Genomic DNA, 41,737 nt, shown 5'->3' with positions numbered 1-41,737 from the left:
GGGAATCCTTTTTGTCAACACAACCTAGTTTTCGTTGAATGAGGAAACTTGAGAGGAGCGGTATGAATGAGTCAAGCCGCCGCCCCGCAGGGCGGGCTTGATCGTTACCTCAAAACAAAACTTGCTCGATCAACAGAGCTTTCTGCCACTTAAATCTTTGATTTTATTGGTGGAGCCAAGGGGAGTCGAACCCCTGACCTCTTGAATGCCATTCAAGCGCTCTACCAACTGAGCTATGGCCCCACCGGAGGTCCGGGCGGCGTCTGCCGCTTCCGTGTGAGGCGTCGTATAGGAGGGCGCGCGGGGAGGTGCAAGCGGAAAAATGCAACCTCGGAGAAAATCTCCGAAGAAACCACGTAAAGCACAGAAATTACGATATTTTTTGTAAATTTCTGGCCGAACGCATGAGCGATGGAGGGGGCGGAGCAGCGGTGCCGCTTCGCCCGTCGGTTAGGAAAATGTCAGCCGAGACCCAGCTTGCCGCGCAGGGTCGCAAGGTCCTCGGCCAGGGTGTTAACCTTGGCTGAAAGCGCGTTGCGGTCTGCATCCGTCAGCTCTTCGTAGGAAACAAAGCCGCCCTCGGCGGTGCGGTATTTCCCAAGCACCTCGTCCACGGTCTTGAAGTTCCCGTCGACCTTGGCGACGAAATCCGCCTCGGATTCGGCGATCAGCGGGCGCAGCAGCTCATAGATCTTTTGCGCGCCCTCAAAGTTCGCGTCGAAATCCCACAGGTCGGTGCGCGAATAACGGTCCTCTTCGCCCGAGATCTTGGTTGCGGCGACCTCTTCCATCAGCACACCGGCGCCGCCGACCACCACTTCGGGCGGGAAGGTCAGGTCGTTGATCCGCGAATCGAGCTCTTTCACATCGGCAAGCAGGCGGTCGGCATATTCGCCCAGCCCCTCGGTCGAGCCCTGTTCCCACAGGCCGTATTCAAGGCGGTGGAAGCCGGTGAAGGCAGGGTCCTGTTCGGCCTTTTCATAGTCATCGGCGCGGGCGTCGATCGACACATCAAGGTCCGAGAACAGCTCGGCGATTGGTTCGATCTTTTCGTAGCTGGTGCGGGTCGGGGCGAAAAGCGACTTGGCCTTTTCGACGTCGCCCGCCTTGACGGTCTCGGTCAAGGCAGTGGTGTCCTCGACCAGTTTGGCGGTGTTTTCAGCCACATACAGCTTATATTCGGCCAGAGGCGCGACCAGATCCAGCGAGGGATCTGCCGCCATGGCAGGCGCGGCAAACCCGCCAAGCGCCAAGGCCAGAGCCGTTGTTTTGAGATATTTTCCGACCATCTTTTCCAACTCCCGTTTGATGGATTTCCGGCTTGGCGGATCAGCTTCGCCTGGCTGCTTTGACAAGGGAAGAGCCGAGGTAATCCCCGGCCTCGACGCCCGGCAGGGCAAAGAAATAACCCCCGCCCACCGGCTTGATATATTCCTCTAGAGGTTCGCCATTCAGCCGGTTCTGGACCGCTATAAAACCGGCCTCAAGATCGGCCTGATAGGCGATGAACAGCAGCCCCTGATCAAGCTGTCCGTTCTTTTGCACGCCCCGCGAATAGTTGAACGGGCGGCGCAGCATCAGGTTGCGGGCGCTTTCGGGCGTGCGGGGATTGGCGAGCCGGATATGGGAATCTGGCGGAGTCTTTTCCCCGTCAGGGTCGGCGGCATAGTCGGGCACGTCATATTCGCTGGCCTCTGGCGCATCAAGCGGCGCGCCAGAGACCTTGGTGCGGCCAAAGATGTTCTCTTGTTCGGACAGCGGTGCGCGGTCCCAGCGTTCGACAAAATTACGGATCACGCGCACGGCCTGATAGCTGCCGCCATGGGCCCATTCGGGTTCATCTGCGCCATGGGTCCAGACCACCTGATCCATCAGTTCTGCATCATTGGCGTCGGGGTTGGCCGAACCGTCGCGGAAGCCAAGAAAGTTGCGCGCGCTGGGGGTCGAGCCATCGGCCGCGGGTGGGACCGGTGGCACGAAACCCTCGATCATCCAGCGCATGACCAGAAATTCGGACAGGTTCTTAAGGATGTCGCGCAAGGCGTGGATATTGGTGTCGGGCAGGTTCGCGCAGAATTGCAGCGACAGATCGCCATGACACAGCGCCGGGTCCAGCGCGTCATTCGGGAATTGCATCATGCGCTGCAGCCGCGTGGGCTTTAGCCCGGCAAGCCAGTCGTACCGCTCAAACAGCGATGCGCCGAGGCCCAGAGTGATGGTCAGGTTGTCAGGTGCGATCACCGGGCCGAGCAGACCGGAATCGGTTGGCGGCAGTTTGGGATCCCGGGCCGGAACCTCGCCGCCCTGGGTCAGAAAGACGGTGCGTTCGGTCAAAAGTTTCAGCATCTGTTCGAACTCATCAAGCGATGAGACGACGATATCAAAGGATGCAAAGATGCCGCTGGCCGGGCGGGGGGTCAGGATGCCGGCCTGATGGGGGCCATAGAAGGGCACGCTTTGCGCTGCCGTTTCGGCATGGCCTGCGGGTGCATCGACCACCTGATGGCCGGGCTTGGCCTCATCGGCCAGCGCAGGCAGCGCAAGGGGGCCAAGCCCCCCCGCGACAGTCCCGCCCAGCACACTCAATCCCAGCCGGCCAAGAAGGTCGCGACGCGTGACGGCAAGCGGGGTCTGACGGATCATTTCTAGTTCATTCCAATGGCAGGTTGCAGTTTGCGCAGGCTTTCAAACAGCTGGGTCAGGTCCGCAGCCAGCGCCTCGCGCTGCTCCTTGGGGACATCGCCATAGCTCGGATGTCCTTCAGCGGTGATTGTGGCCAGACGGGCGCGGGTGGCCTGCAAGTCCTGTTCGATCACCTTGTCCAGCGCCGGATCAACCTGTGAGACGACCTGACGCAGCAGGGTGGTCAGCTTTTCGATCCCGTCGAGGCTTGCGCCCAGATCCTCAAGGTCGTTACCGGCGTATAGGTTGTCACCCTGTGGCAGCTGGCCTTGCGCGATTTGCAGGGCGCTTTCGCCCGGCATCTCGATCAGCAGGCCGGGATCCAGCGGGGCTTGCTTAAGCCGGGCCGCAAGTTCGGTCAGATCCTTGACCAAAGCTTCGGCGACCGGGGTCAGCCCCTCGGTGCTGTTTTCGGCGAAAAGCCCGTATTCGATCCGGTGATAGCCGGTAAAGGCGGGGTCAGCCTCGCGCTTTGCCAGATACGCGGCGTGTACGTCGATACGCTCTTCAAGGTCCGAAAAGCGATAGGCCAGCGGCTCGACCCGACGATAGGGCAGGCGAGCCTGACGCCAAGCCTCGCGCGCGGCCTCAAGATCGCCTGCGGCGACGGCATCGCGCAGCGCCTCGGCTGCCTTTACGGCGGCATTGCCCTGCATGACCAGATAGACGCGGTATTCCGACAACGGCCCAAGGAACTTGCGCAGCGTGACCTCAGAGGCTGCCGCCGCCGCCTCATCCGAGGGGGTCACGGTCAGCGTGCCGCGCGGGTTCGACAACAGCCCGCAGGTGATCGCGTATTCGCCGGGCGCAAGCTGCACCTCCAGTGTCGAGCGAAAGCCGGGGGCGATATTTTCACGCTCGGCCACCACCATGACCCCGTCCAGGATCTCCCATTCGATAGGGCGGTCGCTGGCATTGACGATCTCAAAGCTGCGCCGCCCGCCGGGGACGGTGATTGTGTTCGGTTCGCAGGTGGTGGCATTGACGGTGACCAGCTGATCGGCCGTCGTCTGAGTGGCTGCGTTTTTTTGCGCAGCGTACCAGAATGTCACGCCGCCTGCGACGGCCAGCGCCCCGGCAGCGGCGATGGCCAGATAGATGCCTTTGGAAGGTTTGCTCATTTCCGTCCTGCGATCTGGGCCGGGGCGGGCAGGGGACCCGGCTGCGGCCTGAGGAAAAGCACCAGCGTGACTGCAAGAAACAGGCCCCAGGCCAGCGCCTCGCCCAGCGTCGGTGCCTCGCGATAGCCCAGAAGGCCCGACAGCACCGTGCCAAGCGGGCTGGATTCGGGCAGCACGTGGCTGAGGTCATAGACACGCTCTTGCAGGCCGTTCCACAGCCCGGCCTCATGCAGGGCGCGCAGCGATCCGGCCAGCAGCCCCGCCGCGACCAATAGGATGAATACCCCGGTCCAGCGGAAAAACCGCCGCAGATCCAGGCGCAGCGCACCGGCATAGATGGCCCAGCCTGCGCCGATGGCGGTGATCACGCCAAGCGCGGCGCCGATCGGGGCCGCGGCATCACGGCTTTGCTGAAAGATCGCCAGCAGGAAAAAGACCGATTCCAGCCCTTCGCGTGCGACCGCCAGAAACACCATGCCGATCAGCGCCCATGTTCCGGCATCGCCCGGATGGGCCAGCGCCTGATCAACAGAACCCTGCAGTTCGGCCTTGATCGAACGTGCGGCCCGGCGCATCCAGAACACCATGCCGGCCAGCACGACAACAGCGACAAGGCCGATCACCGCTTCGAACAGTTCCTGGGTTTTTTGCGGGAAACCGGCGGCCACAAGTTGCAGCGCAGCCCCCGCGAACAGCGACATCGCAACCGCCAGAAGCACGCCAACCCAGATCGCGGGCAGCCATTCCTTGCGGCCTGTCTGGCGCAGATAGCTGGCGATGATGCCGACGATCAGAGCGGCCTCAAGCCCCTCTCGCAGCATGATAAGAAACGGTGCCAGCATTGGCATACCTCGAAATCCGCCGCACCGCCTGTTCCGCCGTCAGGGCGTGCAGGGCATCTTGCGGCACCATCACCGGTCCGGAAAGGGCGCGGCACGAAAGATCAATACGCCGACAGCCCGGCTTGTCAATCCAGAGAGAAACTCTAGGAAAGCCTGCGTCGCCGTGTCTCACCGGATGTTCGGGGCGGTCTGTTCAGCCGCCGGCCTGTTCGCGTCCATGGGGTTCGTCCCAGTCGATGACCGGGTTGATCGGGATGATGCGATGCGGGTTTATGGTGGCGTGGCTATAGTGATAATGGCGCACGATATGATCGAAATGCACCGTCTCGGCCACGCCCGGCCATTGGTATAGCTCACGCGTCCAGGCCCATAGATTGGGGTATTCGCGCAGCCATTTGCGGTTGCATTTGAAATGCGTGTGATAAACCGGGTCAAAGCGCAGCATGGTGGTGAAAAGCCGCCAATCCGCCTCGGTGATCCGCCCGCCGCAAAGATAGCGGTGGGCCGAGAGGTGCTCTTCCAGCCAGTCGAGCATCTGGAACAGGGGCACTACCGCCTCGTCATAGGCTGTCTGCGAAGTGGCAAACCCGGCCTTGTACACACCGTTATTGATCCGGTCATAGATACGCTCGTTCATCGCATTGATCTGGTCCAGCAGCGCGGCCGGGCAATAATCGTCGCAGTTGCCCGTCAGGTCGTCGAAGGCGCTGTTGAACATGCGGATGATCTCGGCGCTTTCATTGCTGACGATGGTGCCTTGGACCTTGTCCCACAGCACCGGCACCGTCACCCTGCCGGATGCCTTGGGGTCGGCCTTAAGATAAATGTCACGCAGATAGGGCAGGCCAAAGAGCTGGTCCCCGGTCGCGCCGGGAAAATCAGTCGCAAAGGTCCAGCCTTCGGACAGCATGTCGGGATGAACGACCGAGACGTCGATATGATCGGAAAGCCCCTTGATCGCGCGAAAGATCAGCGTCCGATGCGCCCAGGGGCAGGCATGCGAGACATAGAGGTGATAGCGCCCGCTTTCGGGGGCAAAGCCGCCACGCCCGCCGGGACCGGGACTGCCGTCCCGGGTGACCCAGTTGCGATAGGTCGTGACGCTGCGCTGAAACCGTCCGCCCGATTTTGCGGTGTCGTACCATTCGTCGTGCCAGACGCCGTCGATCAGCTGCCCCATATCGTCCCCCGTTCGATCCCGAAAACCAAAGCATAGCCCCGCCCGGCGCAGGGGCAAGCCGGACCGTCCGCATTGTCGGCGGTTCTTGCGCCTGTAGGCGATGAAGCCGAATAATCTTCGTCAATATGGCGTAGTTTGGCTGAACTATTTCATTCTTACCGCGCCGGCACCCCCAGCTTTCGCAAGCATTTGCGCGGCAGCAGTGACAGACTGATCGCATAAAACACCATAACGTATGGGAGGAAAAACACATGAAGATCGGCTGCCCCAGGGAAATAAAGCCGCAGGAATTTCGGGTGGGCATGACGCCCGCCGCCGCTGCCGAGGCCGCAGCGCATGGTCATCAGGTCCTGATCGAGGCCGGCGCGGGGCAGGGCGCGGGCTTTGCGGATGAGGATTATCTGGCCGCCGGGGCGCGGATCGTCCCGGATGCCGCTGCCGTTTTTGCCGAGGCCGAGATGATCGTGAAGGTCAAAGAGCCTCAGGCAGCTGAGCGCGCCATGCTGCGTCGTGGCCAGCTGCTCTTTACTTATCTGCACCTTGCACCGGACCCCGAGCAGACGCGGGACCTGCTGGCCTCGGGCGTGACGGCAATCGCCTATGAGACGGTGACGGATGCACGCGGCGGCCTGCCGCTGCTTGCGCCGATGTCCGAGGTGGCGGGGCGGCTTGCCCCTCAGGTCGGCGCATGGGCGCTGCAAAAGGCAAATGGCGGGCGCGGCGTGCTTTTGGGCGGGGTGCCGGGGGTGCGGCCGGCCAATGTGCTGATCATCGGCGGCGGGGTCGTGGGCGCTGCGGCGGCGCGGGTCGCTGTCGGTATGGGCGCGAATGTGACGGTCATGGATCGTTCGTTGCCGCGCCTGTCGCTGCTTGACGATCTGTTCATGGGCAAGCTGACCACCCAGCACGCCAGCGCCGCAGCGACCGCCGACCTGATCCAGACCGCCGATATGGTGGTTGGTGCGGTTCTGGTGCCGGGCGCTGCAGCACCCAAGCTGGTTTCGCGCGACCAGCTTGCCACCATGCCGCGCGGTGCGGTGCTGGTCGATGTCGCTATAGATCAGGGGGGCTGTTTTGAGACATCGCACGCGACCACGCATCAGGACCCGATCTATGAGGTCGATGGGGTAATTCATTACTGCGTGGCGAATATGCCGGGTGCGGTGGCGCGAACCTCGACCCAGGCGCTTGGCAATGCGACGCTGCCTTTTCTGCTGGCGCTTGCGGACAAGGGCTGGCGCCGCGCATTGCAAGAGGATGCGCATCTGCGCGCGGGCCTTGCCACGCATGAGGGGCAGCTGACCTCGCCCCCGGTGGGGGCCTCTCTGGGTCTGGCCGCGATCACCCCGGACGAGGCCTTGGCCGCCTGAGGTAAAAGGGGGGCGATTTACGCGCCCCGTCACTCAGCCGGATTGGAAAACAGCGCCTCGGGGCGCAGGATGCGCAGGGTGCGGCGGCCGCTTTCGATCACGCCTTCGCGGTTTAGCTTGGCAAGGCCGCGGCTGATTGCTTCGCGATTCGCGCCGACGATATTGGCGATCTCGGCATGGGTCGGAACATCGGGCAGGACCCGACCGGGCTTTAGCCCGCCGCGATCAAGCGCAGTCCGCAAAAGCCATGCGCGCAGCCGCTCTTCGACGCTGAGCGAGGTCAGCTCATGCACCCGGTCAGTCAGGGCATGCACGCGCCGGATCAGATGCAGCGTAATCGCGCGCCGGACCGAGGGCTGGCTGTCCATCAGTTCCAGCAGCGCGGCGCCGGGCAATTCGTAAAGCGTACAGGCGTTGCGGGCGTAAAGCGACAGTGAGCGCGGCTCACCCGAAAGGACCGACAGCTCACCACAGGCGTTGCCGGGGCCGATGTCGCTATAGACGATCTCGCGCCCGGTGCTGGTCCAATGCACGGCCAGCACGTTCCCAGACAGCACGAAAAACACCGTTTCTCCGGGGTCGCGCCGCTCAAAAATCAGCTGTCCCTGGGCGAAATGGCGTCGCCGCATCATGGACTCGATCTGGGCAAGCTGCTGTGGGGTAAGATCTGCAAACCACTCCAGATCGCCAAGCCCAAGCGTTTTCGTCATTCCTCCGCGCCCTTTCCTTTTCCCTGTCCGGTTCTGGTTGGCGTCTGTCCAGACCGCCTTTGTGCGCTTCCGCACAGATTTTTACCGATTGATCAGTCAAGAACAACGGCGAACACTCCGTTAACCGGAGGTCAGTGTGACCATGCCGAATCGACCAGACGAAACATGCCGTGTCACCGATCAGCTTGCCGCCAGCGCCGAGGTGTTGCGTCGTGTAGGTCTGACCGCCCTGCATGTGCAGGCCCGGGCGAGCCTGCAAGAGCGGCAGATAAGCCAGATTGCCACCCGCGATACCAGCGCGATTGCCCGCGCCACAACCGAGACCGAGACCGGGCTGCGCGCCATGTCGCGCTATGGGCTTGAGCATCTTTTGCCGCGTACACAGGCACTGTTAACCCAGATCGAGGGGCTTTCCTCGGTGATGGCGGGTTATGACGTGAACGGCGGATCCCCGATTGCCGAGCATCTGCAGGCAGCGGCTGGCGAGCTTGACCGTTGTCGCGTCATTCTGCGCGGCCATGCCCGGCGCGCACCGCGCGGGGCCAGCATGATCCGCTTTGGCGAGCAGCGGCTTTGGGGCGCGCTTGCGGTCGAGCTGCAACGGATCGAAGGCAGCGAGGGGCCGATGATGCATGCCTGTGGCCGGATCGAAAAGCTTGCCTCTGAGCTTGCCTTCGCCATCGAAGAGCTTTTGAAAGAGGGTGAGCCGATGCCGCTTGCCCGCCGCTTTGCGTTTGGCACGACATTGATCGAATCCTCGGGCCGCATGGTCATGTGCGAGCTTGAGCTGCAAAAGGTTATCGAGCCCTATCGCCTTGATGCCCGTCAGTTTGCCCGCCCCATGGCCCTGCTGACCCAGCTTGCCGGCCAGTACCGCGACCTTTGCAAGGGATCGCAACAGGTGGCGGCAGCGCTGTGCATCGCCACCCAGGCCAATGCGCAATTCATGGTGACCGGTCTGCTGGAAAAGGATTTGCAGGCCCTTGACCGGTTGCTGTGTACGCTGGCGACGGATTATCGCGGGCTGATGCGGCTGGCACCCCGTGCCATGGGCCGAGAGCTCGTTGCGCGGCGGTTAGAGATCGAGGTTCCGCTGTGGCGTAAAATCGCGGCGGCCATCGCCGAGCCGCTGGCGCTAAGCCGCGAGACGCCGGATACAGCCGCACCAATGGCCCGCCCGCCTTTGCGATCAGCCGGGCAGGCTGCGCTGCAACAGATCTAGGCGGGTTCAGGCGCCGCTGTCGTGCGGCGCCCCGGCCTGATCATTCCTTGGTGCTGTTGTTGTTGATGCTCATCCCGCGCATGCTCATGCCGCGCCGGCTACGGCTGCGCGAGCCGCCCTGCAAAAGCTGCTCAACCGTCCCGCTTTGCATATTCATGCGGATCGAATAGTCGGCCTTGTCATAGGACCAGACGCGCAGATCATCCAGCGGCATCGGAATGCCTTGTGTCTGATCGCCGCCGCCCTCGCGCCCCAGACCAGAATGGACGCGGCTTGCAGGCTCGCCCTGCCCATGGACCAGAAACAGCGCCGGCCGGGGCAGGACATGGTAAAGGCCGTTCTGGCCATAGCCGTAGATGCGGGCAAACGCCGCCCCTTCGGATCGCAGCTGCTGTTCCAGCTGTCCCGAGGTGCCAAGGCTGCCGCCTTCGCCCCCCTTGGAACCGGCTTTGTCTTTGGGCTGCGTGCGGATCACCAGATCCTCAAGCACGCGGCCGAAAAGCAGGATGTTTGACGGGCTGAGCAATGTCTCGGGCATCATGGCTCCTATGCTGCGCTATCCAAGGGGCAGAGCGCCATCGCCGGGCTGGCGAGTGCAAGACGCGGGAATCGCACAAGGTAAACGCTATGGCGACCACACGATGTGTAAAGATAGCCGAGCGCAGGGTCTCTGTCGATCTGCTTCGTCAGCGCGAATGATGCCGGGCGAAGTCCTTGCCTAGCAGCTCAAAGAACCGATCAAGGTCGGACAATCCCAATCCTGCCGCATACTCATTCAGATCAGCGGGGATTTCGCGGCCAAGGTGCGTCTCGAAATACCATGCGAGCAGCAGCGGCCGGGGCGGGGTACGCGGCGTCCCTTGATCGGGGCTGGCCAGCGCATTGTCCCGCAGCGTGGAATACCGGTTTTGCAGCCGCAACTGATCCAGCATTGCCGGGTGCAGCGCCCCATCCAGCCGTCGCGCCAGATTTTCCACGCTTGCATGGGCGCGGATCAGCCGCGCCAGCCCGGCATCGTCAAGGCCGTTCTTATGTGCCCATTCATCAAGGTCGCGCTTGCGCAAAAGGCCAAGGGGAAGGCGCAGATCCTCGGCTGCTTTGGCAAGTTCTTTGGGTTGCAGCTTCAGCCCTTCGCGCGTGGCGGCCTGATCAGCGAGATGCTGCAACAGTGCCGCCTGTCTGACCTCGGCATAAGCCGGGCCTTCAAGCCGCAGTTCGTCAAGGATAGCGTCGGCGTCAGGCCCTTCTTCCCGAGGTGCAGGGGTCAGCCATGGCGCATTGGCCCAGGCCTCGGTCAATTCAAAGGTAAAGCCGGGCGATATGGGTGGCTCATCCGATGCGAGGTGGTCGGCGACAGCTTGCAACAGTGCCCGCGCATCTTCGCGTTTGCGATCGACGCGGCCACGGGGCAGCCAGTCGCGCAGCCGCTCGCATGCCGGGGCGGGCAGGGGGACGGCCGCCAGAACCTCGGGCCATGAACGGTCCTGATAGAATAGCGCCTTGGCGGCGGCGGTCAGCGCGCTGGCCTCGGCGGCATCCAGCACGCCCTCGGCCTGCGCACGGGTAATGGTGGCGCGAATATTGACCATGGGTTCGCTGAGGGCGGGGTAGGCGGTCTCGGGCGGGCCGTGCAACAGGGCGACCTCATCATCATCGGTCAGGCGACCGTCACGGTAATCCTCGAATATGCGGCCGATGCCGCGCATACCGAAATGGTGCAGTTCGGCCGCGCGCAGGGCACCCATGCTGGATGCGCCGAATACCGCGATGCCCTGTGACAGCGCCCACAGGATTTCCTTGTGCAGAACAGCCGGTACCCCGTCGAAATAGCCGTCGATGACACCGATTGCCCGGGGGCGCAGGCAGGCTGCGGCGTAAAGTGCGCCCTGACGCACCGGCGGCTGGAACTGAAGGCCGGGCCATGCCGCGCGGTCGCTGTCATCAAGGCTGGGTCCGGCAAAGATGATCGCGGTCATTGCGCCTGCTCCATCGCCAGGGCACGGCGGCCGGGGCGATAAGCAGCGTGGTCGTCCGGCCCCTCAAGCCCCGGAATGACCACCCGCACCACCGGCAGTCCCAGCTGCGGCCTGCTCAGATCAACCGCGACGACCTCATTCATCCCTGTCGCCTGCAACCGTTCAAGCAGCCACTCCAGATCACCGGCAAAACTGTCCTGTGCCTGATCGGCGATGGCGGCGAAATCACGGCGCGGGTGATGGGCGGCGCGCAGGGCGTCAGCCTCGGCGGCGCGTTCGGCCCGGTGGCGGGCGGTGAATTCGGCCGGTGACAGATCGTCCCGCGCGCCCGAGATATAGGTCATGCGCACCTGCACCGCCTCGGTCAGGGCACGCATCAGCGCGATCCCCGGCGAGGGATGGGTGCCAGCGCCGATGCCGTGGTGATGCAAAGGATCGCGCCGGTCGGTAAGCAGGCAGAAAAAAGAAGGCACACCGATGTCGCTTGTCGTTTCCCACAGCGTGATGCCGAACCCGGCGCGCTGAAGCTGCGCCAGTACCTCGCGGCAGGCCGGGTCGTCGATGCTGTCGGGGTCAAGCCCGGTGTCGGCGCGGCGATCAGGGCGGGCGTTCCACAGGGTGGTCGCATCACGCTCGATCAGCTCGCAGATAGCATGGCAAAGCGCCTCGCCCATGCTGTTGCCCGCGCCCAGCCCGTTGCTGCTGCATTCAAAGCAGCCGCTGCCGGGTGGCGGGGGCAGGGTGTAATTCGCCCGCACCATCTCGAACGGTACCCAGCGACTGCTGCCCGAAACCAGCTCATTCCCCTCGATCCACAGCATGACCAGATCGGGGTGAAAGCGGTCCGAGATCCTTGGCAGCCGCGCCAGATCGGCAAAGTCATGGGTGGGCGCAAGTTCGGCCTGACTGCCCAGTTTCAGCGGCTGCTCGATATGTTCGGCATGGTAAAGCTCGGCCGCCTCCATCAGGGCCGATGCCCCGGCGGCGGCAAGGTCCAACCCCTTGCCCTGCGCCACGACAAGCGAGCGCGCATTGGGCCGACAGGCCATCGTGACGGGCAGCCCGATCCGGTCGAGCCCGGTGAGATTGGCCAGCCGCGTGATCCCTATCGCGGGCATCAGTGCGGTCAGCCGCGCCAATGTCTGGGCAGGCGGCACAGTGCGATGGGTCCCGCGACGGTGCTGCTTTTCAGTTTCGGCCCGCAGCGCCATCAGGCAGGGCGAGGCAAGGGTCATGCGCTTTTCTCCTCTGCTCAGCGGGCGGCGATGGGATGGTAGAACCGGGTCTTGGCGATGAAAAGTTGCTTTGCAAGCACTTAAGCCAATGAATGCCCGGTTTCCGTCATCTAGACTTGACAGTTCAGGGGGGTGTGGCTTGACCTGCCCCGCAGGTCGTAAGCATTCCAAACGACCAAATGAGGCAGGGTGAGGAGTTGGCGTCAGGACGATGTGTGTGCAGTCAAGTCTGTCCGGCCCCAGGCAGCTGGCGGTGCTTTATGCCGATGTGCATGGCTACACGCGCCTTGTCGAAAAGGACGAGGCGGGGACGGTCGCGCGCCTGACCCGGTCCCAGCATCTGATCCGTGGGCTGGTCAGCGATTATGGAGGCGCTGTCGTCAATACGGCGGGCGACGGGTTGGTCGCGGTCTTTGAAGGTGTCCAAAAGGCGCTGCATTTCGCGCTGGCGATGCAGCGCGAACTGGCGCGCGAAACCGCATGGACCGGGGGCGCAGAGCCGATTTATTATCGAGTCGGCATCTCGATCGGTGATGTTTTCGCGGGCAGGGACGGTGTTTATGGCCACACCGTCAATCTTGCCGCCCGGATCCAAAGCTTTGCCGCACCGGGGGGGATCTGTGTCACCGATACGGTTTATCAGCTGGTGCGCGACAATCCGGCGCTGATCCTGCGCTCGCTTGGCCGCAAGCGGCTTAAAAATATCTCGGCCCCGGTCGAGGTCTTTGCCGTCGCCTCGGCCGAGACCGATGCGGCCCTGCCTGCCGGTGCTGATGCCTCGGCCCTTGCCCGGCCGGGGCGCGAGACGATGACAGATGCCTCGCTTGCCGTTCTGCCGCTTGAGAATATTTCGGGCGATCCGAATGATCTTTATATCTGCCGGGGCATCGTCGCCGATCTGATCACCAGCCTGTGCCGGTTCCGCAATCTGATGGTGATTGCGCGCCATTCCTCTTTCGTGGCGGCGGCCGGGGCCAGTTCGCTGCGCGAGATCGGCCGGAGTCTGGGTGTGCGCTATCTGCTTGCCGGCAGCCTGCGCCGTGCCGAAAACCGTCTGCGGATCACCGTGGACCTGATCGAGGCTGAAAGCGAAAATACCCTGTGGTCCGAACGTTACGATGGCACCATGGCTGACATTTTTGATTTTCAGGACGATGTTGCGGCCATGACAGCGGCGCGCGTTGCCATCCAGATCGAGACGCTTGAGCGCCGCCGCCTCGCCGAACAGATCCACCCCGCGCTATATGCCTATGGCCTTGTCCTGCGCGGCCAGGATATGGGCTTTCGCTTTCGTCCAGAGGCGAACCTGCACGCCCGCCGCCTGTTTGAACAGGCGCAAGAGCTGGACCCTCAATACGGCCGCAGTTATGCCGCCATGTCGCGTACCTTTAACGTCGAATGGCGCTATAACTGGACCAACGATCCCGATGCGGCACTGAACCGGGCGCTGGATCTCGCCAAACGCGCGGTTGAATGCGACCATCTGGACGCGCGCGGTTTTTCGGAAATGGGCCTCGCCCATCTTTACAAAAAGCAGCATGACGAGGCGATCGCTGCCTATGAACATGCCCTGGCCCTGAACCCCAATGACGCCGATCTGTTGGCCTATATGGGCGATTGCCTGGCCTATGTCCGTCAGGGTGAGCGTGCGGTGCAACTGATCGAGCGGGCGATCAGGCTGAATCCCTATCACCCCGACGCCTATCTGTGGTTCCTTGGCGACAGCTATTTCCACATGGGCGATTACGCCCGCGCCATCGAGGCGCTTTACCGCATGCGCGACCGGTCCGAGGCCCACCGCCTGCTGGCCGCCAGTCACGCCCTCCTGGGCAATATGGACGAGGCACGCCACCATGCCCGCGAGGTGATGCGCGTGCATCCGAATTTCACCATCGACCATTGGAAGAAGGTGCCGCCCCTGCGCGACCCCGAAGACCTTGATCTTTACGTGGACGCACTGCGCAAGGCAGGATTGAATTAGGCAGGGTCCAGCCCCCTATGAGGCATCATCGGCATGGCGGCCAAGCCCCATCCCCATGCCCATACCTGCACCTGTGCCACCACCGCCCATGCCTGTGCCACCACCCCCGCCAGAGCGGCCGCCGCCCTCGCCCCGGCCGCCGCGCGCACTGCCCGACTGTTGGCGGGCCGGACCCTGCAAGGGGATGGTCACATCGGCCGGGACCGGTCCCAGATCCAGCGCCTTGCGAATGAAATCGCGCAGCGAGATCACCAGTTCGGCAGTATGGATTGGCCGTCCGGCCACCATCTCGGCCGCGGCATGGCTGGCCAGCCGCACCTGCTCTTCGGTCCCCAACAGGATGATATCGGAAAGCGCCGCCTCGACCGCATCGCGGATGCGGCGCGCCCGGTCCGAGCCGGCCGGGCCAGCGGCTTCATCATCTGTCTCCTGCGCGCGCTGGTGCAGATCGCGCAGATGGGATGGGTCGACCAGCAATTCGCCGGTGAATGAGCCGCCCAGAACCTTATAGGCAGCGATCAGCACCCGCAGCCGCTCGTTGATCTGGCGGTTCATGCGCTGCTGGCGCTGTTGGATGGTCAGCTGCATCAGGACCCGGATGCCCACCCCGATCAGCGTGAACAGCGCAATGCCAAGCAGCGTCGTCAGAACCCCATGCCAGGTACTGAAATCGAAATAGCGCATTGGCATCTCCACCGTCCCGTTCAGGCCTTTATTCCATTCCGGGGCGGCTCAGCGCCAGCGCTTTTCCAGGCTGGACATGATTTGTCAGCGTTCCTGACGCAGCGCCGCGATCAGGTCGTGGAAGCGGTCGCCCTGAACGATGACATGACTGCGCAGGGCCTCGGCCGCGCCCTCATCATCGCCCGCGCGTATCCGTGCTACCACCGCGTCATGTTCGGCAAATGACCGCATCATCCGGTTGCGTACCTTTAGCTGCATGCGCCGATAGGGTTGCAGCATGGCATGCAGCCGCGCGGCCTCTTGCGCCAGAAAGTCGTTATGGGTGGCGCGATAGATGCAATGGTGAAAATCCGAGTTGCGGGCGTAATAAGCCTCGACCTCACCGGCCTCGCACAGGCGGCGGCATTCCTCGTGCACATGTTCAAATGCGGCCAGCTCGGCCTCGGTAATGCGACGGGCGGCAAGGCGGCCACAAGTCGCCTCGATCTCGGCCATGACTTCGAACCGCTCGGCCAGTTCGCTGGCGCTCCATTCGGTGACAAAGGTGCCGCGCTTGGGGACCACACGCACCAGACCCGATGCCTCAAGCTGGTGCAGCGCCTCGCGGATGGGCGTGCGCGAGACGTCGAACTCTTGCTCAAGCGCCTCGGGATCCAGCCGCGCGCCGGGCGGATATTTGCCCTCTACAATGGCGTTTTCCAGCGCGTTGCGGATGCGCAGCGTGTTGGGGATTCGCGTCATGGAACGCCTCCTTTGCCTTTTTCCCATAAGATAAGCGGCTTTACGGCTTTTATCCATGTCTTGATTTGTTATATACAACAGCGAAGAATATACGTATAACAGACAGATGTGGATTCGCGCGTCAGAGGAGGGCGCGGGGAACTGACAGGCCGCAACGCGGCAAAAGGAGGTTTGCATGGAGAGGAGCCGCGCATGACCCCACATCTGCTATCAATCTATGTGCTGGCGGGGATGTTCGTCGTCGCCACGATCTGGCCGATCAACATGGGGGTGCTGGCGTTTGTCGGTGCCTTTCTGGTTGGCACACTGCTGGCCGGACAGGCCGCCAAAGAGATTATCGCCGGTTTTCCAAGCGGTCTTTTCCTGACGCTTGTCGGCATCACCTGGTTGTTCGCGCTGGCGCAGAACAACGGCACCATCGACTGGCTGGTGCGCATGGCCGTGCGCGCAGTGCGGGGCCGGATCGGGGCGATTCCGTGGATCATGTTCGTGATCTCGGCCATCCTTACCTCGGTCGGGGCGGTCAGCCCCGGTGCGGTCGCCATCGTTGCGCCCATCGCACTGGGTTTCGCCTTTCGCTACCAGATCTCGCCCCTGCTGATGGGTCTGATGGTCGTGCATGGTGCGCAGGCGGGTGGTTTTTCGCCGATCAGCATCTATGGCGGTATCACCAATGGCGTCGTCGCCAAGGCCGGGTTGCCGCTGTCGCCGATGGCGACCTTTGCCGCCAGCTTTTTCGTCAACGCGGCGGTGGCGCTGTTGCTCTTTATGGTGCTGGGCGGGCGCAAGCTGATGCAGGCCCAGCCCGAGCAGATCGAGCCGGTGACCGTACCGCACCTTGAGATCGCCCGTCCGGCGACCGGGCCGCAGATCTTTGGCGACAGCGAGGCCGAGGCGCTAAGCCGCCGCATCGGCGAAGAAGGCGGCGGCGAATCCCATCGCCTTGTTGCCGAAGAGCCCGAGATCGGGCAGGCCGAAGGCACGCTTTACCAGATCGTAACCCTTGCTGCGCTGGCCCTGCTGGCGGTGCTGGTGCTGGCGCTGAACCTTGATATCGGGTTCGTGTCGCTGACCATCGGCCTTGGGCTCGCGCTTTGGGACCCTACCATGCAGAAACGCGCGATGGCGCAGGTCGCATGGCCCGAGATCATGCTGATCACCGGCGTTTCGACCTATGTCGCGGTGCTGGAGCATATGGGCACCATCGACTTTGTCGGAGACAGCGTCGCTGGCATGGCTTCGCCGCTGCTTGCGGCACTGCTTTTGTTCTTTATCGGGGCGGTGGTCTCGGCGTTCGCCTCGTCTACGGCGGTGCTTGGTTCGCTGATCCCGCTGGCGGTGCCGTTCCTGCAGGGCGATACCGGCGTTGGCGCGATCGGCTTCATCGCCGGGATGGCGGTTGCCTCGACCATCGTCGATGTCAGTCCCTTCTCGACCAATGGCGCTTTGGTCCTTGCCAATGCGCGCGGGATAGACCGTCAGGTATTTCTCCGCAAACTGCTGAACTATGGCGCGCTGGTGACGGTGGTTGCTCCGGTCGTGCTGTGGCTGATCTTCGTCGTGCTGCCGGGGTGATCCCGGCGGCCCTTCTCCAAAACCCGGAGGCCCGAAATGATCAAGACCGTTGAGACCCCGCGCCCCGCCCGCCCGGCCTTTCTGGGCGAGTTGTTCGAGGTGCTGACAGCGCGCGGCCGACGCCTGCTTGGCCGCCGAGATGCCGCAGCCGCAGCCGAGGCGCCCGACCTGTGCGAACTGGGCGAGGCGCTGTTGTCGCGGCGGGGCGAGGCCTCGGGCGTGGTCCTTGCCGAGGGGCTGCTTGCCGCCTTTGAACATGCGGATGAGGCGGCGCGGCTGACCTTTCTGCAAAACCTCGCCGATCATTTCGGCCCCGGGACCGAGGCCGTCCGTAGCGCCCTGCAGGCGGTTGAGCGTGACCCCGACGACATCGACGCCGTCGAGGCCCTGCATGCTGCCGCCGAGCCGCGCCGGCAGGAGCTGTTCCGCCGGCTGAACCTTGCGCCCGGCGGCACGGCGGCGCTGGTGCGCATGCGCGAAGAGCTGTTGCGCCACCTGCGCCATAATCCGGCGCTGAGACGGGTTGATCATGATTTCGCCCATCTCTTTTCGTCATGGTTCAACCGGGGGTTTCTGGTGCTGCGCCATATCGACTGGAACACGCCCGCAGGCATTCTGGAAAAGATCATCCGCTATGAGGCGGTGCATGCGATCCAGAACTGGGACGATCTGCGCAACCGCCTGCAGCCGACCGACCGGCGCTGCTATGGGTTCTTTCACCCGCAATTGGTGGATGAGCCGTTGATCTTTGTCGAGGTCGCGCTGACCGAGGATATTCCCGACAATGTCGCGGGGCTTCTTGATCTGGACCGCCAGCCCATCGCGGCCGAGCGCGCCAGAACGGCAGTGTTCTACTCGATCTCGAACACTCAGCGTGGGCTTGCCGGCGTGTCCTTTGGCAATTTCCTGATCAAACAGGTGGTCGAAGAGCTTAAGGCCGAGCTGCCCAATATCCGCACCTTTGTCACCTTGTCCCCGGTGCCGGGTTTCGCCGCCTGGCTGGCGCGCCAGCGTCAGGATGAAAGCCCGGACCTGATCGACGCCGACCAGCGGCTTGCCTTTGCGTTGCTTGACGATCCCGACTGGCACAAGGACTCCGGGCGCGCCGAAAGCCTGCGCGAGCCTCTGCTGGCTGCCGCTGCGACCTATTTCCTGCGCGCCCGTGATCAGAAAGGCCGGCCTGTCGATCCGGTGGCGCGGTTCCACCTTGGGAATGGTGCGCGGCTAGAGCGGCTGAATTTTCTGGGCGATGTGTCGGCCAATGGGCTTAAACAATCCCATGGGCTGATGGTGAACTATCTGTACGACCTTGGCCGTATCGAGGCGAACCACGAAGCATTTGCCGAGCGCAGCGCCATCGCCGCCTCGGACAGCGTCCGGCGGATGCTGCCGGCCTCTAATCCTTGAATGACGGGGACAACTCATGAGTGATAATCTGTTCGACCTTTTCGCCGCCGGCATCCGCGACCCCGAGGCCGTGGCGATCGAGATTCCTGCGGGCGAGAATATCCGCTATCGCGACCTTATTGCCCGCAGCGGCCATATGGCCAACGCGCTGGTCGAGCTGGGCGTTCAGCCCGGCGACCGCGTCGCGGTACAGGTCGAAAAATCGGTGCAGGCGATTATCCTGTATCTCGCCACCTTGCGGGCGGGGGCGGTGTTCTTGCCGCTGAACACCGGCTATACCCCGGCCGAGATCGCCTATTTCCTGGGTGATGCCCGGCCCAGGCTGTTTGTCTGCGACCCCGCACGGCAAGAGGCGCTGCGCGAGGCGGCCGAGGGCGCCGGTGCGCGCATCGTCACGCTGGACGCCAGGGGGCAGGGCAGCCTGACCGATGCCGCATGGATCGCGCCTGAACCCTTTGCCACCGTGCCGCGCAGCAGCGATGATCTGGCGGCACTGCTTTACACCTCGGGGACGACCGGGCGGTCAAAGGGTGCGATGCTGACCCATGGCAATCTGGTCTCAAACGCCCGGGTGCTTATCGGGGAATGGCGCTTTTCCGACCGCGATGTGCTGATCCACGCCCTGCCGATCTTTCACACGCACGGGCTGTTTGTGGCGACGAATGTGGTGCTGTTTTCGGGCGCCTCGATGATCTTCTTGCCGAAATTCGATGTGGATCAGATCTTTGAGGGCATGTCGCGGGCGACGGTGCTCATGGGGGTGCCGACCTTTTATGTCCGGCTGCTGCAGGATGACATGCTGAACGCCGAGACGACCGCGAATATGCGGCTGTTCATCTCGGGTTCGGCGCCGCTGCTGGCCGAGACGCATCGCGAATGGCGGACCCGCACCGGTCATTCGATCCTTGAACGCTATGGCATGACCGAGACGAATATGAACGCCTCGAACCCCTATGACGGGCCGCGCCTTGCCGGGACGGTCGGCCTGCCCCTGCCGGGGACCGAGATCATCATCACCGATCCCGAAACCGGCGACGAATTGCCCGCGGGGGAAATCGGAATGATCGAGGTGCGTGGTCCGAACGTCTTCAAGGGCTATTGGCAGATGCCCGAAAAGACCGCTGCCGAGCTGCGCGCGAACGGGTTTTTCATCACCGGAGATCTGGGGAAATTCGATGAGCGTGGCTATCTGCACATTGTCGGCCGTGGCAAGGACCTGATCATCAGCGGCGGCTATAACGTCTATCCCAAAGAGATCGAGACCGAGATTGACGCCTTGCCGGGCGTGGTCGAATCCGCCGTGATCGGCCTGCCGCATCGCGATTTCGGCGAGGCGGTGACGGCGGTGGTTGTCGCCTCGGGCAGTCCCGCGCTGACCGAGGCGGACGTTCTTGCCCCGCTGGAAGGGCGGCTGGCCAAGTTCAAACAACCCAAGCACGTGCTTTTCGTCGATGAACTGCCGCGCAATACCATGGGCAAGGTGCAAAAGAACCTGCTGCGCGACCAGTTCGCTGCCCTTTACGACTGACAGGCGCGTGATGGGTAAGGGGCAGGGCGGGTGACCGTCCTGCCCCGTTCACAACGGCTGCTCAGGCCTTGGCAATGTTGCCAAAGACCAGCCGGCCCTTGTGGAAGGTGGCGCTGCGGGGGGTGCGGCGCGCCACCGCCTCGGCCGAGCAGCTTGCCTCGGCCAAAGTGAATTCCGCCTGGTCTCCCGCCTGTGGCCAGACACGCGCACCCGCGTCATTGAGGGGGGTGACATCGCCGGTGGCGATGGCCATGGCGCGGGTCAGGGCGAATTCGTCGCGCCCGCCATAGATCTGGGCGCAAAGGTTGGCCTTTTCCAGCATGTCGCCGGTGCCAAAAGGCGACCAGTGGTCGATCACGCTGTCGGTCCCGCTGATCAGCGTCACACCCTTTTCGCGCAAGCGCGGCAGTGGCATGGTCAGCGCCCCCATAGGCACGGTTGAGGCGACCGTGACACCATGGGCCGCCATGCGCTCGGCCAGCGGATCAAGTTCGGCCTCGCTCAGCGTCGCCAGCGCAAAGGCGTGGCTGAGCGTCAGCCGATCCCTGAGCTGCGGCGTACGCTCGACCGTATCGACCATATAGCGGATCGCCGCGACGCCAGAGGGGCTGGTTTCATGGATGTGGATATCCACGCCCTTGTCGTGGTCCAGCGCGATCTGGAACATCGCATCCAGAGACTTTTCCATCGCGCCATCAACATTGGTCGGATCAAGCCCGCCAACGAATTCGACGCCCATGGCCATCGCCTCGCGCATCAGCCCATCCACCTTGGAATGCAAAAGACCATGTTGGGGAAAGGCAACGATTTCACAATCGAACCTGTCGCTGTAATTTTCCAGTGCAAGTTTCAGATGTTCCAGACTTTTCAGGCCGCTGACCGGATCAATATTGCAATGGCTGCGCGCCATGGTCGTGCCTTGGGACAACAACAGCCCGATCAGTGCTTCGGCCCGCTGTTGCGAAAAGGGCAAAAGCTGCGGCAGCAGTATTTCTTCGCGCGCGATCATGTCCATGATCGTTTTGCCCTGACGCGGCAGAGGGGCACGCCACGGCCCGCCGTAAAAGGTCTTGTCCAGATGGATATGCATGTCGCGAAAAGCGGGCAACGCCAGCCGCCCCCCGGCCGAATAGCGCGCCACGCCAGCGGTCAGCGCCGCGCCCGGATCAAGGATAGCCGCAATCGCGCCATCGCGGATCTCCAGCGTGTAAAGCCCGGTGAGGGTCGCGGCGATATATTCGCCCTCATGTTCAAATCCGTCCTCAAGACGGACGTCGGTCAGGTAGTAATGCGTATCGGGGACCGAGGTGACCTGCTCGCTGTCGGCGGTGGTCTGTGCTGCTGCGGTGCTGCCCATGCCGATCACGGCCGAGGCCGTCATCAGCCCTCCGGTCCCGCACAGAAAGGCGCGGCGGCTGTGGTGGAATTCGTTCTGCATCGGCGTCTCCCCAATCTCATCCTGCGCCATTCTGAATAAGCTCTGACAAGATTATCTGGAAATTAAATGTCCGGATGATAATCATGCGCAAATCGAATGGAGGGGCCGATGCTTGATCCGCGTCTGCTGCGTGCCTTTGTCACCATCGTCGATTGCGGCAGCTTTACCCGCGCGGCCGAGCGGTTGCACATGACCCAATCGACCATCAGCCAGCAGCTGGCGCGGCTTGAGGATGCGACCGGCCATCCGCTGGTCGAACGTACCGCCCGCCCCGTCCTGCCCACCCCACAGGGTGAGAGGCTGCTGGGTTACGCGCGCCGCATCCTTGCCCTTCAGCAAGAGGCCGAGCTGGCGCTTGGTGACCCAAGCGGCACCAGCTCGATCCGGTTGGGTCTGCCAGAGGATATCTTTAACGCCGGGATGTGCGGGATATTTCGCAGCTTTGCCCGCCAGTTTCCGCAGATCCGGTTGGATGTGACTGTCGGCCTTAGTCGCGAACTGATGCGCCGCTATCCCTCTGCCGATCTTGATATCGTCGTGGTCAAAGAGGGCGCCGCCGCCGTCGATTGCCGCGCAAGCTTTACCGAGGCGATGGCCTGGTTTGAAAGCACGCTGCTGCCACGCGACTGGCAGGACCCGGTGCCGCTGGTGGTCTTTCCGCCCGGCGGACTTTACCGCGACGCGATGTTTGAGCGGATCGAACGCGAAGGCAGGCGCTGGTACGTCGCCTTTTCCGGCAGCAGCCTGCACAGCGTGGTCCTGGGGGTCGAAGGCGGGCTTGGCATCACGCTTTTGCCGGTGGCGGCGGTGGCTGGGCTGGGCGCGGACCTGCGCCGCTGCGACGGGTTCGGGGGCGAGCCCGCCATGGTCGTCTCGATCTACGCATGGGAACGGGGCGGGCCGATCGGCGGTCTGGTCGAGCAGATGACCGGTCTGCTGGCCGAGAGGCACCGTCACAGCCTTGATACGGCGGGTGGCTAGGCCCCTTTGGTCAGGCCAAGCCGTCGCATCCGGCGATAGATCGTGCTGCGGTCCACCCCCGCCAGCCGTGCCGCCGCCGAGATATTGCCGTCGCATTCCGCAATCAGCCGGTGCAGCGCCGCCCCCTCGACAGGACGCGCGTCGGGGTTGGTCATGGCGGGGTGACTGATATCGGCGGGCAGATCCTCGGGGCCGACGATTGCGCCATCGCATAGCGCCGCGCAAAGGGTGCATAGATTGACGATCTCGCGCACATTGCCCGGCCAGTCATGGGCCAGAAGTCGCGCCATGGCCTCGGGCGAAAAGCGCGGCTTGCCCTCGGTTGCCTCGGCGATGCGGGTGATCAGCCATTCCCGATCACTGCGCGCCCGGACCGGAGGAATGTCGAGGATCAGCCCGTTCAGCCGGTAATACAGGTCCTGCCGAAAGCGCCCCTCGGCCACCAGCGCAGCCAGATCGCGATGCGAGGCCGAGATGACGCGGATATCCACGGGCTCGGCCCGGGTGGCGCCAACCGGCATCACCTCGCGTTCCGACAGCACCCGCAGCAACCGCGCTTGCAAGGTCAGCGGCATGTCTCCGATTTCATCCAGAAACAGGGTGCCGCCGTGGGCTTCGCGGATCAGGCCCTTTTTGCCGCGGGCATGGGCGCCGGTAAATGCGTTCGGGGCATAGCCAAAAAGTTCGCTTTCAATCAGAGCCTCGGGCAGGGCGGCACAGTTGATGGCAATAAAGGTGCCACGCCGGCGGGACGAGGCATGCATGGCCCGGGCGATGAACTCTTTGCCGGTGCCGGTCTCACCGCGCAGGATGATGCTGATCTGACGATCCACGACCTTGGCCGCGCGTTCCGCCAGACGCTGCATGGCCGGATCGCCGCCATGAACCGCCGCCAAAGGCGCGGGCAGGCGGGGTCCGGCCGCACGTTGCGGCCTGGCCGAGGGCGGCACGGCACGGGCAAAGATCAGCCCGCCCGATTGCATCTCAAGCGCGCCATCGACGGGGGCCATGGCGCGCGACAGTTTGGGCAGATCGTCCAGGTCATGGGCAAAGATGTCGCTGAACCGCCGCCCGATCAGCATGTCGGACCCCTGATGCGCCAAAAGCTCTTGCGCGTTCTGGGTCATGCCGCTGATGCGCCCTTCGGCGCTGATCGCCACCGCGGCCATCGGGTCCACATCCAGAAACTCGGGAGAGGGGTTCAGCCGCAAGATCCAGTCGCCGCGATGGCGGCGGACCAGATTGGCCATCTCGATCCGGCGGGCGCAGGATTTCATTACCTCAAGCGTCAGCGCCTGGCTCATCTTGTCCTGAGGCGCGCTGAGATGGGACAGATCCAGCACTCCGATCAGCTTGCCCTGCGTGTCATGGACCGGAACGGCGGTGCAGGACAGTGGCGTCAGCGCAAGGTCGAAATGATCGGTGCGATGCACGGTGATCGCGCGACCCGTGGCAAGGCAGGCCCCGACGCCATTGGTCCCGACATGGCGTTCATGCCATTCAGATCCGGTGATCAGGCCGGCATGGCGCAGGTCGCGGTCAAGCTCGGCATCCCCGATTGCATCCACCGTCACGCCCCGGGCATTGGACAAAAGCAGCACATAGCCCATGGCATTCACGCGGCGATAAAGATCCTCCATCCCGTGCCGCGCCATGCACAACAGTTCCTCGGATTCCTGTCTGTGCAGACGCAGTTCCTGTTCGGTGACGATGCGCGGGCCGATCTGGCGGCTGGGGTCCAGCTGATGCTCATTCACACAGCGCCGCCATGAGGCCAGAACATCGGCATCGCGGCGCGGCGACGGCGCGCCTTCGGCCACGCGAATGACTTCAAGGACATGCGTCCCCGTATCCGGCATCGCCCGCATCGGCTCCTCCCAAAGCCCCGGCGCGACCATAGCACGAACCGGCCGCGACGGTGCAGAAATCTTGCGCGGCCCGTTTAACGCGACAGGTCGATCAGGATTTTCAGCTGGCTGCCAGCTGGATCAAGCAGGGCGTCGAACCCCTCGCTGACTGCCTGATCCAGAGTGATGCGCTTGGTGATCACCCGGCTGGCCGGGATCGCGCCCGAGGCGATCAGCTCGATCGTGCGTGGCCAGCTATGGGTCGGATAACACCATGAGCCGCGGATCTCGGCATCTTTGAAGGTCAGCTGGAAAAAGTCGATGCTTCCCTTGCCCGGATGCAGACCGGTCTGGACGATGACACCCTGTTTGCGCACCGCATCAAGGCAGGATTGCAGCGCCCGTTCATTGCCGACGCATTCCAGCGCCACGTCGCAGCCAAGGCCCGAACCGGTGGCCTTGCGGACCTGCTCTCCGACGTCCTCGCGGGTGGGGTTTATGGTGACGACGCCCGGCACGACCTCGGCGGCCAGTTTCAGCCGCGTGTCATTCACGTCCGACACAAATAGCCGCGTCGCCCCAAAAGCCCTTGCGGTCAGCAGCGCAAGAATGCCGATGGGACCCGCCCCGGTGACCAGAACCGAGTCCCCCGCCGTGATCCGCCCGCGGTCGCAGGCATAGACGCACACGGCGGTCGGCTCGACCAGCGCGGCCTCTTCGTCGGTCATCCCGTCGGGGATCTTTTCGACGTTATAGTCGTTCAGCAGCGCCATCTCGGCCATCCCGCCCGAGATCCATGACAAGCCGACCAGCGCAAGGCTGCCCGAAAGGTTGTGCCAGCCGCGATCGGCGAAATATTCATCGCTGCGCGGCATGATCAGCGGCTGAACCGCAACGCGGTCGCCGGTCGCGACTTTGGTCACGCCTTCGCCCACCGCGACGACCGTGCCGCCGAATTCATGGCCCAGAACCTGCGGTCCATGAGCGCCGGAACAGGGGTGTGGTTCGATCGGGATAAAGATCGGCCCCGAGGCATATTCATGCAGATCAGTGCCGCAGATCCCGACATGGCTGTTGCGGATCAGAACCTGACCGGGACCGGGCTGGGGTGGTTCGGGAATATCCTCGATACGCAGATCGCGGGCGGCATGGAAACGTAATGCTTTCATGGTTTTTCCCTTTAAAGTTCATCAAATGCTGCAAGGGCTTTTGCGGCATAGACCGTCCCGGGACCACCTGACATTTCGACGGCTACGGCCAGCACCTCCAGCAACTCGTCGCGGCTGGCGCCATGGGCCTTGGCTTCATTGGTGTGAAAGATGACGCAGTCCTCGCAGCCGCGCCCGATGGCGACGGCAAGGGCGATCAGTTCTTTCATCGCGGCGCTGATCCGGCCTTCGCGGGTGGCTGCGACCATCAGCCCGCGAAAGGCGGACATGGTCTTGGGATCGGCCTTGTATAGCGTGGCTGCACGCGCATTCATCTCGGTCAGTTTCTGTTTCGCGGTCATATCAGCACCATGCCTCCATCGACGACCAGGCTTTGCCCGGTCATGTAATTCGATCCGTCCGAGACGAGAAAGACCGAGACACCGGCCAGATCGTCGGGGCGCGAGGGGCGGCCAAGCAGGATCCCGGCCGAGAATTCATCGAAAGCCTGATTGTCGTGCTGGGTCAGCCCCTCATCCTTGAAGCCCCTGTCGATCAGTTTCCACATATCGGTGGCGACCACGCCCGGGCAGATCGCGTTGACGCAGATACCGTGGCTGCCAAAGGCCCGCGCTGCGGCCTGGGTCAGTGCCACGACCGCGAACTTGCTGGCCGAGTAATGGGCCAGCGGTTCATAGCCCTGTTTGCCGGCGATGCTTGCGGTATTGACGATCTTGCCGCCGCCGCCCTGGGCAATGAACTGTTTCGCGGCCTCCTGAATGCCGATCAGCACGCCCATGGCGTTCACATCCATGACGCGATGCCAATCTTCCTCGGTGATGTCGCTGAATGGTTTGACCTGTGCGATACCTGCATTGTTGAACATCGCGTCCAGCCGCCCGTATTCGGCGACGGTACGGGCAATCAGCTCGCGCATGCTGGTACGGTCGGTCACATCAACGGCAATGCCTATTGCCTGACCGCCGTCGGCGCGGATCTCGGCAGCTGTGGCCTCGGCGCTGTCTATGGCGATATCGGCGATCACCACATGAGCGCCGGCCTGTGCCAGACCTGCGGCTATGGCGCGCCCGATGCCGCGGCCAGCGCCGGTGACGATGACCGAGCGGCCCTTGACGGAATTGCTCATGTCCTTCCCTCCCTTATTGCAAAGGGCCGCCCCCTTGGGGACGGCCAGCGGTTCAGGCGATAAAGTCGCGGATAAGGCGGTTTACCTCGGCTGCTTGCTCCATCTGGACCATATGGCCGGCGTCGGGGATGACGTGACACGTGGCCGAGGGCAGGTTTTCGGCATGAGCGGCGGGAATGATCGCATCGCCCTGACCCCAGATCACCTGCGTGCGCACGCCCGAGGCGGCCAGCGCCCCACCCATCTCTGCCGCTTGCCTGCCAGCACTAAAAAGGCTGCCTGCAAGTTCAGAAAGAAATTCAGAAACATCATCCAGTCTTTTGTATTTCAAAAGATCTTCAATCATTGAACGACTGACAAGAGACTGGTCGTTGAACAGATGCGCCAGCACCGGCTTAAGCTCTTTGCGCCCGGCGGCATTGACGAAACCGTCGATGTAATCGCTGTTGATCTCGGGGCCGAGACCTGCCGAACAGATCAGCGTGACCGAGGCCGCGCGTTCGGGATGCCGCGCAGCCAGAGTGCCGGCGACAAGCCCGCCCATCGAGTGACCTGCCAGATGGGCACGTTCAAGCCCCAGATGATCCATGAAGGCCGTGACGGTCTCGACCAGCAGATCCAGCCCGGCGGGACGTGCCGATTTCACCGACTGGCCATGGCCGGGCAAGTCCGGCGCATAGACGGGGCCACCCTCGGCCAATGCGTCGATGTTGAAAAGCCAGTTGTCCAGATCGCCGCCAAAGCCGTGGATCAGGATCAGCGCTGTGCCTTGGCCCGGCCTTTCGGCATAGCGGATCCGGCCCATGGAAAGATCGGCATATTGATAGCTTGGACCGGCCGCCTCATCGTCGCTTCCTGCCGCAGGGGTGGCATAAGAGGCGACATAGGCGTCGATTTCGGCATCCGTGACGTTTTCAGGCGCCATCACCGCCAGCAAAGCGCGGACGGGATAGGTCTCGCCCTCGGCGCCGATGCGGCGGCGTAACAGGCCGCCGTCGGCCGCCTCGACCACATTGGCGATCTTGTCGGTCTCGACATCCATGATCTCATCGCCGGGGCTGATCGTGTCGCCTTCCGAGACATGCCAGGCGGAAAGCTTGCCCTCTTTCATCGAGAGGCCCCATTTCGGCATCAGGATCGGGGTGATATCGGCCATGTCAGTTCTCCATCGTCTTGCGGACGGCCTCGGCGATGCGGGTGGCCGAGGGGACGTAGCTGTCCTCAAGCGAGGGCGAGAAGGGTACCGGCGCATGGGGCGGCGTCACCATCTGCACCGCCGCCTTGAGCGCGTCAAAGGCCTCTTGCGCCACGGTTGCCGATATGTCGGCGGCGATCGAACAGCGCGGGTTCGCCTCATCGACGCAGATCAGCCGTCCGGTCGCCTCGACGCTTTCCAGGACCGTGTCCATGTCGATGGGTGACAGGGTGCGCAGATCGATCACCTCGACCCCGATACCTTCCTTTTTCAGCAGATCGGCAGCCTCAACCGAGCGTCCGACCATCTGGCCATAGGTGACGATGGTGGCGTCGCCGCCTTCGCGGACGATGTTCGCCTCGCCAAAGGGGATGGTATAGGGTTCTTCGGGGACGTCGGCCGTGCTGGCGTAAAGGTTCTTGTGCTCAAGAAAGATCACCGGGTCATTGTCCCGGATCGACTGGATAAGCAGCCCCTTGCAGTCATAGGCATTCGAGGGGCAGACGACCTTGAGCCCCGGGATATGGGTGAAAAGCGGGGTCAGCATCTGGCTGTGCTGGGCAGCGGCGCGAAAGCCCGCCCCGCACATCGCCCTGATTACCACCGGAGTTTCGGCCTTGCCGCCGAACATGTAGCGAAACTTGGCCGCCTGGTTGAATATCTGGTCAAGGCAGACCCCGATGAAATCGACGAACATCAGTTCGGCCACCGGTCGCAGCCCTGCCGTCGCCGCCCCGATTGCCGCGCCGACATAGGCGCTTTCGGACAAAGGTGTGTCGATCATCTGGTTGGGGTGTCTGGCATAAAGCCCCTTGCTGACCCCCAGAACGCCACCCCAGGCGTCGTCTTCGCCCTTGGCGCCGGCGCCGCCGACGATATCCTCGCCCATCATGATCACGGTGGGGTCGCGGGTCATTTCCTGATCCAGCGCCTCGTTCACCGCGTCCTTCATGCTGATGATGCGTGCCATGGTGAGCCCTCCCTCAATAGGTCACATAAACGTCGGTTGTCAGTTGCCCGGGGCCGGGCAGCGGTGCGGCCATCGCCCCGGCCACGGCCTCGTCAATCAGGGCCGCCACCTCGGAATCGATGGCGTTCAGCTCATCATCCGAGATCACGCCCGCCTGTGTGACCTTCTGGCGAAACAGCTTGAGGCAATCGTTGTGTTCGCGGTTGTATTCATTCTCGCCCGGAGCCTTGTAGGTCTGGGCATCGCCTTCGAAATGCCCAAAAAAGCGCACGTTCTTGCATTCAAGCAGCGTCGGCCCGCCGCCTTCGCGGGCGCGGCGGATGATCTCGCCAGCAGCCTCGTAGACCGCGAAAAAGTCGATGCCGTCGACGGTGATGCCCGGCATGCCAAAGCCCGTTGCCCGGTCCACATAGCTGTCCGAGGCGGTGGCGTAATCGACCGAGGTCGACTCGGCATAGCCGTTATTTTCCACCACAAAGATCGCGGGCAGGTTCCAGATCGCGGCCAGGTTCATGCTTTCCAGCACCGTGCCCTGGTTCGAGGCGCCGTCGCCGAAAAAGGTGATCCCGACCCCGTCATGACCAAGCTTTTGCGCCGCCAGCGCCGCGCCGCAAACCAGGGGCGCACCAGCACCAAGGATGCCGTTCGCACCCATCATGCCCAGCGACAGATCGGCGATATGCATTGAGCCACCCTTGCCCGCGCAACAGCCGGTCGCCTTGCCATAGATCTCGGCCATCATCGCCTTCACATCGACGCCCTTGGCGATGCAATGGCCATGGCCGCGATGGGTCGAAGCGATGCGGTCGCGGTCGTGCAGATGCATCATGATGCCCACTGCCGTCGCCTCTTCGCCGGCGTAAAGGTGGACAAAGCCGGGGATCTCGCCACGGGCGAAATCGACATGCAGCCGCTCTTCGAAATCGCGGATGGTGCGCATCTTGCGATAGGCTTCGAGCAGCCGTTCCTTGGGTAGGGGAAACGGATTGGACATGAACTCCTCCCTTGTCCGGTTCAGTCTGGATTGCGGATAAACAGTCCGGCCTGCGCGGCACGGGCCATGCAGGCGGGCACATTGATTGTGCGGAAGGCATCGGGGATCAGCCGCACCCCGACCCGGTCGCCTTCGTCAAAGGTCAGCTCGCGCTCTCCGTCAAAGGCCAGGGTGCCGGCTTGGATCGAGGGCCGGTGCGTCTCACCCGGGGTCATCCGCGTGACCTCGGAAATGCCGACACGGTCGATCAGCCCCGGCGCAATCGGTGCCGTCAGTTGGCGTGGCGCGTCGGCCGACAGGCGGATGTGCCGCCCCTCGGGCGCATCGCGGTCCACCGGGTCGCAAAGCCCCGCGATGGCTGACATGCCGATCGCCTGCGGCAGGCCGAAAGTCACGAAGAGATCGCGGAAACCGGCGGTTTTCCAGATCGCGCGTGCGCCGGTATAGCGGTCCTCGACGACAGCGACATCGACAAGCGCGATCTCTCGCCGGGTGCCAAGCGTCACCTCAAGCCATTTGTTCGCCCTTAGCGCCACGTCGCCCGGCACCTGTCCCGAGGCGAATAACCCGACTGCGAGGCCAGTGATCGTCGGCTCGCGCAGTTCGGGAAAGGCATTGTTGGTCCCGGTCGAGACCCCCGCCACAGGCACATCGCCGCAGGCGCCGACCACCACCCGGTTGGTGCCGTCGCCGCCCAGCACCACGATAGCCGCGACACCTTCCGCAGCCATCATCCGGGCGGCGCGGGCGCTATCCTCGGGCGTGGCGGTAACGGGCATGTCGAGATAGCGCAGGCGGGGGAAAACCCCCTGTCCAAGGCGCTGTTCGCGCTGGATGCTGCGTTCCAGATGAAAGCGGATGCCGCCATGTTCGGGCATGGCGACGACCTCATCAACGCCGGTTGCGGCCAGTCCGGCCATCATGCGCAGCACGATGTTGGCCCGATCGTTGATGGGCAGGTTCCCTGCATGAGAGATCACCCGCCGGATGTCGCGGGCAGAAACCGGATTGGCGATGATGCCGACCTTGACCATGTTCGTCCTCCCTGCCCATCATGCAAGCAACGCCGGTGCCAAATTCGGCAGGCCAGTTTTGCTGGGATTTCCGTGGGCAGGTGTTGCAAGGCGGTGCAACACTGTGGCGCAACAGGTCGGGACAGAAAGGGCAGGATGCAAAGTCAGGAACAGCGCCAGATCCGCGGCCTTGCGTTAAGCCAACAGATGCGGCTGTCGCTTGATTTGTTGCGCATGGACGGCGCGCGCCTGCGCCGCAGATTGCGGCTGGAGGCGGCGCGCAACCCTTGTCTTGAGCTGATCGAGGCGGCGGATGCACTGTCCCCCCGACAGGCGCTGACGGATCAGATCGGCCTGTTGCGCCTTTCCGGGGCGGATGCCGGGCTTGCCCGCGCTTTGGTCCATTGCCTTGATGATCACGGCTGGCTGGTTGATCCCCTGCCCGAAATTGCAGGCTGGCTGGATGTGCCGGATGCGCGGATCGAGGCGCTTTTGCCGGTATTGCAGGGGCTTGAGCCGCCCGGCGTCTTTGCCCGCGATCTGGCGGAAAGTCTGCGGTTGCAATTGCGAGCGCGCGGGCGACTGGACCCGATGATCGAGCGGCTGCTTGGGCGGCTGGACCTTGCCGCCGCAGGCGATCTGGCAGCAATTCAGGCCCATTGCGGATGCGATGGTGAGGATGCGGCAGGAATGCTTGCCGATCTGCGCGCCCTGTCGCCCTATCCGCTGGCTGAGGGCGCAGTCCCCGCTGCGCCGCCCGAGCTGGAGTGGACCCCCGACGGCGGTGTCCGACCGCTTGATGCCCCCGCCCTTGGCCTGCGTCCAGAGGGGAGGGCTGGGGACACGGCCCTGGCCCGCGCGCTGGTTTCAGCGTGTCAGGCACGGGGGGCAAGCCTGTTGCGCATCGCCTCGGCCACGGCGGAGGTTCAGGCGGGATGGCTACGCGGAGAGGGGGCGTTACGGCCGCTGACCCTGTCTGATCTGGCCGCGCGGCTGGGGCTGGCAAAAAGCACGATCAGCAGGGCGGTCGCCGGGGTGGCCATGCGCAGTCCGCGCGGTACCGTGCCTTTGCGCAGGTTGCTTTTGGCACCTGCCAGCCCGCGAAACCCGGGCATTGGGCGCGAGGCGGCATTGGCGGCACTGCGCGGGCTGATCGCGGAATGGCCGGCAGGTCAGCGGATCTCGGACGCGGCGCTGACGCAGGCACTTATGGGGCAGGGCGTTACCTTGTCGCGTCGGACAGTGGCGAAATACCGGGCTGAACTGGGCGTTTCCGGCTGGGGGCGGGGCTAAAGCGTCAGCCCGGTCCGGGATGGCCGATCGGGCGCGACAGCAGGTGACCGCGCTCGGCCAGCCTCTGGGACAGAAAGCCGATCACCGCGCGCACCCATTGCGTGACCCGCATATCTCGATGACAGGTCAGCCAATAGGTACGCGTCAGCCGTACCTGATCGGGCAGCACGATCTGCAGCTCGGGGTATTTCGCTGCCACATACCAAGGCAGAATTCCAATGCCGAGCCCATTACGAACCGCCGACAGTTGGTTGAATATGCTGGAACTTTTAACGCTTGCCCGGATCGAGGGATGAACTTCGCCCAGATAGTCCAGGCCGGGGGCAAAGATCATCTCTTCGATATAGCCGATAAAGCGCATCTGGCGCAGATCTTCGGGGCTGTTGATTGGCGGCAGGCTTTTGAGATGTTCGCGAGTCGCGTAAAGGTGCAGCGTGTAATCGGCCAGCCGTTCGGACCGATAAGGGCCGCTTGTCACCGGGTCCAGCGTGATCGAGATATCCGCCTCGCGCCGCGATAGCGACAGCACCTGAGGCATGGCGATCAATTCGGGCGAGATCAGCGGAAAGCGGGCGATGAAATCGGGCAGAAGGTGCGTGGAAAACAGACTGCTGAACCCCTCGGGCATGGCCAGCCGCAGCGGACGGGGCTGACCGGGCGCGCTGCGCTGGTCCAGCGGGATCAGCCCTGCGGCCTCTTCCATGCGCTCGGCCGCCTCGATCAGGCGCTGACCCGCCGGGGTCGGCTCATAGCCGCGCGGATTGCGTTCGAACAGGCGGGTATTCAGTGCCTGTTCCAGCCGGTCGATGCGGCGCGAGACGGTAACATGCGAGGTTCCGAGCGAGCGTGCGGCGCGTGAGAGCTGTCCATCGCGTACCACCGCCAGAAAGAATTGCAGGTCATCCCAGCTCAGATTTGCCATTTGTTCATAAATGCACAGGTCCTGTAAGTAATTAAACCTCTCTGAACACTTGTGTCAAAACCGAATTCTCGGCATCGTTCTGTGCAAGAGGGCGGGGATGGAGTCGCCCTCGACTGTAATGGGACAGCATTCCCGGTTGAAGGGATGCGCCTTTGGGAGGAAATGATGCGTAAGTTTTTGCTGTCGACCGCCGCGGTCGGCCTTATTGCCGCGCCTGCCGTTGCCGAGGTTTCGGACGGCGTGGTCAAGATCGGGATCCTGAACGACCAGTCCGGGGTCTATGCCGACTTTGGCGGCAAATATTCCTATGAGGCCGCCAAGATGGCGGTCGAGGATTTCGGCGGCAAGGTGCTTGATGCCTCGATCGAGGTTGTCACCGCCGACCACCAGAACAAGCCCGACATCGCCTCGAACATTGCGCGCCAGTGGTATGATACCGAAAAGGTCGATGCGATCATGGAGCTGACGACCTCTTCGGTCGGTCTGGCGGTGCAGGCGCTGAGCCAGGAAAAGAAAAAGATCACCATCAACACCGGCGCAGCCACGACCGAGCTGACCGGCCCGCAATGTACCCCCTATGGTTTCCACTGGGCCTATGACACCCATGCGCTGGCCGTCGGCACCGGCGGTGCGCTGGTGAAGGCGGGCGGGGACAGCTGGTTCTTTCTGACTGCCGACTATGCCTTTGGCTATTCGCTGGAAGAGCAGACCGGCAATTTCGTCAAATCGCAGGGCGGCACGGTCGTCGGTGCGGTGCGTCACCCGCTGGCGACGACGGATTACTCGTCCTTCCTGTTGCAGGCGCAGTCCTCGGGTGCCAAGGTCATCGGCCTTGCGAATGCCGGTATGGACACCCAGAACGCCATCAAACAGGCGGCTGAATTCGGCATCACTGCGGGCGGTCAGCGCCTTGCCGCGCTGCTGTTCACGCTGGCCGAGGTTCATGGCATCGGGCTGGACGCCGCGCAGGGGCTGACCCTGACCGAAAGCTTTTACTGGAACCGCACTCCGGAATCGCGCGAATTCGGTGAACGCTTCAAAGAGCGTACCGGCGTCATGCCGAACATGGTTCACGCCGGCACCTATTCGGCCGTGACCCAGTACCTGAAGGCGATCCAGGAAGCTGGTACCGACGAAACCGAGGCGGTCGCCGCCAAGCTGCACGAAATGCCGGTGAACGACGTCTTTGCCCAGAACGGCAAGGTCGGGCCGAACGGGCGGCTGATCAAGGACGTCTACCTGATGGAGGTCAAGGCGCCGGGCGATGTGAAAGAGGACTGGGATTACTATAACGTCCTTGCCACTATCCCGGGGGACGAGGCTTTCCTTAATCCCGCCGAAAGCGGCTGTCCGCTGGTCAAGTGATGGCATTGTCTGTGGCAACGCAGGCCGGGCCGCGGGTGGTTCTTTCCGCCCGTGGCCTTGGCAAGGATTTCTCGGGTTTCACGGCGGTGAATGGCGTCGATCTTGATGTCCATCACAGCCGTATCCACGCCCTGATCGGGCCGAACGGGGCAGGCAAGACGACAGTCTTCAACCTGCTGACCAAGTTCCTGCAACCGACGCGGGGGCAGATCACATTGCTTGATCAGGACATCACCCATACCCGCCCCGACAAGGTGGCGCGGATGGGGTTGGTCCGCTCGTTCCAGATCTCGGCAATCTTTCCGCATCTGACCGTGCGTGAAAACGTCAAGGTTGCGCTGCAACGCCCGGCAGGGCTGGCGACGCAGTTCTGGCTGCCGCTATCCTCGCTTGACCGGCTTGATGCGCGCGCCGATGAACTGATCGAAAAGCTGGGCCTGTCGCGCTGGCGCGATTATCGGGCGGCGGATCTGTCCTATGGCCGCAAGCGCGTGCTTGAAATCGCGACGACGCTGGCGCTTGACCCCGCCGTCCTGCTGCTGGACGAGCCGATGGCCGGCATGGGGCAAGAGGACGTCGCCATGGTCGCCGATATCATCCGCGACGTTGCCAGCGAACGCGCCGTGCTGATGGTCGAACACAACCTCAGCGTCGTGGCCGATATCTGTCACCACGTCACCGTGCTGCAACGGGGCGAGATCATTGCGACGGGCGATTACGCCACCGTCTCGGCCGATCCGCGCGTGCGCACCGCCTATATGGGGTCCGAAGCATGAGCGCGCCGCTTCTGAACGTTGGCGACCTGCAGGCCTGGTATGGCGAAAGCCATGTCCTGCACGGCGTGAACATGACCGTCGCCGAGGGCGAGACGGTCTGCATTCTTGGCCGTAACGGCATGGGCAAGACCACCACCCTGCGCACGATCATGGGGATCTTGCGCAAACGGACCGGGCGGATCGAATTCGCCGGCCGCGACATGATGGGGGTGCCCCTGCATCACACGGCCCGCGCCGGGCTGGGCTTTGTCCCTGAAGAGCGCGGCATCTTTGCCAGCCTCTCGGTCGAGGAAAACCTGATGCTGCCCCCCAAAGTGGCCGAAGGCGGCATGTCGGTCGATGAGATCTACGAGCTTTTTCCGAACCTGCGCGAAAGGCGCAACAGTCAGGGCACCAAGCTGTCGGGGGGTGAGCAACAGATGCTGGCCATGGCGCGCATCCTGCGCACCGGCGCGCGCTGCCTGCTGCTGGACGAGCCGACCGAGGGCCTTGCCCCGGTCATCATCGACGCCATTGGCGAGGTGCTGAAAAAACTCAAGAGCCGGGGCATGACCGTGGTGCTGGTCGAGCAGAACTTTCGCTTTGCCGCCAGGGTCGCCGACCGTTTCTATCTGATGGACCACGGCCGGATGACGGCGGAATTCCCGGTCGCCGGGCTGCCGGCGCAGATGGACATGCTGCATCGGGAACTGGGGGTATGACATGACCATGATCTTTGGCGTGCCCGTGCAGGCCCTGATGGGGCAGTTGCTGGTCGGGTTGATCAACGGCAGCTTCTATGCGCTTCTTTCGCTGGGGCTGGCGGTGATCTTTGGCCTTTTGCGGGTCATCAACTTTGCCCATGGCGCGCAATACATGCTGGGCGCCTTTGTCGCGCTGCTGCTGTTGACGGTGGGCGGTATCAACTACTGGCTGGCGCTGATCCTTGCGCCGCTGATCGTCGGGCTGTTCGCGGCGCTGGTGGAAAAGACCATGCTGTCGCGGCTTTACCGGCTTGATCCGCTGTACGGGCTGCTTTTCACCTTTGGCCTTGCGCTGGCGATCGAGGGGACCTTCCGCTGGTTCTTTGGTGCCTCGGGCAAACCCTATGCGCCGCCGTCGCAACTGACCGGAGCGGTGAACCTTGGCTTCATGTTCCTGCCCGTCTATCGCGGCTGGGTGGTCATCGCCTCGCTGGCCGTCTGTCTTGGGGTATGGCTGCTGATCGAGCGGACCCGGCTGGGCGCCTATCTGCGCGCAGCGACGGAAAACCCGGTGCTGGTGCAGGCATTTGGCGTGAACGTGCCGCTGCTTTTGACGCTGACATATGCGCTTGGCGCGGGGCTTGCGGGCTTTGCCGGGGTGCTGGCAGCGCCTGTCTATCAGGTCTCGCCGCTCATGGGGTCAAACCTCATCATCATCGTCTTTGCCGTAGTGGTGGTCGGCGGCATGGGTTCGATCCTGGGCGCCATCGTCACCGGCTATCTTCTGGGCGTGGTCGAGGGGCTGACCAAGGTCTTTTACCCCGAAGCCTCGAATATCGTGATCTTTGTCATCATGGCTATCGTGCTGATCCTGCGGCCTGCGGGCCTTTTCGGAAAGGATGCCTGACATGGCCGCTAAATCCGAACCCATCGCGACCGAACAGGTCGCAGCCCACCCCCGCGCCGGGCAGGTGCGGCTGGTGCTGCTGGTGATCGCGCTGGCCGCCCTTTTGGCGGCGCCGCTGTTTCTTTATCCGATCTTCCTGATGAAGCTGCTGGCCTTTGCGCTGTTCGCCTCGGCGTTCAACCTGCTCCTGGGCTATACCGGGCTTTTGTCCTTTGGCCACGCGGCCTTTTTCGGGGGCGCCGCCTATTTCACCGCCCATGCGGTCAAGGTCTGGGGCTGGTCGCCCGAGGCGGGCATCCTGCTGGGCGTGCTTGGCGCGGCGGCGCTGGGGCTGGTGATGGGCGCCATCGCCATCCGCCGTCAGGGGATCTATTTCGCCATGATCACGCTGGCGCTGTCGCAGATGTTCTTTTTCTTCTGCCTGCAAGCGCCCTTTACCCATGGTGAGGACGGGATCCAGTCGGTGCCGCGCGGCCATCTGTTCGGCGTCATCGACCTGAACCAGCCGCTGAACATGTATTACTTTGTCCTTGCGGTCTTTGTGATCGGGCTGCTGATCATCTGGCGCTTTGTGAACTCGCCCTTTGGCATGATCCTGAAGTCGATCCGCGAGAATGAAAGCCGCGCGATCTCGCTTGGCTATTCGGTCCAGCACTACAAGCTTGGCGCCTTTGTCATGTCGGCGGGGCTGGCGGGGCTTGCGGGTGGGGTCAAGGCGCTGATCTTTCAGTTCGCCACGCTGACCGATGTGACCTGGCAGATGTCGGGCGAGGTGATCCTGATGACGCTTTTGGGCGGTATCGGCACGCTGTTTGGGCCGATTGTCGGCTCGGGGCTGGTGGTGACGCTGCAAAACGTGCTTGCCACGTCGGATTTCCCGGTCACCATCATCACCGGGCTGGTCTTTATGGTCTGCGTGCTTTTGTTCCGCAGGGGCATCGTGGGCGAGTTCTGCGCCACGAAACTTGGCAAGATGCTCGGCTTCCGAACCGAAAATTGACGGCAAGGCCCGCGCCGATGCGGGGGTCAGGCATGGAGTATCCGATGGAAAGCTACGACTATATCGTGATCGGCGCGGGCAGCGCCGGTTGCGTGCTGGCCAATCGCCTTAGCGCCGACCCACGTAACCGGGTGCTGCTGCTTGAGGCAGGGGGGCGCGACAATTACCACTGGATCCATATCCCGGTGGGCTATCTGTACTGCATCGGCAATCCGCGCACCGACTGGGGGTTTCGCACCCAGCCCGAGCCGGGGCTGAACGGGCGGGCGCTGCTATATCCGCGCGGGCGGGTGCTGGGCGGCTGTTCGTCGATCAACGGCATGATCTACATGCGCGGGCAGGCGGCCGATTACGACCATTGGCGCCAGCTTGGCTGCGCCGGCTGGGGCTGGGACGATGTTCTGCCGCTGTTCAAGGCGCAAGAGGATCATTATCGCGGTGGCGACGAGATGCATGGCGCGGGCGGTGAACTGCGGATCGAGACGGCACGGGTTCGCTGGGCGGTGCTTGACGCCTTTATGGAGGCGGCCGAACAGGCAGGCATCCCCCACACCGAGGATTTCAACCGCGGCAATAATGAGGGCGGCGGCTATTTCGACGTGACCCAGCGCAGCGGCTGGCGGTGGAGTGCGGCCAAGGCCTTCCTGCGTCCGGTACGCAACCGCCCGAACCTGCGCATCCTGACCGGGGCCGAGGTCGAAAAGCTTGTGATCGAGGCGGGAGAGGTCTCCGGAGTTCTCTTTCACCATCAGGGCCAGCGGCGCGAGGTCCGTGCGGCGCGTGAAACGGTGCTGGCGGCGGGGGCCATCGGCTCGGTCCAGATTCTTGAACATTCCGGTGTCGGGCGCGGCGATGTCTTGCAAGCCGCCGGGATCGACACGCAGATCGAGGTTCCGGCTTTGGGTGAGAACCTGCAGGACCACCTGCAATTGCGCATGGTCTATAAGGTGCAAGGCGTGCCGACGCTGAACGAAAAGGCCTCGCATCTGTTGGGCAAGGCGGCGATCGGGCTGGAATACCTGCTGAAACGCTCGGGGCCGATGTCTATGGCGCCCAGCCAGCTGGGCATCTTTACCCGTTCGGGGCCTGACAAGGCGACCCCGGATCTGGAATTCCACGTCCAGCCCGTCAGCCTCGACAAGTTCGGGGACCCGGTGCATCCATTCCCGGCCATGACCGCATCGGTCTGCAACCTGCGGCCCGAAAGCCGGGGATCGGTCCATGTCACCGGGCCGGATTTCCGCGCCCATCCAGCCATCCAGCCGAATTATCTGGCGACCGAGGGCGACCGCGAGGTGGCAATGCGTGCCATCCGCCTGACCCGTAACATTGCCTCGCAACCAGCCTTCAGCCGCTACGGGGCCGAGGAATATCTACCCGGCTCCGCCCTGCAAAGCGATGAGGATCTGATCAAGGCTGCGGGCGATATCGGCACGACGATCTTTCACCCGGTCGGCACCTGCCGCATGGGCCCGGACGACGCGGCTGTGGTTGATCCGCGTCTGCGGATGCGGGGGCTTGGACGGTTGCGTGTCGCCGATGCCTCGATCATGCCGACGATCACCAGCGGCAATACCAACGCTCCGGTGATGATGATCGCGGAAAAGGCGGCGCAGATGATGCTTGAGGATGCACGGGCCTGACGGCCAGCTTTGACTTTTCGTGCGACCCGCCCATATGTTTGGACAGGGGTTGGTTATGCGAAAGGCAAGACCATGCTCAGGACCATCTTCCTGTCACTGTCTCTGACGCTTGTGGCGCCGGGTGTCATTGCCGCACCGGTCGCGCCCGACCCGGGGCGCGTCGCCGTCACCTACATAACGCCCGAGCGGTTCCGCGACCGCGAATTTCACCGTGAACGCAGCCGGACTTCGGCCTTGGCAGAGTTCGACCGCTGGTTCGCCGAGCTTGGCACCCGCTACCTGCCGCCCGGTCAAAGCCTTGTGATCGAGATACTCGACATCGATCTTGCCGGTGAGTTCGAGCCTTGGCGCACGGGGTTCGGTGATGTGCGCTTTTTGCGCGACGTGACCCCGCCACGCATCCATTTGCGCTATCGGCTGATGCAGGATGGTGTGACCATCCGGACGGGCGAAGAGCGGCTGACCGACATGAATTATCTGTCGGACCCGCGCGGCCATAACAGCAGCAGGCGCTTTGTCTATGACAAGCTGCTGCTACAGGACTGGTTTCGCAAAAGCTTTGCCACCCCGCAACGCCGGAACGGGTCCGATCTCGCCGGTTGAGACGGGACTGGACCCCGGGGGCGATCAGCGCGCCTCGTTCAGGATGCGGATCTGGGTGAACTCGGCCAGCCCTTCCTCAGCGAATTCGACACCGAGGCCTGATTGCTTGGCCCCGCCAAAGGGGATGTTTGGCCCGAAATCCAGATGTTTGTTGACCCAGACAGTGCCGCTTTCGATGCGTTCGGCGATGCTGCGCGCCAGATCGCGATCCTCGCCCCAGACCGAGCCGCCGAGGCCAAGCTCAAGCCGGTTCGCGCTTGCCACCGCCGATTCCACATCGTCAAAGCGGATCACCGGCAGGATCGGGCCGAACTGTTCCTCATCGACGATCTGGTCACCGTCCCTGACGTCGGCGACGATGGTCGGGCGGATAAAATAGCCCGGCCCCTCGGGCAGGGTACCCCCGGCGATGATGCGGCCATCAGCGCGCGCCGAGTCAAGGAAGCCTTTGACCTTTTCATATTGCATGCGGTTTTGCAGCGGGCCGATGGTGGTGCCTTGCTCAAGCCCGTCTCCGACCACGGCGGCCTCGGCCAGTTCGGCCAGACGCGCGCAGACCTCTTCGTAGACAGAGTCGTGGACATAGGCGCGCTTGATCGCCAGACAGACCTGACCGGCATTCATAAACGCCCCTGCGAACAGACCCGGTGCGACCTTGGCAGGGTCGGCACCCGGCAGCACGATAGCCGCGTCATTGCCACCCAGCTCAAGGGTCAGCCGCTTGATGGTCGAGGCGGCGCTGGCCATGATCTTTTGTCCCGTCGCGGTCGAGCCGGTGAACGAGATCTTGGCCACATCGGGGTGGGTGGTCAGCGCCGGGCCAAGGTCGTTCTGATCGGTGATGATATTGACGACGCCTGCGGGCAGGACCTCGGCCATGATCTCGCCCAGTTTCAGCGTTGTCAGTGGCGTCGTCGGGGCAGGTTTTACGACCAGGGTATTGCCAGCCAGCAGCGCCAGCGGCAGCTTGAAGGCCACGATCAGCACAGGGAAATTCCACGGGATGATCGCACCGACGACGCCCAGAGGCTTGCGGAACTGGCGCACCAGGCGGCTGTCGTTATCCTCGATCACCTTTACCGGCAGGTCATAGCCTGCCAGATGGCGGATGAAGGCGCAGGTGTACAGGATCTCGGCTTGCGCCTCGGGCAAGGGCTTGCCCTGTTCCTGTGTCAGCAGCCGGGCAAAGGCATCGGCCTGCGCCTCCAGCCGGTCGGCAATGGTCAGGATCAGGGCGCGGCGTTCCCCGATCGGGCGGGCGGCCCAGCCGGGAAAGGCGGCCTTGGCCGCCGAGACCGCCGCGTCAAGCTGTGCCTGCGAGGCACGCGGCGCCTCGGCCAGAACCTGTTCATTGGCGGGGTTGATGACCGGCATGGTCATGTCACCCTTGACCAGCTTGCCGTCGATCAGCAGTCGGTATTCCGTCATGTCTTCCTCCCAGAAGCGTTGCGATACTCTGGGACAGGGGGGGCAGGCGATTCTTGCCATATCCGGCCAATCCGCGCCCCGCAGGCGGGTTTGCGTGAAATCTGGCCGGAAATGCCAAATCGACCTTTCC

The 41,737-nt window shown here is 63.4% G+C and carries 37 protein-coding genes and 1 tRNA gene; 15 read left to right on the top strand and 23 right to left on the bottom strand.

Going from position 1 to position 41,737, the window contains the following annotated elements; genetic code table 11:
• Positions 1 to 167 precede the first annotated feature (167 nt).
• The 6 genes from PARACOCCUSGL_RS0109115 to PARACOCCUSGL_RS0109090 all read right to left on the bottom strand — a co-directional run bounded on the left by PARACOCCUSGL_RS0109115 (position 168) and on the right by PARACOCCUSGL_RS0109090 (position 5,825).
• Positions 168 to 243: transfer RNA gene (locus PARACOCCUSGL_RS0109115), tRNA-Ala, on the bottom strand.
• Positions 244 to 461: 218 nt separating this feature from the next.
• Positions 462 to 1,289 (bottom strand): iron uptake system protein EfeO, encoded by an 828-nt coding sequence (gene efeO / locus PARACOCCUSGL_RS0109110; protein WP_029371902.1) that lies wholly within the window; start codon positions 1,287 to 1,289, stop codon positions 462 to 464.
• 40 nt (positions 1,290 to 1,329) lie between these two features.
• Entirely contained in the window at positions 1,330 to 2,643 is a 1,314-nt protein-coding gene (gene efeB / locus PARACOCCUSGL_RS0109105; protein ID WP_010395520.1) for an iron uptake transporter deferrochelatase/peroxidase subunit, read from the bottom strand.
• Positions 2,644 to 2,645: 2 nt separating this feature from the next.
• Positions 2,646 to 3,803, bottom strand: coding sequence for an iron uptake system protein EfeO (gene efeO / locus PARACOCCUSGL_RS0109100; RefSeq protein WP_010395517.1), 1,158 nt, complete (start codon positions 3,801 to 3,803; stop codon positions 2,646 to 2,648).
• Positions 3,800 to 4,645, bottom strand: a complete 846-nt coding sequence (efeU, locus tag PARACOCCUSGL_RS0109095) for an iron uptake transporter permease EfeU (protein ID WP_029371900.1) — start codon at positions 4,643 to 4,645, stop codon at positions 3,800 to 3,802. The genes efeO (PARACOCCUSGL_RS0109100) and efeU overlap by 4 nt, the downstream gene beginning before the upstream one ends.
• Before the next feature lie 193 nt (positions 4,646 to 4,838).
• Positions 4,839 to 5,825, bottom strand: a complete 987-nt coding sequence (locus PARACOCCUSGL_RS0109090) for a glutathione S-transferase family protein (protein WP_010395513.1) — start codon at positions 5,823 to 5,825, stop codon at positions 4,839 to 4,841.
• A gap of 251 nt (positions 5,826 to 6,076) precedes the next feature.
• On the opposite strand from PARACOCCUSGL_RS0109090, the gene ald reads away from it, so the two are divergent.
• Positions 6,077 to 7,195 (top strand): alanine dehydrogenase, encoded by a 1,119-nt coding sequence (gene ald, locus PARACOCCUSGL_RS0109085; RefSeq protein WP_029371897.1) that lies wholly within the window; start codon positions 6,077 to 6,079, stop codon positions 7,193 to 7,195.
• Positions 7,196 to 7,224: 29 nt separating this feature from the next.
• On the opposite strand, the gene PARACOCCUSGL_RS0109080 is transcribed toward ald, so the two are convergent.
• Positions 7,225 to 7,905, bottom strand: a complete 681-nt coding sequence (locus PARACOCCUSGL_RS0109080) for a Crp/Fnr family transcriptional regulator (protein WP_010395506.1) — start codon at positions 7,903 to 7,905, stop codon at positions 7,225 to 7,227.
• Between the two features lie 142 nt (positions 7,906 to 8,047).
• Here PARACOCCUSGL_RS0109080 and PARACOCCUSGL_RS0109075 point away from each other — a divergent pair, with 142 nt between their 5' ends.
• Positions 8,048 to 9,127, top strand: a complete 1,080-nt coding sequence (locus PARACOCCUSGL_RS0109075; protein WP_010395504.1) for a hypothetical protein — start codon at positions 8,048 to 8,050, stop codon at positions 9,125 to 9,127.
• A gap of 40 nt (positions 9,128 to 9,167) precedes the next feature.
• On the opposite strand, the gene PARACOCCUSGL_RS0109070 is transcribed toward PARACOCCUSGL_RS0109075, so the two are convergent.
• From PARACOCCUSGL_RS0109070 to PARACOCCUSGL_RS0109060, 3 genes are all read right to left on the bottom strand, one after another.
• Entirely contained in the window at positions 9,168 to 9,665 is a 498-nt protein-coding gene (locus PARACOCCUSGL_RS0109070; RefSeq protein ID WP_029371895.1) for a hypothetical protein, read from the bottom strand.
• Between the two features lie 148 nt (positions 9,666 to 9,813).
• Positions 9,814 to 11,103, bottom strand: a complete 1,290-nt coding sequence (locus tag PARACOCCUSGL_RS0109065) for a TfuA-like protein (protein ID WP_010395500.1) — start codon at positions 11,101 to 11,103, stop codon at positions 9,814 to 9,816.
• Positions 11,100 to 12,338 carry a YcaO-like family protein gene (locus PARACOCCUSGL_RS0109060; protein ID WP_010395498.1) on the bottom strand — a complete coding sequence of 413 codons (1,239 nt, stop codon included), beginning with the start codon at positions 12,336 to 12,338 and terminating at the stop codon, positions 11,100 to 11,102. The genes PARACOCCUSGL_RS0109065 and PARACOCCUSGL_RS0109060 overlap by 4 nt, the downstream gene beginning before the upstream one ends.
• A 211-nt stretch (positions 12,339 to 12,549) precedes the next feature.
• Between PARACOCCUSGL_RS0109060 and PARACOCCUSGL_RS0109055 the strand changes: the two genes are divergently transcribed.
• Positions 12,550 to 14,319: a tetratricopeptide repeat protein gene (locus tag PARACOCCUSGL_RS0109055; RefSeq protein ID WP_010395496.1), complete on the top strand. Its 1,770-nt coding sequence runs from the start codon at positions 12,550 to 12,552 to the stop codon at positions 14,317 to 14,319.
• A 15-nt stretch (positions 14,320 to 14,334) separates the two neighbouring features.
• On the opposite strand, the gene PARACOCCUSGL_RS0109050 is transcribed toward PARACOCCUSGL_RS0109055, so the two are convergent.
• Together PARACOCCUSGL_RS0109050 and PARACOCCUSGL_RS0109045 are read right to left on the bottom strand one after the other, a co-directional pair.
• Positions 14,335 to 15,003: a hypothetical protein gene (locus PARACOCCUSGL_RS0109050; RefSeq protein WP_010395495.1), complete on the bottom strand. Its 669-nt coding sequence runs from the start codon at positions 15,001 to 15,003 to the stop codon at positions 14,335 to 14,337.
• Positions 15,004 to 15,087: 84 nt separating this feature from the next.
• A complete protein-coding gene (locus tag PARACOCCUSGL_RS0109045) occupies positions 15,088 to 15,744 on the bottom strand; it encodes a GntR family transcriptional regulator (protein WP_010395494.1) in 657 nt (218 codons plus the stop codon).
• Between the two features lie 192 nt (positions 15,745 to 15,936).
• Between PARACOCCUSGL_RS0109045 and PARACOCCUSGL_RS0109040 the strand changes: the two genes are divergently transcribed.
• Genes PARACOCCUSGL_RS0109040 through PARACOCCUSGL_RS0109030 form a run of 3 tightly spaced genes read left to right on the top strand, consistent with a single transcriptional unit; the run spans position 15,937 to position 20,254 of the window.
• Positions 15,937 to 17,319 carry an SLC13 family permease gene (locus PARACOCCUSGL_RS0109040; RefSeq protein ID WP_010395493.1) on the top strand — a complete coding sequence of 461 codons (1,383 nt, stop codon included), beginning with the start codon at positions 15,937 to 15,939 and terminating at the stop codon, positions 17,317 to 17,319.
• Between the two features lie 36 nt (positions 17,320 to 17,355).
• Complete coding sequence (locus tag PARACOCCUSGL_RS0109035) at positions 17,356 to 18,726, top strand: malonyl-CoA decarboxylase (RefSeq protein WP_010395492.1); 1,371 nt, start codon at positions 17,356 to 17,358, stop codon at positions 18,724 to 18,726.
• Between the two features lie 16 nt (positions 18,727 to 18,742).
• Positions 18,743 to 20,254 (top strand): malonyl-CoA synthase, encoded by a 1,512-nt coding sequence (locus PARACOCCUSGL_RS0109030; RefSeq protein WP_010395491.1) that lies wholly within the window; start codon positions 18,743 to 18,745, stop codon positions 20,252 to 20,254.
• 61 nt (positions 20,255 to 20,315) lie between these two features.
• Here the strand turns inward: PARACOCCUSGL_RS0109030 and PARACOCCUSGL_RS0109025 are convergent, their stop codons facing one another.
• Positions 20,316 to 21,692, bottom strand: a complete 1,377-nt coding sequence (locus tag PARACOCCUSGL_RS0109025; RefSeq protein WP_029371892.1) for an amidohydrolase family protein — start codon at positions 21,690 to 21,692, stop codon at positions 20,316 to 20,318.
• Positions 21,693 to 21,800: 108 nt separating this feature from the next.
• On the opposite strand from PARACOCCUSGL_RS0109025, the gene PARACOCCUSGL_RS0109020 reads away from it, so the two are divergent.
• Complete coding sequence (locus PARACOCCUSGL_RS0109020) at positions 21,801 to 22,673, top strand: LysR family transcriptional regulator (protein ID WP_029371891.1); 873 nt, start codon at positions 21,801 to 21,803, stop codon at positions 22,671 to 22,673.
• Here the strand turns inward: PARACOCCUSGL_RS0109020 and PARACOCCUSGL_RS0109015 are convergent.
• The 8 genes from PARACOCCUSGL_RS0109015 to PARACOCCUSGL_RS0108980 all read right to left on the bottom strand — a co-directional run bounded on the left by PARACOCCUSGL_RS0109015 (position 22,670) and on the right by PARACOCCUSGL_RS0108980 (position 31,008).
• Entirely contained in the window at positions 22,670 to 24,541 is a 1,872-nt protein-coding gene (locus PARACOCCUSGL_RS0109015) for a sigma-54-dependent Fis family transcriptional regulator (RefSeq protein WP_010395487.1), read from the bottom strand. The two genes, PARACOCCUSGL_RS0109020 and PARACOCCUSGL_RS0109015, sit on opposite strands and share 4 nt — an antisense overlap.
• A gap of 74 nt (positions 24,542 to 24,615) precedes the next feature.
• Positions 24,616 to 25,689: a 2,3-butanediol dehydrogenase gene (locus PARACOCCUSGL_RS0109010; RefSeq protein ID WP_010395486.1), complete on the bottom strand. Its 1,074-nt coding sequence runs from the start codon at positions 25,687 to 25,689 to the stop codon at positions 24,616 to 24,618.
• An 11-nt stretch (positions 25,690 to 25,700) separates the two neighbouring features.
• Positions 25,701 to 26,030: a carboxymuconolactone decarboxylase family protein gene (locus PARACOCCUSGL_RS0109005; RefSeq protein ID WP_010395485.1), complete on the bottom strand. Its 330-nt coding sequence runs from the start codon at positions 26,028 to 26,030 to the stop codon at positions 25,701 to 25,703.
• A complete protein-coding gene (locus tag PARACOCCUSGL_RS0109000) occupies positions 26,027 to 26,815 on the bottom strand; it encodes an SDR family NAD(P)-dependent oxidoreductase (RefSeq protein ID WP_010395484.1) in 789 nt (262 codons plus the stop codon). The genes PARACOCCUSGL_RS0109005 and PARACOCCUSGL_RS0109000 overlap by 4 nt, the downstream gene beginning before the upstream one ends.
• A gap of 52 nt (positions 26,816 to 26,867) precedes the next feature.
• The gene (locus PARACOCCUSGL_RS0108995) at positions 26,868 to 27,971 is read right to left on the bottom strand and encodes an acetoin dehydrogenase dihydrolipoyllysine-residue acetyltransferase subunit (protein ID WP_010395483.1); all 1,104 of its coding nucleotides are present in this window, start codon (positions 27,969 to 27,971) and stop codon (positions 26,868 to 26,870) included.
• Between the two features lies 1 nt (position 27,972).
• Positions 27,973 to 28,980, bottom strand: coding sequence for an alpha-ketoacid dehydrogenase subunit beta (locus PARACOCCUSGL_RS0108990; RefSeq protein WP_010395482.1), 1,008 nt, complete (start codon positions 28,978 to 28,980; stop codon positions 27,973 to 27,975).
• A gap of 13 nt (positions 28,981 to 28,993) precedes the next feature.
• The gene (locus PARACOCCUSGL_RS0108985; protein WP_010395481.1) at positions 28,994 to 29,974 is read right to left on the bottom strand and encodes a thiamine pyrophosphate-dependent dehydrogenase E1 component subunit alpha; all 981 of its coding nucleotides are present in this window, start codon (positions 29,972 to 29,974) and stop codon (positions 28,994 to 28,996) included.
• Between the two features lie 20 nt (positions 29,975 to 29,994).
• On the bottom strand, positions 29,995 to 31,008 hold the full coding sequence (locus PARACOCCUSGL_RS0108980) for an ATP-NAD kinase family protein (RefSeq protein WP_010395479.1): 1,014 nt from the start codon (positions 31,006 to 31,008) through the stop codon (positions 29,995 to 29,997).
• 135 nt (positions 31,009 to 31,143) lie between these two features.
• On the opposite strand from PARACOCCUSGL_RS0108980, the gene PARACOCCUSGL_RS0108975 reads away from it, so the two are divergent.
• Positions 31,144 to 32,280 (top strand): RNA polymerase sigma 54 subunit RpoN, encoded by a 1,137-nt coding sequence (locus tag PARACOCCUSGL_RS0108975; protein WP_010395478.1) that lies wholly within the window; start codon positions 31,144 to 31,146, stop codon positions 32,278 to 32,280.
• 4 nt (positions 32,281 to 32,284) lie between these two features.
• Here the strand turns inward: PARACOCCUSGL_RS0108975 and PARACOCCUSGL_RS20440 are convergent, their stop codons facing one another.
• Positions 32,285 to 33,202 carry a LysR family transcriptional regulator gene (locus PARACOCCUSGL_RS20440; RefSeq protein WP_010395477.1) on the bottom strand — a complete coding sequence of 306 codons (918 nt, stop codon included), beginning with the start codon at positions 33,200 to 33,202 and terminating at the stop codon, positions 32,285 to 32,287.
• A 165-nt stretch (positions 33,203 to 33,367) separates the two neighbouring features.
• On the opposite strand from PARACOCCUSGL_RS20440, the gene PARACOCCUSGL_RS0108965 reads away from it, so the two are divergent.
• From PARACOCCUSGL_RS0108965 to PARACOCCUSGL_RS0108935, 7 genes are all read left to right on the top strand, one after another.
• Positions 33,368 to 34,567: an ABC transporter substrate-binding protein gene (locus PARACOCCUSGL_RS0108965; RefSeq protein WP_010395476.1), complete on the top strand. Its 1,200-nt coding sequence runs from the start codon at positions 33,368 to 33,370 to the stop codon at positions 34,565 to 34,567.
• Positions 34,567 to 35,343, top strand: a complete 777-nt coding sequence (locus PARACOCCUSGL_RS0108960) for an ABC transporter ATP-binding protein (protein ID WP_010395475.1) — start codon at positions 34,567 to 34,569, stop codon at positions 35,341 to 35,343. The genes PARACOCCUSGL_RS0108965 and PARACOCCUSGL_RS0108960 overlap by 1 nt, the downstream gene beginning before the upstream one ends.
• On the top strand, positions 35,340 to 36,044 hold the full coding sequence (locus PARACOCCUSGL_RS0108955) for an ABC transporter ATP-binding protein (RefSeq protein ID WP_010395474.1): 705 nt from the start codon (positions 35,340 to 35,342) through the stop codon (positions 36,042 to 36,044). The genes PARACOCCUSGL_RS0108960 and PARACOCCUSGL_RS0108955 overlap by 4 nt, the downstream gene beginning before the upstream one ends.
• Before the next feature lies 1 nt (position 36,045).
• On the top strand, positions 36,046 to 36,933 hold the full coding sequence (locus PARACOCCUSGL_RS0108950; protein ID WP_010395473.1) for a branched-chain amino acid ABC transporter permease: 888 nt from the start codon (positions 36,046 to 36,048) through the stop codon (positions 36,931 to 36,933).
• Between the two features lies 1 nt (position 36,934).
• Positions 36,935 to 37,933 carry a branched-chain amino acid ABC transporter permease gene (locus tag PARACOCCUSGL_RS0108945; protein WP_010395472.1) on the top strand — a complete coding sequence of 333 codons (999 nt, stop codon included), beginning with the start codon at positions 36,935 to 36,937 and terminating at the stop codon, positions 37,931 to 37,933.
• A gap of 44 nt (positions 37,934 to 37,977) precedes the next feature.
• The gene (locus PARACOCCUSGL_RS0108940; RefSeq protein WP_010395471.1) at positions 37,978 to 39,576 is read left to right on the top strand and encodes a GMC family oxidoreductase; all 1,599 of its coding nucleotides are present in this window, start codon (positions 37,978 to 37,980) and stop codon (positions 39,574 to 39,576) included.
• Positions 39,577 to 39,648: 72 nt separating this feature from the next.
• Positions 39,649 to 40,179 (top strand): DUF3016 domain-containing protein, encoded by a 531-nt coding sequence (locus PARACOCCUSGL_RS0108935; RefSeq protein WP_138918317.1) that lies wholly within the window; start codon positions 39,649 to 39,651, stop codon positions 40,177 to 40,179.
• A gap of 24 nt (positions 40,180 to 40,203) precedes the next feature.
• Here the strand turns inward: PARACOCCUSGL_RS0108935 and PARACOCCUSGL_RS0108930 are convergent, their stop codons facing one another.
• On the bottom strand, positions 40,204 to 41,607 hold the full coding sequence (locus tag PARACOCCUSGL_RS0108930) for an aldehyde dehydrogenase family protein (RefSeq protein WP_010395468.1): 1,404 nt from the start codon (positions 41,605 to 41,607) through the stop codon (positions 40,204 to 40,206).
• Between the last annotated feature and the right edge of the window lie 130 nt (positions 41,608 to 41,737).

This window comes from Paracoccus sp. TRP, assembly GCF_000185925.1.
Lineage (GTDB): Bacteria > Pseudomonadota > Alphaproteobacteria > Rhodobacterales > Rhodobacteraceae > Paracoccus > Paracoccus kondratievae.
Note: the sequence above shows the minus strand (reverse complement) of the source record. Positions and strands in the feature narration are given on the sequence as shown.

What these genes read in the sequence shown, in the direction of transcription:
- efeO (WP_029371902.1), bottom strand. Translation starts at nt 1,289, where the DNA reads ATGGTCGGAAAATATCTCAAAACAACGGCTCTGGCCTTGGCGCTTGGC.
- efeB (WP_010395520.1), bottom strand. Translation starts at nt 2,643, where the DNA reads ATGATCCGTCAGACCCCGCTTGCCGTCACGCGTCGCGACCTTCTTGGC.
- efeO (WP_010395517.1), bottom strand. Translation starts at nt 3,803, where the DNA reads ATGAGCAAACCTTCCAAAGGCATCTATCTGGCCATCGCCGCTGCCGGG.
- efeU (WP_029371900.1), bottom strand. Translation starts at nt 4,645, where the DNA reads ATGCTGGCACCGTTTCTTATCATGCTGCGAGAGGGGCTTGAGGCCGCT.
- PARACOCCUSGL_RS0109090 (WP_010395513.1), bottom strand. Translation starts at nt 5,825, where the DNA reads ATGGGGCAGCTGATCGACGGCGTCTGGCACGACGAATGGTACGACACC.
- ald (WP_029371897.1), top strand. Translation starts at nt 6,077, where the DNA reads ATGAAGATCGGCTGCCCCAGGGAAATAAAGCCGCAGGAATTTCGGGTG.
- PARACOCCUSGL_RS0109080 (WP_010395506.1), bottom strand. Translation starts at nt 7,905, where the DNA reads ATGACGAAAACGCTTGGGCTTGGCGATCTGGAGTGGTTTGCAGATCTT.
- PARACOCCUSGL_RS0109075 (WP_010395504.1), top strand. Translation starts at nt 8,048, where the DNA reads ATGCCGAATCGACCAGACGAAACATGCCGTGTCACCGATCAGCTTGCC.
- PARACOCCUSGL_RS0109070 (WP_029371895.1), bottom strand. Translation starts at nt 9,665, where the DNA reads ATGCCCGAGACATTGCTCAGCCCGTCAAACATCCTGCTTTTCGGCCGC.
- PARACOCCUSGL_RS0109065 (WP_010395500.1), bottom strand. Translation starts at nt 11,103, where the DNA reads ATGACCGCGATCATCTTTGCCGGACCCAGCCTTGATGACAGCGACCGC.
- PARACOCCUSGL_RS0109060 (WP_010395498.1), bottom strand. Translation starts at nt 12,338, where the DNA reads ATGACCCTTGCCTCGCCCTGCCTGATGGCGCTGCGGGCCGAAACTGAA.
- PARACOCCUSGL_RS0109055 (WP_010395496.1), top strand. Translation starts at nt 12,550, where the DNA reads ATGTGTGTGCAGTCAAGTCTGTCCGGCCCCAGGCAGCTGGCGGTGCTT.
- PARACOCCUSGL_RS0109050 (WP_010395495.1), bottom strand. Translation starts at nt 15,003, where the DNA reads ATGCGCTATTTCGATTTCAGTACCTGGCATGGGGTTCTGACGACGCTG.
- PARACOCCUSGL_RS0109045 (WP_010395494.1), bottom strand. Translation starts at nt 15,744, where the DNA reads ATGACGCGAATCCCCAACACGCTGCGCATCCGCAACGCGCTGGAAAAC.
- PARACOCCUSGL_RS0109040 (WP_010395493.1), top strand. Translation starts at nt 15,937, where the DNA reads ATGACCCCACATCTGCTATCAATCTATGTGCTGGCGGGGATGTTCGTC.
- PARACOCCUSGL_RS0109035 (WP_010395492.1), top strand. Translation starts at nt 17,356, where the DNA reads ATGATCAAGACCGTTGAGACCCCGCGCCCCGCCCGCCCGGCCTTTCTG.
- PARACOCCUSGL_RS0109030 (WP_010395491.1), top strand. Translation starts at nt 18,743, where the DNA reads ATGAGTGATAATCTGTTCGACCTTTTCGCCGCCGGCATCCGCGACCCC.
- PARACOCCUSGL_RS0109025 (WP_029371892.1), bottom strand. Translation starts at nt 21,692, where the DNA reads ATGCAGAACGAATTCCACCACAGCCGCCGCGCCTTTCTGTGCGGGACC.
- PARACOCCUSGL_RS0109020 (WP_029371891.1), top strand. Translation starts at nt 21,801, where the DNA reads ATGCTTGATCCGCGTCTGCTGCGTGCCTTTGTCACCATCGTCGATTGC.
- PARACOCCUSGL_RS0109015 (WP_010395487.1), bottom strand. Translation starts at nt 24,541, where the DNA reads ATGCGGGCGATGCCGGATACGGGGACGCATGTCCTTGAAGTCATTCGC.
- PARACOCCUSGL_RS0109010 (WP_010395486.1), bottom strand. Translation starts at nt 25,689, where the DNA reads ATGAAAGCATTACGTTTCCATGCCGCCCGCGATCTGCGTATCGAGGAT.
- PARACOCCUSGL_RS0109005 (WP_010395485.1), bottom strand. Translation starts at nt 26,030, where the DNA reads ATGACCGCGAAACAGAAACTGACCGAGATGAATGCGCGTGCAGCCACG.
- PARACOCCUSGL_RS0109000 (WP_010395484.1), bottom strand. Translation starts at nt 26,815, where the DNA reads ATGAGCAATTCCGTCAAGGGCCGCTCGGTCATCGTCACCGGCGCTGGC.
- PARACOCCUSGL_RS0108995 (WP_010395483.1), bottom strand. Translation starts at nt 27,971, where the DNA reads ATGGCCGATATCACCCCGATCCTGATGCCGAAATGGGGCCTCTCGATG.
- PARACOCCUSGL_RS0108990 (WP_010395482.1), bottom strand. Translation starts at nt 28,980, where the DNA reads ATGGCACGCATCATCAGCATGAAGGACGCGGTGAACGAGGCGCTGGAT.
- PARACOCCUSGL_RS0108985 (WP_010395481.1), bottom strand. Translation starts at nt 29,974, where the DNA reads ATGTCCAATCCGTTTCCCCTACCCAAGGAACGGCTGCTCGAAGCCTAT.
- PARACOCCUSGL_RS0108980 (WP_010395479.1), bottom strand. Translation starts at nt 31,008, where the DNA reads ATGGTCAAGGTCGGCATCATCGCCAATCCGGTTTCTGCCCGCGACATC.
- PARACOCCUSGL_RS0108975 (WP_010395478.1), top strand. Translation starts at nt 31,144, where the DNA reads ATGCAAAGTCAGGAACAGCGCCAGATCCGCGGCCTTGCGTTAAGCCAA.
- PARACOCCUSGL_RS20440 (WP_010395477.1), bottom strand. Translation starts at nt 33,202, where the DNA reads ATGGCAAATCTGAGCTGGGATGACCTGCAATTCTTTCTGGCGGTGGTA.
- PARACOCCUSGL_RS0108965 (WP_010395476.1), top strand. Translation starts at nt 33,368, where the DNA reads ATGCGTAAGTTTTTGCTGTCGACCGCCGCGGTCGGCCTTATTGCCGCG.
- PARACOCCUSGL_RS0108960 (WP_010395475.1), top strand. Translation starts at nt 34,567, where the DNA reads ATGGCATTGTCTGTGGCAACGCAGGCCGGGCCGCGGGTGGTTCTTTCC.
- PARACOCCUSGL_RS0108955 (WP_010395474.1), top strand. Translation starts at nt 35,340, where the DNA reads ATGAGCGCGCCGCTTCTGAACGTTGGCGACCTGCAGGCCTGGTATGGC.
- PARACOCCUSGL_RS0108950 (WP_010395473.1), top strand. Translation starts at nt 36,046, where the DNA reads ATGACCATGATCTTTGGCGTGCCCGTGCAGGCCCTGATGGGGCAGTTG.
- PARACOCCUSGL_RS0108945 (WP_010395472.1), top strand. Translation starts at nt 36,935, where the DNA reads ATGGCCGCTAAATCCGAACCCATCGCGACCGAACAGGTCGCAGCCCAC.
- PARACOCCUSGL_RS0108940 (WP_010395471.1), top strand. Translation starts at nt 37,978, where the DNA reads ATGGAAAGCTACGACTATATCGTGATCGGCGCGGGCAGCGCCGGTTGC.
- PARACOCCUSGL_RS0108935 (WP_138918317.1), top strand. Translation starts at nt 39,649, where the DNA reads ATGCTCAGGACCATCTTCCTGTCACTGTCTCTGACGCTTGTGGCGCCG.
- PARACOCCUSGL_RS0108930 (WP_010395468.1), bottom strand. Translation starts at nt 41,607, where the DNA reads ATGACGGAATACCGACTGCTGATCGACGGCAAGCTGGTCAAGGGTGAC.